The sequence below is a fragment of the Sphingobacterium faecale genome (assembly GCF_016746095.1).
Taxonomy (GTDB): domain Bacteria; phylum Bacteroidota; class Bacteroidia; order Sphingobacteriales; family Sphingobacteriaceae; genus Sphingobacterium; species Sphingobacterium faecale.
Map to the genome: position 1 here is coordinate 115344 of NZ_JAERTY010000001.1, position 57671 is coordinate 173014.

Here is a 57671-nt window from a genome sequence, read left to right on the forward strand (position 1 = left end):
CCAAGTCACTGTACAACGTGGTAAAGTGCGGGTAGAGCAAGAAAAGAAAATTCTATCCGAGCTGATCGCTGATCAACAGTTGGGAATAGACATCGATGCCGCAACGACCACCCAGCAAGCTGTGCATGCAGATGAAGAGTTGGTATGGACAGCCTCAGATTTGGATTTTGAGGAGATGCCTTTTGGCGAATTGGCTGGACGATTGTCACGTCGTTATGGTGTAGCAATAACGTTTAAAAACGATGCTTTATCAGGATGTCCTGTGACAGGCATGTTTAAAGGGACAGAAAAGATAGATGACGTATTAAGCACCCTATGTGCAGTGCGTAATGCGCGCTTTAATAAGTTAGCTGATGGAAGTTTCGTTATTGATGGCAAAGGGTGTAATTAGGCAAGACAAGGAAGTAACTAATCATTATAAAAACTAAAAAAAAATGAATCATGAAACGAAAGCTATAGATAGGAAATAAGAAGTACAGATACAAGAAACTCCCCCGCCGTAGGAAGCAAAGAGGGAGTTAGTAGATCAAAAATTTATAACCATTTTAAATCCATAACAAATAATGCAAAAAATCTTGGTTTTTGCAAATAGGGAAATCTATGACCGCTTCCCACTGTATTTGCGACAAAATATTCATTTTTTTATGAGAGTAAATTTAGTCTGTCTACCACTTTTGGTGCTCGCTATGAGCCTTTTCGGTGCCAATACCGGTGTCGGACAAGGCGTTAATACCAAAAAAATAGTTTTATCGGCTAATGGGTTAACACTTAGAGACGCCTTAAAAAATCTACAGGAAGTATCGGGTCTAACCGTTTTTTATCCCTCTGAAGTTGTAAACCAATATCCTGTTGTAAAACTGGGTAAGCAACCACGTACCATCACAGAGACATTAGATGTCCTCCTTGCCGGTACAGTACTTCAATATCGCGTTAATAAGGGAAATATAGTCCTTTCTGTTAAAGATGTTGATGATGAACAAGGCATACGAATATCTGGAATAGTACAAGATTTAGCAGGTAATCCCTTATCAGGAGTAACCGTGTTAGTTGAAAATTGGGACAAGCAAACGGATCTTATAAATAGTAGTACGGCTTCAGATCGGCAGGGGCATTGGGGATTGGTCGTGCCTAGCGAAGATGTAAATATTAAATTTCAATATTTGGGCTACAAGAGTGTAGTTAAGTCTGTAAAAGAAATTCAAAGGAATGGTATTGTTCTTTTGGAGATGTCTCAAGATAATCTAGATGAGGTAGTGGTGATTGGATATGGTACGACCACACGCCGTAAAAATACAGGCTCTGTGGCATCGCTTACCGCTAAGGAAATCGCCTCACAACCTGTAAGCAATCCTCTAGCAGCCCTGTCTGGGAGAATGTCGGGCGTACTTATAGCGCAGAATAATGGTGTGCCCGGTAGTGCGGTGCAGATACAAGTCCGAAACCAGGCTTCACTAAGCGCGAACTCTTCCGGATCGATACCACTTTATGTTATTGATGGTGTTCCTTTCACAAATTTTAATGGCTCGCAGCCTGCTAATGACAATTTGAACGCTTTTTCATCTTCAGGATCAGCCGGTGGGCTGAGTCCTTTCAATATGATTAACCCGGCAGATATTGAACGCATTGACGTACTGAAGGATGCTGATGCGACAGCGATTTATGGTAGTAGAGGTGCGAATGGCGTGGTGTTGATTACTACAAAAAAGGGAACATCTGGCCGTACGCGAATAGGTGTTAACTTTAATACAGGTTATACCGAAGTCAATCGTTTCATCCCTATGCTTGACCTAGACCAGTACCTTACTCTTCGCAAACAAGCTTTTACGAATGATGGTACGACTCCGACAATAGCAAATGCACCGGATTTGGTGGAGTGGGACCAGAAAAAATCTACAGATTGGCAAAAATTCCTTATTGGAGATCGCGGACATGTTTCTGATTTTCAGGCAAATTTAGCAGGAGGAAACGATTACACAAGGTTCTTTTTTAATACAGGTTATCGTAGTGAAAGTACCGTCTATCCCGACGACAATAAATACAACCGTATTACTTCTCGTTTGAATCTAGATCACCGATCGTCCGATAACAAGTTCAACGCAGCACTTTCAGTTAGCTACGCCAATGACGATTCTAATATGCCAGCTTCAGACGTTACTTCTTCGTATACTCTTCCACCTAATTATCCGTTGTATAATCAAAATAATGAATTGTATTGGGTCGTCGTTAATAATAGCACGGTAAATAATCCTTTGGCACTCTTAAAACGACGCGCATTGAGCAATACAAATAATCTTATTTCTAATGCAAACTTGTCCTACAAGATTTTGCCTGGATTGACGGCAAAAGCAAATTTTGGTTATACCATCACACAGCTGCGACAGAATAACCAAACACCTATTGCTTCTCAAAATCCAAGCAATAATCCCAAGGGATCTTCATCATTTTCCAATACGAAGGCTCAGAATTGGATTATAGAACCTACCTTGGACTATGGAACTGATTTGGGCAGTGGACGTCTGACAGCACTGCTAGGGGGAAGTTTTCAACAAAACTCCTCACACACACAGACTACAAATGGTACAAACTATGAGATTGATGCACTTTTGGGGTCGCTCAGTGCTGCAGGAAATTTTACTGCGAGCAACAATATCGTCTATTATAAATATGCGGCAGCATTCGGGAAAATAAATTACGACTGGAAAGATAAATATTTGATAAACGCCACCTTCCGTCGCGATGGTTCTTCTCGATTTGGACCTAATAACCGTTTCGGAACTTTTGGAGCGGTCGGTTTGGGCTGGATCTTTACCAACGAGGATTTTTTCAAAGATAAGGGAGTGCTTAGTTTTGGTAAAATCCGGGGAAGTTTCGGTACGACAGGAAATGACCAGATACCAAACTACATCCACCTATCCCTTTATACGCCTACGACAGCATATTTGCAAAGCCCCGCAATGAATGTGGTGACTCTCCCTAATGCTAATATCCAATGGGAAACGACAAAGAAATTAGAATTTGCTATGGATCTGGGGTTTTTGAAGGACCGAATTCTTTTTACGGCAAATTACTTTAGAAATCGCTCTAGCAATCAGTTAACGGATGCCTCTCTAGCTACACAATCGGGGGTTAATAGTTTTAAAACGAATCTGCCAGCTCTAATACAAAATACGGGATTAGAACTGGAGCTAAATACCAGCAATATCCAACAGGAAAACTTCCAATGGAGAACCTCCGCTAATTTTACCTTTTACAAAAATAAACTTGTGGATTTTCCGGGTTTAGAACAGTCGTATTACGCGAGCAGTTATGTCGTTGGCGAACCAATCAACCTGATACGTTTATATCATTATCTTGGTGTCAATCCTGATAATGGACAGGCAATTTATGAAGATCGGGATGGAAATGGAACCATTAACTCTGATGACCGTTATATCGCAGACCTTGGTACGCCATTTTATGGAGGTTTCAACAATACCTTTAGCTACAAAGGGTTAGAGTTAGGGGTTTTCTTCCAGTTTAACCATCGCTTTGGTGTCACCAAAATCTTAAATTCACGTCCAGGTGCATTTACAAATCAAAATGAATACTGGGCAGATTATTGGACTGTAGACAATAAACAGACGTCCATACCTGCCCCAAACAGCGCGTCTTACAACCAGTTTACCCAATCTGATGCTGTATATGGCGATGCATCTTACTTGAAATTACGTTCCGTAAATCTTTCTTATACCTTACCGACTAGCTGGGCATCTAGAGCTAAAATGTCTAATTGTTCGGTGTTTGTACAAGCTCAGAACTTATTTACATGGGCAAAGAACCCCTATGTGCTAGATACCGAAACAACGATAGGTGGAGGCCCTCCAGGATTAGGGACAGGTACGCTGCAACAGGTGTTGCCGCCATTACGGACAGTTGTTTTCGGGATTAATTGCCAATTTTAACGTTTACTAAAATGAAAGAGATTTTAAAAAATATAATGTCACTATCTGTTTGGGCAGGAGCGATGATGTTAGCTTCTTGCGAAAGCTTTGTTGACTTAGGTGCACCGCCCACCCAGGTCGAATATAGAGATGCTTTTACTACGGACGCCTCTGCTTCGACCGTGGTCCGCGGATTATATGTTGCTTTTGCGGGGAATTTTAATAACCAGAATCTATCGCAGATGACTTCCATGTTTACTGGGATAGCAGCAGATGAATTGCAATATAATGGCACTGACGTGACTACGACGGAATTTGCAACCAATAATTTGCTTAATTTAAATTCAAGCGTTGCTAATTTATGGTCTATGTCCTATCAGTTGATTAAAAATGCAAATAATGCAATTACGGGATTAGAGTCTTCGACATCCCTAACAGCTTCTCTTAAGAATCAGCTAATTGGAGAAGCTAAATTCATGAGGGCGTATGTCTATTTCTATTTAGTGAATTTGTATGGGGGTGTTCCGTTAAACCTTCTGCCAGATAATGGAGCTTTTGAAAGTGCTAAATTGCCCAGAGCATCGGCGGATGAGGTCTATGGACAAATTGTTAATGATTTACGAGATGCTGAGGACAAGCTGGAAATAGACTACAAGGCAACCCCACGCGGTCGAGTCAATAAACATGCAGCCAGCGCGTTGCTCTCTAGGGTATATCTTTATAGTAAAGATTATCCCAATGCAGAACTGTACGCAGGCAAGATTATCAGTGCTACACAGCTTTACAGCCTTACGGCACCTACCGCTAATTTCATTAACAGCAGTGCCGAGACCATATTACAGATCGCAAATTTAACTGCAGTAACTACCTTTGGTTTTAATTATGTAACAGCGGGGGCGACCTCAATTCCTAATTACACTTTACTGGAAGCTGTTTACAATAGCTTTGAGACTACACCTGCAATAGACTTAAGACGTAGTAACTGGATAGTACCAAAAGTAGTTTCCAATACGACTTATTATACGATCTCCAAGTATAAAGCATTTACAGGAACTGGCAATGAATATCATATTTTACTAAGACTGTCCGAGCAATATCTTATCCGTGCAGAGGCCCGAGCGTACAGGGATAATCTCTCAGGAGCAAAAGCGGATATTGATGCGGTTCGTACGCGTGCCGGATTAGGAGGAGTGAGCAGTATATTGACAAAAGAGCAAATGCTTGAAGCGATAGAAACTGAACGGTTACATGAACTATTTGGCGAGTATGGACATAGGTGGCTTGATCTTAAACGTACAGGTCGTGCTACTACAGTCCTGTCTGCGATTAAAACAGATTGGAAAGAGACAGACGCATTATTTCCAATTCCAGAAAGCCAGCGATTACAAAATAAAGAACTTGGACAGAACCCAGGCTATGAAAATTAGGCTGATTCATAACATTTTATAATAAAGAGACATACACATCATGAAATTTATATTTGTATTTATAACAACTATGCTGTTTTTAGGAAGCAGTATCGCCCAAAGCAATTTTCAGGATAGATCCAATACGTATTATGAGATCGCGCAATCAGGTACCAAGGAGCAGAAAGAAGACCTTGCAAAAGAGCTGTTTTCAATAGCAAAAACCTCTAAGAATGAAAAGGAAATCGAGCTAGCCAGCAACTACCTCTTTCGTTTAGGCTATGAGACGAGTTCAGACTCACTACGTACGGTTATTGCTAAAAAATTTCCAAAGGGAGAAGTAGCTCGAGGAGCCTATATCAAAGAGGTGTATTACAAACAAGAAAATGCAAAATCCAAAGAGAAGAGCTATAATTATTTAACGAAGACCTGGCCAATAAAACCAGATGTGGATAAGATGGCTTATGATTACGTAATAGCAGATTTAGCACGTTCATTTGCAGATGAAGGGGATAAGCAGAAGGCCCTGTTTTATATTGGAAAAATGAATGAACGTTTTTGGAGAGCACAAGGCTATGTGCCAGTTGCAACCAAACTGCTTCAAAAAGGAGATACTGCTGCCGCTTTACCACTTCTCCAAACGGCGATAGATGATGCAGAGTATTACATTAGCCTTCCGGAAAATCAGAAGGACAATAAGGCGGGTTTTGCAGCTATCGGCTATCCAGGGTATATCTCGCAATTGGTCAATATTTACAATGATCAGGGGCGACAGTTAGAGGCGTTACAGATTATTGAGAGAGCTATTTCTTTGGTTCCAGATCAAGCAGATCGATTCAGTACTAGCTATTTTCAAGGATTAGAAGCCGCCGGACGTAAACTGGAAGCATTACAGCAACTAGAAATATTATATACGCAAGGTACGTTTACGTACAAAGGCAAAATGACTGAATTATATATTGCTTTAAATGGTTCCGACAACGGGTTGACGAACTATTTTACACGATTAGATCAGCAGGTTGTTAAAGCGATTCGTGCGCATATCGCCAAAAGTACAGTTTTGAAAGCTGCTCCTGAATTCGAATTGCTGAATCTGAAAGGCGAGAAAGTTTCGCTAGCTAGTTTAAAAGGTAAAGTGGTTGTTTTGGACTTTTGGGCTACTTGGTGTCAACCCTGTATTCGTTCCTTTCCTGGTATGCAAGCTGCTCAGCAATCCTATGCGGATGATCCAGAAGTTGAGTTCATTTTTATAAATACTTGGGAAAGAGATGCTGATTACAAAGAAAAGGTGAAAGCTTTCATCCAAAAGAATAAATATCCGTTTGAAGTATTATACGATGATCAGAAAGATGCGGAGACTGGAAAGAATCTCGCTGCAAGATTCGGTGTAAACGGTATCCCTGCCAAATTTATCATTGATAAAGAAGGAATTATTCGCTATTTCTTGACAGGTTCGTCTCCAAATGTGGACTATATTAAATTAGAAATGCACGAATTAATCGAGTCGGCAAAAAAGGCAAGTAAAGGATAACTATTTTTATTGATAAGCGATCTTTTATTGGATCTGATCAATATGTTAAATCTATTATAATGGATAGCATATAAAGCAAATTGTTATTTGCTTGGACAGATTGCAGCAGTCGCTGAACTTTCGGCGATGACCGAATATGCTAATAAAAACTAGAATCAATAAGTAGCACTATTAAATGCAGAAAGGGCGCAATTAAATCAATTGCGCCCTCTTTATTTTCTGATTTCCTGAATGCGTGGGAGTGTAACTCAAACTTTGTCATTGGATAATTAAATGAAAAAAAATTGTTAAGTTATTCCGTTGACAGATTTCACGTTAGAGTCTCATAAAAACAAAATCGAATCCTTTGATAATCGCGATATCTTTATGGATACATTTGAGATTTCTATTGGAAATTCTTGTCAGAATACTTTTGTTTTTGGATATACCAAAATTTAGAAACTAATGGAACGTTTTGTCAATAAAGGAATTTTATCAGTAATCATGTTGTCGCCTTCGCTGTGCATGATACAAATTTGTGATCAATCAATTAATGAGGTATATGAACAATTCGACAAGATTGAAGCCGAGATAATTGCCTTAGGAAAGGTTGAAGTAGATCTTAGGCAAACTTTTTCAGCCAATTTACAGTGCATAGACAATATACAGTTACGCTCTCAAATTACCGAATATATTGATCAAGTTTTTGTAGACGAGGTCGCTTTTGTATAAGCTAGCTAAGCTCTTTTTCTTATAGGAAATGGGTATGCAACGCAGTATGTTGATGTCGTTAACTAATAAACTAAAGAATATTTTGCTGTTGTAATGTTAATTCATTTATCTACTACGGCTTTTTGTTTTGTGTTCCGATTTCTAAAGGAAGAGTACATCACCTATTAAAAGCGAATACTAGTAAAGCACCACAAGCCATATAAACCATGTTAAAAATATTTTAGTCTCATAAAACGAAAAATGCTGTTCGGAAAATACTACTACAGAAGGGACTGAGCCCTTCTGTAGTTTGAAATACGGATTTATTTACCTATTTCTTTAGTAACTATATCGCCAGAAATTGTTTTATCGACGACAATTACCAGTGCAGGAACAGACACATGCGATTGCTTTTCTCCGATAACTTTTTTATAGGAAAAAACAACATCTCCTGACTCTGACTTCTGTAAGCTTACAGGATTTAGGGTGGTTTCCATGTCCGTTTCGGGCAGAACTACAGCAATCACGTATTGTTTATCAAAGTCGATTACAGTTGGGAGTCCATCTTCTCCCATAACGGCAGCGGCTTCGAAAACTTTGTCAAACTCGTCTTGAGTTTGAATTTTAGTGTTTGCAATTGGCGATTTTACATTGTTTTTTACAAAATAACGTTTTGCTACTACATAAGAAATATCCGTAACGATTGGATCCTTTGTACGCATCTCACTCGTTTCTGTAACCTTTGTATCCGAGGTATCTTTTTTCTCTTGATTGTTACATGATGTAACCGTAACTAAGCCTGCTATAGCCATGCTCATAATCATTCCTTTTTTTTTCATCTGATTTTGTTTTTTATTTAACTTATTAATTTCCTAGAGGATATTCCGTTTCAAGTTCGGTGGGTACATTGCTCGAACTGGTGTAACCTGAATATTGGTTTTTAGATCCCGAGGCAGTTTGCCCAGAAAGTATGTTTTTGAGGTTCGAGTAACATTTGAAACTGGCAAAAGAGATGTTATCTTTCCTTCGCTTTCGCTAGAAAACAGCTTTTGTTGCAAATCCTCCCATAAACCCTCAGGCGGTGTTTCTCGATAATCCTTCAACTTGTTGCGCAGATTTTCTATTTAGTTATTTTTCATATTTGCGCTTTTTTTATTAATTTAAAGCTTTTTCTAACATTTCTTCCAATGCCTTATGACTTAACCGTCTTCCGATAATGGTCCCATCCGGAGCGATCAGAAAACTATCCGGGATCGGTTGTACACCATATAATTCTGCTACGGGCGCTTTACCCGTAGATAGATCCGAAGCCTGTGGCCAGTTTAGACCATCTTTAACAATAGCCTCTTTCCATTTTTTTTCGTCTTTTTTGACATCGATCGAGTATTGCAGTATGGTAAAACCTTTATCCTTGAATTTTTCATACGTCGCTTTCATATGCGGATGCTGTGCTCTGCAGGGTACACACCAGTGTGCCCAAAACTCTAACAGCACATATTTTCCTTTAAAGTCACTTAGTTTAATAGGTGCTCCAGTGGTGTCAGAAGACGTAAAGTCTGGAGCCTTTTGACCTACAGCGACAGTTTTATTTGCGGCTAATTTATTTGCTATATATTTTCCTTGGCTAGATTGTTTCAGCTTGTCCGAAAGATTTGTATATAAGCTGTCGGTGAGACCTATTGGAAGATTATCCTGAAGAACATAAAGATAACCCAGCGTGATGTCTGAATTAGGATTGTTTTTCATAAAGTCAATTTTAAAATTGTTGACCGAGTCGCTTTTAGCCTTTATTAGTGCGCCAATATTGTTGTATTCAGCCGTTCCTTCCTCAAGATTTCTTATCTGTTGTATCAGGGCAGATCTGCGTTTATAGAGCGGGACTAAAAACTCTTGACTTTTTGTGTACGCTTCATTTGTTTCTGTACCCGATATTTTGATTTCGTCAAGAAGATCTACATGTCCTGTGATTTTTATTTTCCCCGGTTCTAAATAAAAATATGAATTTTTACGAGGGTTTATTTCACCTAGATGTAAATGTACAAAGTAAGACTTATCTATAAAGCCTTTCAACTGAAATTTATCTCCTATACTGGTTGTGGTTATGGTATCGATTTCTGCGCTACCCTCTTTATAGACGATAATGAAGATCTTGTTATTATTCAGACCTTTTATTTCCCCATTGATTTGATAATTGAATTCCTTAGGTTTTTGCGCTTGCGACTTACTACTTGTACATGCTAGAAGCAAGCATAGTCCAATATTTAAAAGTGTTTTCATTTTACTCATTTGAATTTTAGATATTATTTAATATGTGTTCTGTACGATAGCACCATTACTCGATATAATCTCTGTTACAGGTATAGGGCTCGCATATCGCCTTGAATCTTTTGGTAACGCGTATGTTTTAACGGGTTCATTGAATAAAACGTTTGTGCCATTGTAAGGGTAAAAATCCCGTGTTAAAATCACATCATCATTAGGGTCATCGTTATTATTATACCTCCGGATGTCGAACCAGCGTTGTACAAAAGGCATCTCTCTTCTTCTTTCTTCCAAGATCTTTTTTATGGCATCATCTTTAGAGGTCGCCGTCAGATCGACCCATGGCCCAGGTTTCATCCGTTTTGCTCTCAAGATGTTCAATGTATTCATTGCGCTTGAATAGTCATTATTACGCGCCTGTGCTTCGGCTTTCATGAGTAATACTTCAGCAACAGTGGGACCCGATGGTATAAAGCTCTTGAAGAAAAACACATAGCCCGGATAGCTGTAGGCGGGTTTGACCATGCCCCGATCATACGAATAGTTTTCGACCATGTGGTATTGATAGCGCAAGTCGTTGGTCTTATCATAAAGATTGAGCAATGCTTGACTCGGGATGTACCACCAGGTACTGACATCTAACATACGGAAATATAAAAATTCTTTCCATCCGATCATATCTGTTTGGTCCATATCATTATCATGGGTATACGGATATTTAATTGTCACAGTTTCCGCTTGTGGTGTCCCACTGTTGATTCCAACGGAACCATCTATGCCGTAGCGCATTTCCGAATTATAGTCTACCAGGGTGCTGTAGTCCTGCAATACAGAATTGGCATGCGCGATGGTTTTGCTATAGTCATTTTTATGGAGGTAAAATCTTGCAGCAAAAGCGTTTACAGACTCTTTGCTGGCGCGCCAGTGCCTAGCTCGGCCCGAAGCCGTTAAGGAAACTGGACTCTTTAATGCTTCTGCCAGATCTGATTCGATGAGCTGGTATACTTTTTCTAGAGACTGCCTTTCTATAGGCTCTTCAAAGCTGGTACTCGTCTTTAATGGTAGCCCCAATTCATTTTTATTGGCATCGGTATAGGGTAGACAATAGGTGTTGGCTAGTATCCAATAACTGTATGCACGGATAAAGTGCGCATCAGCCTTAATAATGGCCTTTTCTTGTTCGCTTCCACTGACATTGTCCAGGTTACTCAATACCATATTTGCAGTGAATATTTTTTTATATTCACTGGTCCAAAGATTATCTTGTTGATTTTCAAGTAAATATTGGGTATCCCAGGTTGCGAATTGTATAGCGGCAATATTGGATAAGACCGATCGTCCACCATCATAGAGATTAACGGTCAATCCCCAATCGTCTGTACCGTATGTCTGTGCACGGTTTTCTTCTCGGTAGAAAGTAGATTGATTGTCCAACAGCGCATTCAGCTGAGCGGTAGTCTTAACGACCAGTGCGGATGTTTTGGAAGGTGGCTCTTCCAAGAATTTTTTGCAGGATAGCAGCATACATGATGCGACTGTCAAAATCAATATGTTATAAGGATATAGATGTTTATTTGTCATGATATTATCTTTTTTAGAGTGCACACTTGATACCAAATGAAATGCGAGGTTGTGGCTTCAACGTTCCTAAAGGGTATTCAGGATCTTCTCCTGCATGATTAGCAACTATTGTGAATAGGTCGTTACCTTGTACAAATACTTGCGCACGTTTCATATTGATTTTTGAAGAGAATCTGAACGGTAGGTTATAACTTAAGTTGATCTCCTGCATGCGGATATGCGAAGCGTCTTCCACCAAGTAGTTCATGTAATCTGTAAATCTACCCCAAAAATAGTAGCGAGGCTCGATCTGGTTCAATGGAAGAGGTATGATTTCCATTGGATCCCCATTCACGACTTCACCCACTTTTTTATTCGGTAGTACACGCGAACTCAGCGTCGCAGGATAGTTAAAGCCTTTTCTTCGAAACTTGTGTCCAAATTTACCTGTGACGATAAAAGATAAGTTGAAGTCATAAACCTTAAGGGAGTTGGTAAACCCAAAGGTATACGGAGCTACTGTTGTTCCCATATTCAACAGGTAAGTTGTTCCATCTCCCGGTGTAGAGGTTGAGAAATCAAAATTTGTTCCATTTGGTCCCGCTACGGTAGGTTGGTTGTTGATTATTCCGCTATATTCATAGGCCCATAGCGTATTCGCATCCTGACCTTCTACATAGGCACTAGATCCTCCGCCCACAAGCCAAGAGGCATTGTAGTTGGCAATAAATAATTGGGTGATTTTGTTCTTATTGTAGGAAAAATTAGCATTACCTCTCCAGACGATATCGTTCCCTTTGATCCGTTGTACCGTTCCCAATTCCAGCTCGATCCCCCTGTTTGTCATGGCTGCATTGTTTAAGTTCTGACGGGTAGTCCCATTTACCGCAGGAATAGATAAAGCTGCAATAAGATCTTTGCCAGATTTGTTATATAGATCTATTTTACCGTACAGGGCACCTTGAAATAAGCTATAATCGATACCAACATTCCAGGTTCCTGTTTTTTCCCAACGTAGTGTGGGGTTTCCAAAGCTTGATATCGTAGCTCGGTAGTCCCCAGTATACAGGTTTGGCGAAGATTCTAATGCGATCAATGGGCGAAAAGAGGTAGATCTATCCACGTTACCGTTGTAACCATAAGTAGCACGTAGCGCAAGATGATCGACCCAATTGACGTCTTGCATGAAGTGCTCTTTATTAAGACGCCAGCTTCCTCCCAATGACCAAAATGGTGCGTATCGGTAAGAAGGATCATCTGTGATCAGGTTTGAAGCATCGGTACGTATACTACCGGACAAGGTATACTTTGATCTGTAGGTGTATGCTGCATTTGCGAATAGGGAGAAGTACCGATCTGTAATGTGCGTGAATTTATTGACATAACCAAAAGATTGATTTGAACCGGTCCAATTCCGTATAGGGGCAGTTGGGGTACCAGGTCCATTGGGAAATATACCTACGCTAAGCGTTTCTTCATTATAACCATATGCTGTGGGGATACTGAAAGTCTGCGATACCAAATGATTGAGCTCTGTTCCTCCGATGAAATTAACTTCATGATCCTGGCCAAATTGACGGTCAAAATTAAGTTGGTTTCTGAAGATATAGGATTCTGTCTTACTTCTGTCTTGTTCTAATATACCGCCTTTTGGTAGATTTAACGTGATGCGATTGGTAGCTCTGTCCCAACTAGCCGCTGTGTTTACCGCATTTCTAACATAAAAGGTCTGCTCATTGTTAAAGTTACGATTGGTCGTGTTGAATAGTTCATACTGTACCTTGGTATCAAATGATAGGCCTTTTATTATTCTAAATGTCAATCCTGTTTGTAGTCGCGTATTCAGTTGTTCACTGGTATACTTTCGGTTTTCGATTTCCTGGATCGGATTATACGACCAGTCGGCGTACGGAAATGATCCAGTAGGTACTAAGCGATCTAGAATAGGTGTATAGTATCTAGAAATATTGGTCAACGAACCGTCTTCATTTCGAAGTATTTCATACGGGGCTATGTTTGCGATATCAGCCAGTGGATTTGGTGATCCGTATGGGTTCACATTATAATTTACACCGCTTCGGTTTATCTTATTATAGTTGACCAAACCTCCAAAATTGAATTCTAACCATTTAAATACATCTGCAGATGTATTGTAGTTGACGGTATATTTTTTGTTGTCAGAATGTTTGAAATTTGACTGGGTGTCTTCAAAAAGCAATGACACACGATTACTCATTTTTTCTGTTGAACCTGATAAATCTAAGGAATACTGTTGTACAGCAGGGTTTTTAAGAAGCTCCTTACGAATCTGCTCCTTATTGCTTAGTGTTTTGTAGGTGGACAAACGTGCATCGCGCTCCGCCAAGGTAATGTACCCAAGGTTGTGCTCACTCATGGCTACAGTGCCCGGAGACCAAGATTTGTAGATATCGCTCGGGAACACCCCACCATTAATATCTGCGCCCCAATTGCCAAAGGACTTCATCTCATAATCGATGGTTTCTGAAGATGAAGCCAATGGATTGACATAATCAAGATCTAATTTTTTAGAGATACGGGTGAAAGCCGAGAAATTTACGGCTAAAGGTGTACCTTTCTTGCTTTTTTTTGTTACGACTACAATCACACCGTTTGCCGATTTTGCTCCCCATATAGAAGCCGCGGCTGCATCTTTCAGTACAGTTACACTCTCTACATCATTAGGATTGATGGTGCTAAAATCACCTTGGATTGGAAATCCATCGACAACAACTAAAGGTGCTGCATTTTGATTACGGACCCCGAAATCATTACGGATGTTTAATGCCGTTTGCCCCCGGATTTCAAATCTTGGATTGCCATCCGCATCCAGTGTAGCTTGCATCCCTGCCGTAGTACCGATCAGTCGTTGCGCAATGCTCGTCGAGGGTTTTTCCAGTTGTTCCTGGCTTATGGTGTTGAAAGACCCTGTGGCTCTTTCTTTGGATATCGTTTGATAGCCGGTATTAACCACAGACACTTCTTCTAGTTCGGAGGTAATAGGTTCCATTTTTATAGACAGTGTATGTGCCTTACCTACGGTTATTTCTCTCTTTTTATACCCTAGAAAAGAAAGCTGCAAGACGACGCCTTCGTCAATGCCAGGTAGTACAAATTCTCCTGTCGTACTGGTCTGTGCTGCGACATTCGAATTTTTGACACGTATGGTTACCCCTACTAGAGGAGTTCCCTTTTCATCCGTTACGATTCCCCTTATATCCACAGTGGCAATAGCTGATGCATTTTTAGGAATCTCATCTTTTTTACGTATCAGGACTGTCTTATCATTTATGGCATAGAATAAAGGTTGGTTCTTAAGGCAAGTCTCCAAGACATTCGTGATACTGGCATTCTTAAAATCGACATCAATTAGTTTAAGGTGATTGATATCTTTATCGAGGTAAATAAAATCGTAGCCACTTTGTGCACTTATTTTATCCAATACCTGTTGGAGTGATATATTCTTCCCCTTTAGGGTAATCTGGGCATTAGTGACAGCACTTACCTGCACCAGAGAAAAAAACATTATGAATGTGGTTAACTTCATAATTAATAGTGTTTTTTGGAGCAATCCCACAGGAACGTGCACTCCAGATGTTTCATTAATTTTCATTAATTTTGACTTGTTTGGTTAGTTGAGTATTAGTTCTCGTAATGAATTGTAATGATTGGCCAAACAGTTAAGCGGGGGTAGGTCGAAGTACTCCCGTTTTTTTTAGCCATTTAGATAGAATATGTTATGGCATGACGATAATCCTCCTTCCTTCAATTTTAAATTTGGCAGCTTTTGTAAACGATATTTTGTCCAGAATTTTCGAAATATCATCGTAGCGGCTGATTGAACCCGTGAAAACTTTATCTGTGAAATCACCAATATAGACGACTTCTACATCGTACCATCTAGATAGTTTTAACATAATGCTTTCTAGGCTTTCACTTTTGAAAATGAACTTGCCGTGTTTCCAGGCGATCATTCTTTCTGCATCTACATTCTGAATATGGATTTTATTACCTTGGAGCACAGCTTGTTGATCCGGCTTTAAAAGGGTATTGTTAATTTTTACAGATCCTTCCAGTAGGGTAGTGCGGCTAATTGATTCTTCGCTATAACTGTTTACGTTAAAGTGGGTCCCTAGTACCTCCACAGTTTGATTTTTACTCTCGACGAAAAAAGGTTTTTTAATATCCTTAGCCACTTCAAAGTAGGCTTCTCCGTCCAGTATAACAAGACGTGTTTTTGATGCGCCCATATGCGCAGTATAGGTTAAGCTCGTAGCGGCATTTAGCCACACCTTAGTTCCATCGGATAGGGTGATCTGATAGGTTCCCCCTTTTGGAGTAGTGATCGTCTGTGTCAGGGTAGCCGAAGATCCCCAGGGCAAACCAAGCACAGTGCCATCATTATAGGTCAGCTGTTCATCATCGATCACGATACCGTTTTGATTTTCGCTCAGCACGATTTGTTCGCCATTTGCTAATGTGATTGTCGCTTTATTTCCGCCGGCTACAATTTCCTGTTTATGAGCCAATTCACGTGCAGGCTTTAAACTTGACTCATTTTGGTTATAGAGCTGTAGCCCGCCAATAATCAAGACTATCGCCGCCGCTCCCCATTTCCATAATTTGATAGAGGAAATCTTATTTCTAGCGCGGGGGATAGACTGGCTATAGCGAGGATCTTCAACGATCCCTTGAAAAATATCCGCGCTTTTGGAATTTGATAGTGGGTAGTCGTCAAGACTTTTCCAATCTTTATCCATAAACAATTCCACATCGTCCAACGTATCATATTCGTTCAGATACGACAGAAGCTGATCATATTCCGCTTTACTGATTTTTCCGTTAGCATACTTTTCCAGTAATTGCTGGATGATATAGTTTTCCTCATTCATGTCTTATATGGCTTCAAGATGGTGCTACTAATTGATAATACACCGCAAAGCAGACATGGGAGTAGTTGGATTTGAAAAAAACTAAAATTTGTTGAATAGCATAAAAATTATGGCGAGCTGAAAGTAACTGTCGAATTGCAGTCGTAGTGACTTAAGTGCTTCAGCACTGTGTTTTTTTACAGTTTCTTTGGATATGTTAAGTTTGTCTGCAATTTCTTGTTGACTTAATCCCTCATATCTGCTCATCTTAAAAACAAGTTGCTGTTGTTTGGTCAATTTTTGGACAGCTTGATCCGTGAATTTTTGAAGTTCCACAAGATTTATAAATTCTTCTGTACTGTTACTCCGATCCAGATAATTTAACCAGAGTTCCTCCGCGGCGGCACTGAATCTTGTAGCTTCTCGAATACGGTTCAGACACAGTCTCTTACAGATGGTATAGAGTAGGCCTTCTAGAGATTGATTCGGATCTAGTTTGTGACGCGTAGTCCAAAGCTTGATTAGCGTGTCATGGACGGCTTCTTCCGATTGTTCCGCATTCTGTAGATAGCGGATACAAAAGTGATAAAGTTTTTTATGCCATTTTTCAAAAATATACTGAAAGGCACCTTGGTCATCCTGACTTAACAGAATAGCAAGCTCCTCGTCCGAATATTCGATATAAGAATTCATAAATGTAATTATCGCACTTCTAAAATAGGCTATATTGGTCAGCCCGAATTACAAAGGTAAGCCAAGATAGTTATATTTTTAAATTTATCCTTGATGTGAGGCCCTTATTATAAACGGCACATTGCTTTGTAAGCAGCAGGCGAAGTGTTAACCATATTAAAACTTTGTTTCCTATTACTTTTTAGTATTTAATTGATCAAGACTAAATACGTATTGCGATTGCGTAGCCATTTACAAGCTGGACCCACACTTGTCTATACCGAATAGTTTAATGGTACTTTGCGTCCTAATGCTATCGTCATTGTCAGTGCAAAAGTCAATAAAAGTAAAGCCGTAGCATAAGACGTAAGTCGCATTTTAATACCTAACAGTAATAGTACGTAAAAACAAGCTATTTCCACTGCTGGTTTTTCTTCCGATCACATTTCGAGTAGGTATTTGCTTACAAATAGTTGTTGGCCACTATCAGGTAAATAGTATATTGAGTACTTTTTATAGCAGATGATAATCTGTTGGTCATCAATGCATATCGTTAGGGAGAGGAGCGTTTAAGAATTGCCTTTTACAAACAATTGAAATTGAATGATATTTTTTTCCTTATCTTCCTAAACTATTTGAAATGCTAGAGTTTTTGTCTAAAATTGTGTTCTTTAATTAGAAAACCTCAGCAGTTTCCATTTAGAACCAACGCATGATAATCTCAGAAACATCACTTTTAGCCGCCTTGAAGCTACAGGATAAAGAGAGTTTAGAAATTCTTTTTAAACAACTGTATCGTCCATTGGTGATGTTCGCTGCCCAGTTTTTAGACACCGTTCAGGAAGCCGAAGATGTGGTCCAGGAAGTATTTGTCAAACTTTGGGAGAATAAGACTTTCCATCAGATCCATAGCAGACTGTATGCCTACCTGTATCGCTCGGTCAAGAATGCTTGTATAGATCGTATTCGTCAGCGCGGTGGCGTTCGTTTTGAATTGATCACTGAAGACGAAGAGATTTCAAACGAGGAGCCAATCGATGAAGAACAATGGAACTTGTATATATCCCGTATATACGCCGAGATCGATAAGCTTCCCGCACGTACACAGGAAATATTCCGAGCGGTAATACTGGAACAGAAAAAGTATAAAGAGGTAGCCTCCCAGTTGGGCGTCTCGGTCAATACGATCAAGACGACGTTGTCACGTGCTTTTTCCAAACTTAGAGAACGGTTTAAAGACGATGATGCCAGCCTTTACCTCTTGATCTTGATGATGGAGCGGTTGGTCAAATAGTCTTTTTTTAAAAAATATACATTTTCTTGTCACCCATTTTTTATTTTCTTTCGTCACAGTGAAAATGAATGCGGAGATCTTCGTCAAAACAGCCTATTATCGTAATTACATATGCAGGAACACCTATATCGCTTAATTGTTAAGGAACAGACGGAAGGTCTTTCGGAAGAGGAGGAAAAGATACTGAACAGCTGGTTGCAGGATAACACAACGCATCGGGAAGCTTACGGGCGAGCGACAGCTTTAGTGGATAACTGTAAGCTGGTAGGAGTGTACGAAGGTATTGATGTGGCTCAGGCATGGACAAAGGTAGCATCAGCAATCTCCACCGATGAAGCTAAGGTGATAAAGTCCACTACATGGCGAAGGTGGATACCTTATGTTGCTGCAGCCGCTATGTTGGTGCTCTCCATTGGTGTTTGGAAGTATAGTCGCAAAGTGAAAGATCATAGGCAAATGGAGAGTGCTATTGCAGATGTTGCGCCAGGAGGCAATAGAGCTTACCTTAAAACCGAATCCGGCGAGCAGATTTCACTTAGTACCAGCCAATCGACCTTGGTAATTGGCGATGAGATCAATTATGCCGATGGATCCCGGGTTCAGGGCATTCCTGCCGACAATTCCACTGTACAGAATTTACAACTGGTGATCCCACGTGGAGGTACCTATCAGGTAATACTGGACGATGGAACCAAGGTCTGGTTGAATTCAGATTCCAAATTGCGGTATCCGAATCGATTTGAAGGAACAGCACGTAGGGTACAATTGGAGGGTGAAGCTTATTTTGAGGTTGCCAAAGACAAAAACAAACTGTTTATTGTCGATGGTGGCAAGCAAGAAATTACAGTGACCGGTACCCAATTCAATCTCAATACCTACAAGGACGAGCCTATGACCACCACGACCCTAGTCGAGGGGCAGGTACGGATTGCGGATCTCAGCAACGGCCATACGGCAGTGCTGGCCCCCGGACAACAGGCCGTTTCGGGTAAGAGGGGATTAGAGGTGCAGACCGTCAATACCGACGTATTTATCGCCTGGAAAGACAATTATTTCGTGTTCGAAAGCATTCCATTGCCTGCCGTGCTTCGGCAGCTCAGCCGCTGGTATGATGTAGAAGTAGACTATGAAGGACTTCCCCATGAAACCATAAGTGCCCGAATCAGACGCGACAAAAATATATCAGTGGTGCTTCGTGCCATAGCACAGACCTCAGGAATCGATTTTCAGATTAAGGAAAGGAGGATTATGGTCAAGGAATAAATGTACTATTACCATTTTTTCCTGAAACAAAGAAGCCGCTTCGACTTGGACCTCGAAACGGCAACAGGTTAGGAAAAAACAAAAAGCGTGTAACTATCTATTTTATAACCTAACAGTACAAATTTATGAATAAAGAACTCCTTATTCAAGGAAAAACTATCCGCGAATATTGGGCTACGTACTTGCGCTTCGTACGGCCATTTTATTATATGCTATTGATTATGAAAATAACAGCATTATTTATCGTCCTATTTACTTTTCAGGCTTCGGCTTCCCTGTTTGGACAAAACATCAATTTATCGTATACCAAGACTTCGTTGAAAACGGTTATTAATGCGGTCAGTGCACAGGGAAAGATCGACTTCGTCTACAAAGATCGGTTTTTAGAGCAGGCTAGACCTGTGACTATCGAGTTAAAAAATGCCACGCTAGAGACGGCTTTAGAGCAGATTTTTAGTGGGCAGCCTTTTCAGTATAAGATGGAAGACGGTATTGTATACCTCGTTCCACGTCCTACAGAAAAGGAGTCCCCTGCAGGCGGTACCCAACAACAACCCATTCGTGGTCGGGTCGTCAATGAAAAAGGAGAACCTCTTGCTGGCGCTAACGTCCAAGTCAGATCAACTAAGATATCTGTTAGGACTGATGAGAAGGGGAATTTCACGCTACCTAATATCGATGACAAAGCAAGTATAGAAATTTCATACGTCGGATATAATGTCTATCAAACCAAGGCTAGCACGACCTATTTTACTATTAGTCTTATACCAATTACTACAGAGCTTGAGGAAGTAAACATAGTCAATACAGGCTATCAACGGATTGCGCTAGAGCGGAGCGCGGGTTCATTTGGAAAGCCCGATCATCAAATCATGCGCAATCGTTCAACCAGTATGAATGTAGTCCAGAGATTAGAAGGTTTAATCCCGGGTTTAACGATAAATAACGCACCAGGAGAAGGGGGAGTATTGATTCGCGGTTTGAGTTCCATTAATTCAAATGTAACTCCTTTAGTAGTTGTCGATGGAATACCTGTTAGCGATATTAATTCCCTAAATCCTCAGGATGTTGAAGATGTTACGGTCTTGAAAGATGCCGTTGCAGCTTCCATATATGGCGCTAGAGCTTCTAATGGTGTAATCGTAATCAGCACGAAGAAGGGCAGGTCATCCGAAGGATTAAAAATTAATTATGATGGATTTATTAGCTTTCAAGGGAAGCCCGATCTGGAGTACCAGCCCTCATTAACCAGTCAACAATATATACAAGCAGCACGAGAGGTTTTTGACCCGGTAGTATACCCATGGAGTACGGTGTCCGCTGCTCCAAGGGGTCTTCTTAACGTAGGTATACCACCGCACGAAATGATATTGTATAACCAGTACAAGGGAGTTATTACCCAAGCTCAAGCCAACGCGAGCCTTGATAGCCTTGCAAATATTGACAATAGAAGTCAGATAGAAAATCTGTGGTATAGAAACGCATCTTTAATGAATCATACGCTATCGCTTAATGGTGGTGGAAAAGTTCATTCATTTTATGGTTCATTGGCTTACACAGATACAAAATCAAACCGTCCGGGAGAAAAGAATCGATCGTATAAGATTAACTTACGTCAAGATTTTAACTTTACGAAGTTTCTAAAGGCTTATTTAATAACAGATTTGACCAATAATATAGGATCGTTACCGAGACATGTATCCGTGACCAATCGGTTCTATCCTTACCAATTATTCCAAGATGCTCAAGGAAGCAGCTTATCGATGTCCTATTTAGGCGCATTTTCAGATGATGCCCGTCTTGATGCATCTTCTAGAGGGCGTATTGATCTAGACTATTTTCCTCTAAAAGATGTGTACTTGGCTGATGCTAAAAATAATTCGCTGCTAAACAGAATAACAGGGGGAATTACTATCGATCTTTTAAAAGGTTTGCGATATGAAGGCGTTTATGGTTATATCAGAGGTCACCATAAAAATACACTTTATGATGACAACACGAGCTTTGTGCAACGACATGAACTCTTGCAATTTACCGTTGCTGCAGACCCTTCCGTGACACCAGTTTATCACCTTCCTTTGACTGGTGGAAAATTCTTCGCTAGTAACAGTATTCAGCGCGATTGGACAATCCGTAACCAATTTGTATATGATAGGACCTTTGCAGAGGGGCAACATCAATTGACTGCATTGCTGGGACAGGAAGCACAGGAACAGTTTACCACAACAAACGAAAATACCGTAAGAGGTTACAGTCGTCAATTACGTAATGGAATTCCTTTGGACTATGCGGCACTCAGCTTAGGTATTCATAACCCCATTTTTATTAATAATGCTGGTAGAAGTGTTTTGCCAGCAGACTTTTACTTTGAGCGTGAGGCACAGACCCGTTTCAATTCCTATTACACGAATGCAGCCTATACTTTTGCCAGAACATACTCATTGAATGCAAGCTGGCGGATTGACAAAAGCAATTTGTTTGGATTGGATAAAGGTGCACAAAATAGGCCGCTTTGGAGCGCTGGTGTTAGATGGTTTGTTAGTAATGAATCGTTTTTGAAAAATATAACAGTTATAGATAAGTTGGCACTACGTGCTACGTACGGTGTTACAGGCAATGCTCCGATTCCAGGAACAGCCTCGTCTTACGATATTCTTTCTTCCCGTTCTGGCGCATCGTTGCCTGGTGGAAGAAGCTTATTAATCGAGACACCAGGCAACCCTGCTTTGTCCTGGGAAAGTACAGAAACAATTAACTTCGGTGTTGACTTTTCTGTACTCAACGATCGGCTCTCTGGATCGATTGATTATTACCGAAAATCGACTGAGGATTTGATAGGTCAGTTGGCGGTAAGCTCCCTTTCGGGGTATTCTTCAATTGTAGGCAACTTTGGCAATATGAGAAATAATGGAATTGAATCTTCAATTATATCTACAAATATAAATAAGAGAGACTTCAAGTGGAGTACCCGGCTCAGCATAGCCTATAATAAGAATAAGATTACAGAGTTAAAGCTGCCAGCGCCGATCACGACGGGAGGGGAGATGGTGAACCAAATTTATTATCCTGGTTATTCTGCCTTTTCTGTTTTCGCCTATCAGTTTGCGGGATTGGATAACATGGGCGATCCTATGATTGACCGTGCGGACGGGACTAAGACCAAAACCCGCAACGTGTCGATGCCAGAAGATATTTTGTACCTAGGCACAAGCCAGCCACCCGTTAGTGGAGGATTGACCAATACGTTTACTTATAAGAGCTTAACCTTGGACTTCAATGCTGTCTTCAATTTTGGTCATAAAATGAGAAGAGATGTAGGGAACTATTTTAGCGGTCGTTTGGTGGGGAGTAATGCGCTTGCGTTGAGTGCTGGCAGATATACTTCTGCGGTCAATCTGAACTCTGGCAATATACATTCAATATTTAACGAACGATGGAGACAGCCTGGTGATGAAAATATTACCAATGTTCCTTCATATGTGGCAAATACGTCATTATCTAATAGCAGAAGAGACATCAACTATTATGTTTTGGGAGATCTAAATGTTTTAGACGCCTCCTATATCAAAATGAGAGATATAACTCTCTCTTACAGTCTACCACAGAATCTAGTAGAAGCAATCCATGCAGGCAGCGTGACATTCAGGATGCAGGTTTCAAATATAATGCTTTGGAAAGCAAATAAATATGGTATTGACCCAGAGTTTGGCGCACGTATTCGGAATATGCAGAGAATTATAACTGCTGGTGCACATGTATCATTTTAACGAAAGAGTAATAAAAATGAAAAAAACTATATATATGAGCCTGCTCTTGATTGCATTTGCAGGTTGCAAAAAGAGCTTTTTAGAAATTACACCCACAGGCCGGATTGTTGCGGAAACGACGTCTGACTACGATCTGATGTTAAATAGTCTAACGCTCGGAAATCAATTTATGACTTATGCTCAAGCTATGGGGGATGAGCTAGCAGCTTTTGAACCATATTATTTAGGTGCTAGTTTACAGCAACAACGTGCTTTTCAATGGGAAAATACCATTTATGAGCCCGATGAAGATGCTCCAGAAATTCAATATCCTACTTTAGCGTTATATGCGTACAATAAGATTATCAATGAAGTGCTGAATTCTAAAGGTGGTTCTGAGGCACAGAAGAATTCAGTAAGAGCTGAGGCATTAGCGGGTAGAGCCTGGGTGTACATTCAACTCATTAATACCTTTGCAAAGCCTTATAATGCAGCCACAGCGGCTACTGACCTAGGCTTTCCTATTATTACAGAGGCTAATGTCACAGTCAATACGTATCCTCGGAAATCTGTGAAAGAGATTTATGATTTTATCTTAAAAGATCTTCAGGATGCGATTCCATACCTTTCAGCTACCCCTTTGCACAGGTTTCGGATGTCAAAACCAGCCGCTGAGGCTTTACTGGGTAAAACATATCTATTTATGGGGTTGTATGAAGAATCGCTAGTCCATTTAAATAATGCTATGACAGGGATTAAAGATTCTAATTATCCGTTTCGATTATATGACTACAATGTCGACTTTGAGCCTGGAGGAGAACTTAGTCCTGTTAATGAGTATGGGCCATCATTTCCTAACCTTTTCAATAATTTAGAAAACCTCTATACGAGGCAAACTTTTGGGGACTGGATATTAACGAATACACTACTGCTGACGCCAGAAACAATGGCTTTGTATGGGGCCAATGATTTACGAAGGAGATTAATGAGCGAAACTCCATTTCCCAAAGGAGATAATTTTCCGTTAGGTATGGCACATAGGATCAGTCCATTTTCACCGATAATTGGAATGGTAGTGCCTGACGTTTATTTAATGCGCGCCGAGGTTAATGCGCGGTTGGGCAATTTAAGTGTAGCAAAGGAAGATTTAGAAAGACTGAGGAATAAGCGTATGCCTTCTGCAGACGCAATTGTACCCACAACTATCGCTGCAGACAGAATAGAGCTGATAAAATTCATTCTTGATGAGCGGATCAGGGAGTTTTCCGCTTTGGGGTACCGTTGGTTTGATATGCGACGCTTGTCTGTAGATCCGGAATTCAAGTCGACAGTTAAATACAATCATAAGCTATACGCTGAAGATGGAAGTCTAGTAGGAAATTTTATCCTTCGCCCTGAACGGTTAACCTTTAAAATACCTCAGAAAATTTTACTTGAAAATCCTGATATGCAGGATAATCCTTAAGATGAAAAATATGAAAAGAAGAAAACTATTATCATTATTAACAATAATAATTACTGCATTGACAGCCAAAGGTCAGGACACCTTCACTATTGAAGGTATAATATTTGGGAATGTAGAAGGTATGACGGTTCACCTTTTAAAAGGAGATAGAGAAGAGAGCAGGGTTGCAGTAGACAGCACGATCATAAAGGGTGGAAAATTTCATTTTAAAGGAAGTGTGGCGATACCTGAACCTTATGCGATCAAGATCTTTCTGACTGACGATCGTAGTTTTTTTACAGCCGATATGGAATACATTGAGCGACCACATATACCACTGTTCTTAAAAAATAGTGAAAAAATATTTATTGAAGCAGATATAGACAAGATGCTTCCTGCGAAGATTAAATCTTTAGCCTATGATTTTACTAGTATAAGGGTTAGCGGCTCCAAGTCAAATGCCGGATACATGGAATATATCCAAGGAATGACGCCTCTGTGGTCCGCTCTAGAAACAGTATCTGCTCCATACAAAGCCTATTTGGCCAAAAGGCCAGATGTTGATTTGAAGGAAGGGATAGCGGCTGTCAGACCCATAGAGGAAATTGACCATGAAATAGCGAGGTTTTACAAAAAATTTATCAGAAGCCATGGTGACAACATTGCCGCTGTTTACGCATTAGAACAAGCAATTTATTCCTCCAATGAAGGCATCTTTGAGGCGGAAGAAATAGATGAATTACTAGCTGTGTTTTCTGACCATATCAGAACAACATCTTATTTCAAAAGCATAGAGGCAATAGCCAATGAAACTAAAAAATATGCGGTGGGCCAAAAATTTACTGATATGAACCTTATAGACCCTACCTACAAATTGGTGAAACTCTCAGACCACGTAGGCAAAGGAAAGTATGTGTTACTTGATTTCTGGGGGCCTTGGTGTGTACCCTGCCGCAAAGAGTTTCCCTTTGTGAAGCAGGTCTATGAGCAGTATCATGCTAAGGGGTTAGAAATATTAGCCATTTCAGTGGATAGTCATAAGGGAAGATGGCTCCGGGCGATAGAGGAGGAGAACTTGCCTTGGCAAAACGTAGCTTATGCTACCCATCCTTTCACGAAAGAATCGGATATAAAGACATATGCTTACTGGTCAATACCTTTCTACTTACTTATTGGTCCTGATGGAACCATTGTCGACCGTAATCCACACGGCGTGTACTTGCACCAAAAAATGATAGAGATATTTGGTGAGTAGAACAATCGAAGATAAAAATTACGATGAAGATGATAAAGGAAAGCTATTTGTAGCAGTGACTATGCTGTTTACTGTAGCAAGTACGGCGCAGTAAAACGATATCAGACAATCAAATCCAGTTGCAGATAGTCTATTGCCTTCGGCAAAGATGGGAGGCCGCGGAACCAATTGGCCAACCAGCTTTGTATGGTGTTCATTTCCAGAGACACTCAAGCAGTACTTAACGGTGTGACGTGTCATCAATGCTCTTGACGAGCGGAGATTTGTTTAATCAATATGAACTATTCATAATCAAAGTACTGACATTAAATACGCTGATTTTATTTGAGACTTTCTGAAAGCCTTTTTAATGAAACAATTATATCAGTTTTTACAGTTGGTGTACAAGGTACACCCTCTCGATAAAGATAGTTTTAAGCTAGAGCTGAAAGCTTATGAAGAAGCAGATAGCTTACCGACGTTGCGTATTCGGGTTGTCTGTCAATATATTGCAGACAATTATGCGGAGCCTTTGTCGCTTTCTAACGTTGCAGATAGCGTTTACCTGTCTCCTGAGGCGTTTTGCCGGTATTTTAAGAAACATACCGGTTTAACATTTAAGGGGTATCTGAATCGGGTCAGAGTCGTTGAAAGCTGTAGGATGCTTAAGACGAATAATGACGAACAACCTATTGCCAATATTGCTTATGCATGCGGTTTTGGTAGTATTTCCAATTTTAATAGGACATTTAAACATGTCATGGGTATGTCGCCCAGTACTTTCCTTAAGCAGGATTCTACGACATTCTGTAGGGAAGTACTGTAAAAGGAGAGCATAGCTCTCCTTTTTATATGTTTTTAGTGAACTCGTCCCTCCACTAGATCAGCTGCCTTCTACGGACGATATTTTGATAAGATTTGTAACCAACAGCTGTTTTAGGAATGATATATAACAGAATCATTCACATCGATAAGTTTCATAATATTATATCTTTATTAAATTCCAAATATAGCTAATCCTACTCTTTTGTCAATCATTTTTGGCTTATTCTGATTGTCAATCATTTTTGTACTTTTTCCTTTTATTACTGGCGGCTTTGGTCTCTTCCTCGGCTAGGATGATGTCGACAACTACCGTTTCGAAGAGCTTGGAGTCGGTGCCGTCCGCTTTTTTCTTTGGCACCTTTTTGTAACGGATAATAATCTGCTCGTCCGCAGGAATCCCGTTAGGGAAGAGCTCGTCTAAAGAGTCGAGATTAAGTGCTTTCTTTAATAGACCTAAATGACGGATATTATACTTCTGGTCTTCTCCAAGCGATTCACAGTTAGAAACAAAGGTCTTAAATAACCCCATATTATTACTTAGTTTTTCTTGAGATAAGCCTTTTATAGTACGAATGGCTTTCACATTTTTAATTAATTCGTATTCTATCCTGTACAAAGGGTTTGATTTCAAAAGATCTTCCATATTCTATAAAAAAATAAACCACCAATATGTTGGTAGTATTGTTTTGTGTTTGTATATTTGTATAGCCAATCTAGGATTGGTGATAAAATAGTTAACTACCTCTGCGTAAGCGGAGCGTGAGTTGAACGAGCCTCTAACTTCAAAGACTAGCAAACTTTACCAACATGAGGCAACAGGTTTAACCCACGTCTAAAGATATTGTGTATATTTACGCAGTCTTTAGGCAGGGCCTGTTGAATACTGTGTTGGGGGTGCTAGTCCCTGAAGTTAGGTAGGAGACAGATAACCCTGCCTTTTGCATTTTCGCTCGTTCTTCATATAACCAAATAAATGATGAGAACGAACTTAAAAACAACAAAAGACCAGCCACCGGTGTCCCATCGGTCATCCTGGTATGCACAACGCTTACATATAAAGAACATACCCTGCTCGCCGGAGTAGGGCTTTAACAGATATTACGGATCAAAGAAGGGGGAAAGCCGTGTGGTATTTTCTACTGCTTGTAGAATACTCCTTCCCGATGCTCGGGACGCGGCGCAATGACGTTTAAAAAATACGTCAAAGCCCTTTTCCGTAATCCGACCTCCATCATATGAAAACAAGTCCACATAGATCAAGAGAATCGGTTTATCTTATTGTTTCGTAGCTTAAAGATAAGACAGTTTTTATTGCCTATCAACTAAAATGATGCATGCCGGTATTGTTGGTCAATATCTGCGGAGGTCGGTATTTTATCTATTTCTGGAATGGATGGTAAAAAACCGATTATAAACCATATGAAATACCGCATATCCATTCAGAAATCGTACTAGATTTTTGAATCCGCAATGGTTCGAGCTGTTGCATAATATAACCGAAAAATGAAGAATTTTTTAAGGAGTGGGAGAGGTATGCTCCTTCAAGCCAGGAGGGGCTCATACTTTTTGCCCGTCAAAAAGTATGCAAAAACCTCGTCGCTTAAACCTTTTGACACGATGGTAGTGCGTCACACTGCAGTTGTCAAAAGCTTTGTAGGCGACATTTTTAGAAGGTGTACAGCGTTACATCGAAGATTTGATTGGCTGCTATCAGCTATAGGCCATAAGCCATTAGCCTGTATAATATTATTCTGTGTGTTGTTTAGTGCCTTTACGGTATTTCCTGCCTTCGGGCAGGAGGCCGTAGGGCTTAGCACGGTTAAGCCGCTTAAAGTGGGCGATGCTATTCCGGCAGAGCTTTGGAACTTACCATTAAAGATCGTGAATCATCCTGAAGGGAAGGAGTTTATTAGACTGAGCGACTATCGCGACAAGAAGTTGATCATATTGGATTTCTGGGGTACTTGGTGTGGTAGCTGTATTGCTGCAATGCCCGCTGTAAAAGCGCTACAGGATGAGTTTAAAGATGATATGATGGTAATACCAATCTCGTTTGAAAAGGCAGATAAAATAAAATCATTTACCGCTAAAAACGAAATTGCTAAAAATGTCAAACTATGGTCTGTAGTAGAAGATAGTGTGCTTACGAAGTGGATTACAAAATACACCTATCCTCATTTTACGTGGATAACCAAGGGTAAAGTTCTTTCGCATACTTCAGAGTCGGCATTGGAAGGACGCTATGTAAAGGAGTACCTTACGGGGGGCAATATTCGCTGGATAGAGAAAGTCAATCTCGATAAGAATGGCATATTTACGAACAGTATGGGCGACCTCAGCACTGCAAATAGTAGTTTCTATTACGAAGGTTATCTGGACGGTGCCGGCGGTGGCCTTGGTGCATTGCCATTTCATAGGGAACGTACCAATTATTACTTTATAAACTTTTCGCAGAGAGCGATATATGAATGGTTTTTAAAACGTATTGCCCAGACAAAAGGAGAAGTTCTTGTTGAGATCGAATACTCTTCTGAATTCATGAAGAGTACCGATTGGAAGAGATATAATGAGGGATATGTTACGCTACAGATTCTGGCGGACAAGGCAAGATCCTTGCGGGATGTGTTTACCCAATACAAATCTATGTCGTCCTGGTGGCTCGAGCAGGACGTCAACGGTCGCTATGGTAAACAAGTCGATGGGAAGGAGGCCAGAATATGAGCAGGACATTACTGATCGTTGCTTGTTTACTGTTGGGTATAGCGGTACAGGCACAGCATAAGATTAAGATCAAAGTGGTTGATGCCCATGGAAAAGCTATCGATGGAGCAGGAATAAGCAATTCGAATGGGAAATCAATTGGAGGGACAGATGCTCTGGGACTCTTTACAACGATTGTCCGAGAGATGCCTTATGCTGTTACAGTATCTAATATCGGCTATCAGCCCATAAAGGTGACCATTGCTCAATCGGACTCCCTGTATAGGATCGTATTATCTAATCTGGCCAAAGAGATAGAGGTAGTTGAAGTGTCAACAGGGTATCAACGTATTCCCAAAGAACGGGCTACGGGTGCATTCGATGCGGTGGATATGAAGACCTATGATCAGGTGCCTGGATCAAATGTGCTGGCTCGTCTTGAAGGACTTGTCAGCGGGTTGAAGATGGATCGCAATACCTTGGCAGGAGAGGAACTGACGATTAGAGGCCTCAGTACGATTATAGGACCTAGCGGCGTGTTGATTGTGGTTGACAACTTTCCGTTTGAAGGTGATATCAACCAGATCAGTCCCAATGAAATAGCTTCTATCAGTATTCTCAAAGATGCTGCCGCAGCATCTATCTGGGGGACACGTGCAGGAAATGGGGTAATTGTGATCACGACAAAAAAAGGGAGGCTTAATGAGCGATTAAAAGTTGGCTTCAAGAGTACGCTAGCGCTAGGAGGGAATATTAAAATGAATGACCGTAATATGCTTTCTCCTCAGCAATATGTGGATTTTGAACGGGATAAATTTCGATTGGGCTACAAACTTTCTGATACTTCCAGTAAGAGCAGACCCTATATTTCGCCAGTTTATGAATTATTGATCGATCATAAGAATGGACGTATTTCAGAGACGGAGCTGGAGTACGCTCTTACAGCTCTTGGCGAAAACAATATTTTTAGAAGCTACGAGAATCTGGTTTACAGTAATGCTTTTAATCGGCAATATGCTTTTGATATTTCTTCGGGTACAGAAAAATCGGGTTGGCGAGCTAATATATCCCGCGATCGAAATCTGTCGATGCTAAAAGAGGGGTACGAGAGGACTACCGTCGGGTTCAATGGAGAGTTTAAGCTGTTGAAGGAATTGGATTGGGATCTGGGACTCCGCTCCAGCCAGTCCAAAAGTACTTCTGGACGTGATGGATATGACGGGCTTTTGCCTCTCTACAGTAATTTGGTGGATGGGGATGGAAATCCTGCCGCACTGCGGGGCAATTATCGTAAAAAATATATAGACACACTGGGAGGCGGACTGCTGATGGATTGGAATTATTATCCGCTTACAGATGATCAAAGCAAAAAAAAGACTGTAGCCACAGGACATGTCCTGATCCATACCGGTGTGACGTATAGACTGTTTGATTTATTGAAATTATCCGGCAGGTATCAATATGAGCGACAGCAGGTAACTGATGATATGTTGTATGGTCTGGACAATTACTTTACGCGCAATTATATCAATCAATATTCGGTAATAGATGCTAAGAGCAATACTGTAAAATATAATATTCCGAAGGGAGGAATCAAAGATTTGTCACACAGCTTACTGGAGGTGCATAATGTCCGTTTTCAGGCTGATGTCAACAAACGCTGGGGAGCGCATCAGTTGGATGCCTTATTGGGGAGCGAAATACGACAGCGAAATTCGGCTTCCAGTAGAGTAAGACGATATGGTTACGATGAGGAGTACAACACTTTTCTGACCCATGATCCGATTACGCGCTTTCCCAACATTATTACCAAGACTCAGGCCATTATCCCCGGCAATGATGGTTTTGGAGATAGTGATAACCGATACATGTCCTACTTTGCTAATGCGGGCTATAGCTTCAAAGATCGTTATATGCTGAGCGTTAGCGGTCGTCGGGATGCATCTAATCTTTTTGGCCTACATACCAATGATAAATGGAATATATTATGGTCCTCTGGTTTGAGTTGGATCATCAGCAATGAACCTTGGATAGATATTCCTTTTGTAAATCACCTCAAGCTAAGAGCGACATACGGCTATAGTGGCAATGTCGATCAGTCTCAGTCAGCGGTGACGGTTATGTTCTATGGTTTGCAGAATCAATATATCGGTAAGCCTATCGGCAATATCTCGCAGTATGCGAATCCCGAGCTCCGGTGGGAAAAGGTAGGGATGAGTAATGTAGCATTGGATTTTCGGCTTTTACAGAATAGGTTGCGTGGAAGTATAGATTATTATGTCAAGAAATCTACAGATTTATTTGGTCCAGTAGATGTGGATTATACTACAGGGGTAAGTGGGTCGGTAATAAAAAATACTGCTGCATTAAAAGGGAAAGGTCTGGATGTAAATCTTGAGAGTATAAATATAAGTAGGGAAACTTTCGTTTGGTCCAGCTCATTGTTATTGTCACACTATAAGGACAACGTGATATCGTACAACTTTCCTGCAGCACTGACCGCCGGTACGGCTGTAACTTCTACAGCGCTTTCTTCTAGTAAGCGCGAAGGATTTCCGCTTTATAGCATGTTTTCTTTTCAATGGAATGGTTTGGATCCTTCCAATGGCGACCCTATAGGTCAGCTCAATGGGGAGCAATCGAAGGACTATAATGCTATTTATCGGAACAAAGATCTGGAAGAGTTGGTGTATTCTGGATCGGCTATCCCTACGGTGTTTGGAAGCCTAGGGAATCAGTTTGCATATAAGGATTGGTACGTTTCTTTTCGTTTGCAGTATGATTTGGGTTATTACTTCCGTCGTACTACGGTTTTCTATTCTGGTATGATGGGGACACCACGCAGTGCACATGCCGACTATTTGAAGCGTTGGCAGACTCCAGGGGATGAGATGTATACGGATATTCCATCTTTCGTGTATCCGCTTGATGACAATAGAAATACCGTTTATATGAATTCTGAAGCAACAGTAGAACGTGGAGATCATATCCGTTTGCAGCAGGTTGCTCTGGGTAGAACCTTTACCAAGCGTGAAATGCGATTTTCTGTTCAATTAACAGGGGAACAATTGGGGATACTCTGGCGCGCTAATAACGCGAAGCTTGATCCAGTACACTATCGGTCAAGTATTCTGCCTGGCAGTACATGGTCGCTACAACTAAATGTTAACTTCTAAACTTTGATAGAGATGAATAAGATTATATTTTGTGGTCTTTTAATGCTAAGTTCTATTTTTATAGGGTGTAATAGTTTTTTGGATGCCAAGCCCCGAAAAGGACTCGTAATTCCCGAAAAACTGGAGCAACTGCTTTCTTTAATGCGTAAAGAAAACGAGTCTTTACAGGATCCTACTTTTGGTGAGCTGAGTACCGATGATTTTTATTGGGATACTGCTGATCTGAATTCAAAACCAGAGCCTGTAAGAAATGCTTATCTATGGAAACCTGCAAATATGTTTGGTGCGGATTTTCTGATCGAATGGTTATTTCATTACCGATTTATTTATTATGCGAATACAGTACTGGAGCAGTTACCAAATATCACTCCATCTACTTCAGAACTTCGCGAATGGAATAAAGCAAAAGGAGAGGCACTGTTCTATAGAGGTAAGTTTCTGTATGACATGGCGATTATCTGGTCTTCGGCCTACAATGTGCCCAATAACGATAAGGTATTGGGAATGCCCATTCGTTTGAACACCAATTTTAACGAACCATCCTATAGGTCTTCTGTCAAAGATACGTATGCACAGATTATAAAAGATATAGAGGAAAGTATAGTTTACCTTCCTGAACTTCCCGAGCATGTTACAAGGCCATCGAAATTGGCTGCTAAAGCAATGGCTGCACGGATTTACCTCTCTATGGGGGAATATGAAAAAGCACTGATTTATGCTGAGGAGGTTTTAAAAGTAAAATCGGAATTGATCGACTTTAATCAATTGTCTACTACTGCAGACTATCCTATTGCTATATTTAACAAAGAAGTTATCTACCATTCGTATATGCAGTTATATATGGCCAATTTTTATTTGAATCCAGGACTTTTGGCCAGTTATTCGGGCGACGATCTGAGACGGGATATCTATTTTGGCTATCAAAACAATGGTAAGATCGAATTGAAAGGAAGCTACTATGGAGACGCGGCTCCGTTTACGGGGTTGGCCGTAGATGAAATGTATCTGATTGCAGCCGAGTGTCAGGCTCGGAATACAGGGCAAGATAGAGCAAAAGAATATATGCGGAGTCTGCTCGAAAAACGATACAAAAAGAATACTGTCCCGATACTTCAAGATTTATCCAAAACGGAGTTACTGGACTTTATTTTGCAAGAACGAAGAAAGGAACTGGTATTTCGTGGATTGAGATGGGGAGATGTCAAAAGATTAAATAACGAGGGAAGAGCAGTAACCTTAGAAAGGTTTTCTCAGGGAGGAAATGTAGACTATTTACAAGCCAATGATCCCAGATTTAATCTCCCGTTTCCAGAAGGGGTGATCGATCTGAGTGGTATGGAGCAGAACCCGCGATAGACCAAAAGAAAGGACGCAATCAGATTGATGATTGCGTCCTTATAAAACGTGACGAAAAGTTTATTTTTTAAACGAAAAGCTTAAAGAATTAGCTTGAATCATAGCCTGCGTTGTATTGGCATCTAAAAAGTCTCTTAGCGTAGGATAACGGTTCTCATCATAGGTTACTTCGCATAGATAAGACCCAATGCCACAATTACCATGGGGTGTATCAGACCAATTGTCTTCATCTTGGAGTAGTGTTGGGTTATCGCTACTCTCCGTGAAATAAACTGTAACAGGAATCGGATCCAAGGTGGATTTTAATTCGACTTCTTTCTCAAAAGCTCGAACTCCTAAAAATAAGCATAATGCTAATGTTAATACGGCTGTGGCACGTAGCCACAATTTGTTTGTTTTTGTCATCTGAATGAACTTAGTGTTTATAATTTTTTATGTTGCCTACATCTGGCTGTAGGTGCGCCCGTTTCCGATTCTCTCCCGATTGTCGGCCCCGAGGTATAGCTTTGTATGTATATACCAAAGGTAGGAAGGACAAACAGGCAAAATCTGGTTAGAATTGGGAATCGTCTGGTTTTATTTGGGATGATGCTGGTTTTATCTGGAAGTTTAAAGTGGTGTACGTTTCCATAATCTGTATAGGATGTATAGTAACGTTATACATGTGCATGTAAATAGCCAAAAGTAAATCCCTGTCTTTTGTTTTGTGATGATATCCTCTTTTTTTTGTTGTATTGTTTTGATACTCGAGCTGTCGCTTTGTCGTGTTTGCACTTGTATTATCATTTGTTCTTTTCTTAAGGATTCGCTCAAATGTAGTTCGCCTCTTTGTGCAATCAATCCCGAATCTGGATGATAATACAACCAGCCGTCAGTCCATAAAGACCAGTGCCGCTGGCTGCTATCCGATATTAGGTGATGACTGCTGATATTCTGATACTCGCTTTGCGTAGTTTGGGTGGTTTCAGCATATAAGGCCTTATTTCGTTGCCTCTGTAAGTTGCAGCTGAGCAAAGTTAGGGAAGTAAAGATAATGAGTGTTTGAAAATAGGACATGGTTATAGCGTTAAGGAGTTAGAGAGTTAAAATGTAAAATCGTGAATTCGCAGATTCGTTCTAGCCGTCAATCTATCCAATTTGCTATCGAATGCACCGTTCGTAGATGTCGACGTCTGGATTCTACTCGGTTATTGCTGTTACCTTCGATACTGATGATATAGTTTCCTTCTAGTTTTTTGACCAGACCGACATGGTTGATACGCTTCGCTCTGGCTCCGTAAATCCCAAATATATCGGCAGGTTGGGCTTTGGTTTTGTCTATCTGTTTTGCTTTTGGAAATAGGGCTGGACTCCAAGCATTGCGTGGTTGAGATATTCCAGCCTCGCCATAGCACCAAGAAAGAAAACTTGCGCACCATTCGTAGCCTTTACCGAGATTCGTATAGCGGAGGTATTCTTCTACACGAGAGCCGTCATTGTTACCCGTTGATTCTTTTACACCTAGTTCTGCTGTAGCAATGGTTAATATCAAATATCTTTTATTGTCCTCATCGGCGGACCACCTAGGCACTTTCCCTTGATAGAAAGTGCCGCAAAGATCAAGACTATTTAACCTATGTTCATCACGGCTTCGTAAAGCTATCAAGGCGGTTTCCAAGGTCCCCACCCCTTTTTTCCTCCCCTTAGACTGGAACCGAGCTTGCGAGCTCACCGAAGGTAAATCCTTATGTACTGCAAAATGTGAATTTTTGTAAATTATAGCTTTACGGCCTTTGACTCCATATGCTAAAAGGTCATCCTTAATGGGGAACTGCTTCAAAGGCGAGATTAATCCCAATTGTAATGAAGTGGTATAATAAGCTAATCCTTTACATTCGCTTCCTTTATCGCCTAAAAAATTTTTGACAATTGCACTGGGATGCACCTCCTCTGTGTCAAAAGTTTTGCTTCGCAGAGCACTTCGTGGTTTAAGCGAGGAGTTTTTTGCATACTTTTTAGCGGAAAAAAAGTATGAGCCACCCGCGGCTTGAGCGGGAAGTTTAGCAGCCAAGCCTTGAGTTATGGATACGTGTTTGTTTTTTGTATCCATGAGCTCCCTTTGGCCGGTTTTTCCTTCTTTTTGGTCAAACAAAAAGGAGTCGCCCTGCGCCGGTGATTTAGGCGCATAAAAAGTATTTAAAACACTATTTCTACTGCCTTCAATACTGCAAACAGCAGTGAAAAGAACACTGAAAAGTATAGAATACATTGTTGCCATGATGTTAATTGATTAAAGTGGTAATTGAATTGTTTTCTGAAGGTTTTGAAGGGGTACCATAGGAGTTCCTGTAACCAAAAGCTGATATATACAGAGAGCCATGCGGCGATTAGTCCGAAAATAAATACAGTCAATATCCCGCTGTCGAGTAGTCCTGCGGTAGGATCTAATAGGCTGAGTATGGATGCAACGAGTAGCCAGAGACTAAATAATAATACGGTCCCGATTGCCATTTTTTCTGTTAAGCTGAGTTCTTCCTGCCAGCCCTGGGCTAGCCATGAAGGATGTGTTTTTATCATAGTTTTTGTGTTATCAAGTGAACGAGTTATCAAGTTATCAAGTTAAGGAGGTTGATAGGGTTAATAGGGGGAAGTTTCCACTACTAACCTGTCCTATCAAGAACCAAATTGACCAGAGGAAGCCTAGGAAATTTTCGTTAGAAAAGATTCCAGCTTCGGAGGTCAATTTGGTTCGCTCTCCTTATCTTACAATTATCGTTGCGCTATCGCTCCAGTCGCCCGCACCGTGCTGGTTAACGGCGCGTACCTGAAATAGATAGCGTATCCCCGGTTCCAGCGGAGCAATGACCGTAATCCGGGAGTCAGTGGTGCTGCTACGGTCGGACCAGTTTTCTGGATCGGTGCCCTTAGCATAGCGGTACTCGTAGATGCGGATTTTCTTTTGCATCTGGAATTGTAGCCGCACCTGCCCAGATTGGTTGGTGTCCAATAGTTTGACACCCTGTACCTTTACTGGCGGCTGTGTGGTTGTGGGAGCAGGATTTGTAGGGAATCCTGAGCTCAGTAGTACGGAGAGTACCCCATTGGCCGTGAGGTTGACGTAATAGGATAGCTTGGCCATCGTGTCGACCAGGATAGTGCGACTCTCATTTTTTAACGCGGTGTCTTCGGGAGCACCGCGTTTGCGGACAGCGGCTAGCTTGGTCAGGAAATCATCCAATTCGGTCTGTACAGCTGTTAGTGCGGGACTCGGTGTCACGAAGTGTGTATTGCTATCCATGGCTCGCAGGATAGTCTGTACGGTGATGACCAGTTCGTCATCTTTCATGCTTTTAAAGCCATTCAGGGCTCGGTGTGTTACTACCATGATTTTGTTACTTTATATTGTTAAACCATATCGATCTCTGAGGCGCGCTTCCCGTTGATCTAAGGCAAACATAGTCTGAGCAGGGGGAGGGCGCCGGTAGTTGAACCGAATTGATCTATAGATGACCTACATTGACCTGTTTTTAGGTCAGATGGTATAGTCAGGATGGGTGAAATGGGCTTTTAGATAAGAGGTGTTTTCTTCACCATGGAGCGATTATGTCAGTGACTGGATAAAGTTTGAAACAGACTACAAGAAGTTTTAAACTTAGTGTGGCAAGTTGTAACGGAGGCATACCAAGTAAGCACAAAGATGTATTCCAATCGAATAGGTATAGGCCAAGTTTGGATGATAGTGGTGCCTGGTTGGAATTCATGGGAGGAAGTGTGGGGAGCGATGATGGATCATTGGCTGCTGGTTTGCACAGTAGGAAAATTGCTGCTGCTTGTAGCGATCCCGATGCACCAAGACACCTGCTTGGTGCATCGGGACTGGATGTCTGATCGCATGTTAGAATGCGTTACATCCGTCCGCGCCTCTGGAGTTCGGCGATGATCGGTTTCAGATGCTCTTCTTGATAGATATCCATACTGCCTATGCGGGCAGGTTTTAGTTTGCCCTGCTTGACATAACGCTTGTAGGTGCTTTCGCTGATGCGTAGTACACTCATGACATCACTTTTGAAATACACTTTTGACTGGCTTTTTCCGGCCAGTAGGTCGGTGTTGTCGCTGATGTTTTCCAACAAGTCCACCATGCGCTTGACGGTGAGATATAGACGGATTAAGTGGTCTTCCATAATTAGGTCCATTTTTGGTTTATAAGCTATTTGTTCTGTCCCATAGATCGAATGCGCTGTGGATTTTTCGGTCACCTATGGGGATAGGGATCCGTGTATGTGCGAGTTGTAGGCTGTTGTGCTGCACGGAGAGGACATAATTGACATTGATGACGTGCGATCGATGACATCTTTTGAAATGTTCGGCAGGGAGCCGGCCTAGGACTGCTGCCATAGGTTTAATGGTCGTATAGCGGATGCCGTCAGGAAGCCAGATGATGCAATCCATGCCATCGGCTTCTAATCGTACGATCTGATCGAAGTCTATCCTGATTCGTTGTAGACTGTTGCATTGACGGACCAGAAATAGCTGAGGACTGTGTGCGACTTCGATCACTTGTAGAACGATGCCATCTTTGATGCCGTCTGCTGCTGTTTTGTGTTGTTGAGTGTCGTAATCCAAGAGGATTACCTTAAATTTCTGTTGTTTCATGTGCTGTGTAGTAAATGAGTTACTCTGTTAATAACTGATTTCCAGGTATTGATTGTAAGGGAAATCATAAGGTATTAGATTGGTTGCACTTGTGGATAGGACGGGGAGACCTGAGGTATATGTAAAACGGTTTTGGGTTGGAATAGATTGTCTTCATAAGTATTGGTAGTCTATTGGGAAATATTATTGGTCTGGAGGCCGTCTTTTGCTATATATGCCTGATATAACCAACAGCTATCTATATGGATATTTTTGTTTTACAATTGCGCAGATTGCTCCTGGACTATGCGCAGGACGATCTCTATGCCGAATGGAATGCGCTGTATTCGGCACTGACTCCGATACATTGTGCCGCAGGCCAGCGCCTTGTCTCCAATCGGGGCGATATTTGTTTTCTGGCCAAAGGAGTACTGTTAAAAACACAGCTTGAGACGATAACGCGTATTATCCAGGCTGATCAGCTGATTTTTGTCCCCTTGCAGTCCAATGCGATTTACTTTCATGCATTGGTACCGTGCCAGTTGCTTGTACTATCTAGAGAGGAGCTGTATCGTATTATTGAAGTATTCCCTAGAGTTGTACGTGTTTATGATAGTTTATTGGATGTATGGCATGTACAAAGTAATGAGCGTCTCCTGTTATTGGAGATGAAGCAAAAATCGGCACGTATAGCGCTGTTCAAACAATTGCACAAAGAGGCCTGTCCCTATATGGCTCGAAAGGATATAGCCAATTATATTGCTGTGAGTGAGGAATACCTCCGGAAGAATTTCTAAGGTCGTATTGAACATATTTCATAGCTTATTGGGTTAGTAAATCCAAACATACCTTTTTTTGGAGGTATTGGCTATGCATTACTTGATGAATGGTGTGCAGATATTGACTTGGAGGCTTATCTAATTCTAGCGCTTAGTAGATCCATAGGAGTACTCAACGACCATCGGGCAGGGTTGTTTTATTCGGGTAATAGTGTATGAAAAATGAACTTAGTTTTGTTATCCCTCGTCTGTTGCAAATCCATGGGCCTGTAATACCTCTGCGGGTACGCCTGACCAAACTCCGGGTCGGTTACCTACATATCCCAAGTCATCAATTCCAATCTTGGAGGTATAGAATCCGGAAGCGGTCAGATTGCGCAGTGTTTTGAAAAAGCTGACCCCTTGCTCTACCTCTGGTATACTTCGCGAGGGAAATGCTATTTCGTCCAATAGCTTAATCTGTTGATCCGTCGTGCAATTGATAAAAACCTGTCCCATCTTTTTTTGAGACCGGATATCCATCCATTTAAGACCGCCTCGCATAGGAGTCTGATAATGGGGCATATCCTTGACTATAAACTCTATGAAATCGGGAACTCCCGCCTCGGAGGCACTACCAGAAAACTCATCTTTGGGAATAATATAGTCGACAAGACAGGTGATGGTGGACAGTTCGTGTGCCGAAAAAAACTGTTCTGCTTGTAGCTTTAGGTTTCGTTCATGTTCAAAGTCCTGTACTCCGGGGAGTTTTTCGGTAGGAGGCTTGTCGCTATGATCGGTAGCCTTATTTTTTTCTGGTCCGCAGGATGAAGCAGCAAGCAGACCTGTCCCAGAGGCAAGTAATCCCAATGCTTTGAGTGATTCTCTTCTGTTCATAGTTTTATCCGTTTATTTTTTTGTTTTCCTGTAATATATATTCTGCTGTACGCATCGAGAGTGCTAAAATAGTCCAGGTTAGATTCTTGTCTCCCTGTTGAACAAAAGGGCCGGCATCGACCACGTATAGGTTCTTGCAATCATGGGCCTGTCCCCATTTGTTGAGTACAGATTTTTTGGGATCGTTGCCCATGCGTGTGGTGCCGCCTTCATGGATGATCTTACCTGGAGCTTCTAGGCCATAGGCTGTTTCGGGACCATGGATCTTGGAGGTGATGACAGCTCCCATTTCATGCATGATCGATTGGAAAGTCTCCTGCATGTGTTTCGCTTGTAGGATTTCCTCATTGGCCCATTTGTAATGGAATTTTAACACAGGGATTCCGAATTTGTCGACTTTATTGGAATCGATTTCGCAGTAATTATCCAATCTTGCGATGGCTGTACCACGTCCGGCCATGCCTACCCCAGCACCGTAAAACCTTCGGTATTGCTCTTTTAAAGCTTTTCCGTAACCGGCTTCTCCCATAGGTTTGCCATCCCTGCCAGGGATCTTGTCGCCAAGTTCGGCCGTTCCGCCAAAAATTCCGTAGGACGGCATCCGCATCCCGCCTCCATATTCAATATGGTAGCCTCTAGGAAAATCGAGCTTTTTGTTATCCAGCCACCAAGGGGAATAAATATGTACACTGCCTACGCCATCCTCATTATAGCGTTTACGATCGAGGAGTTGGGGTAGAAATCCGCTGAGACCCGCACCTGTGGAGTCGTGCAGGTATTTGCCTACTAGTCCCGAACTGTTGCCTACGCCATTCGGATGGGCTGATGATTTGGAGTTCAGCATCAGGCGGGCACTCTCACAGGCACTGGCACCGAGGATTACTGTTTTTGCTTTAACACTATATTCTTGAAGATCTTTGGTGTTGACATAGGAGACACCGATAGCGAGTCCCTCATCGTTGGTGAGTACTTCGCGGACCATAGCATTGTCGATTACCTTTAGATTACCGGTTTTCATTGCCGGAATTACCAGGCAGGAAGAGGAAGAAAAATCTCCATATACTTTGCAGGAACGGCCGCATTGACCGCAGTAAAAACAAGTGCCTCGATCCTTAACTCCAGGCAGCGCTTCGGTCAGTACCGACCCCCGGCCGGCAATAACAGGTACGCCCGCTTTTTGGCCGCCTTTACGGATGTAGAGTTCGTTGAGACGGGGCTTTGGCGGTTTCAGAAAAATACCGTCGGGCTCATTATGGATACCTTCTACTGTACCGTAGATACCGATCATACGGTCTACACGGTCATAAAAAGGTTTGACTTCATCGTAGGTGATAGGCCAGGAATCAGTAACCCCATCTTTGGGCTGGAAATCATCTGGACCCATTCGTAACGATATGCGGCCCCAATGATTGGTACGACCGCCCAACATGCGCGCCCTGAACCATTCAAATTCAGTGCCACTGGCTCGGGTGTAAGGTTCCCCTTCAAGCTCCCAGCCACCGTAAGCGGCATCAAAATCTCCGAAAGGGCGTGTCGTGCCCGCACCTCTCCGGGGTGATTCCCAAGACCAACGGAGTTGCAGGGCATCTATGGCAGGATCGTAAAAAGGTCCGGCTTCCAACATCAGAACCTTAAGACCTGCATGTGCCAGTATATATCCGGCCATACCGCCTCCAGCACCAGAACCGACAACTATCGCGTCGTAATGCTCTGTAGATTCAATAATCTGAAATGCAGTCATAATAGGGGTGAATTAAATAGTTAATAACGTAGTTTAAAAGTTGATCACTGTAAGTTAGCAATAAACAACTGCAAATTGAACGAAAAAATGTAAGATTTTTATTCACTCATTGGATAGAGCTCGCCAATGAAAAGTATTTATCCCGAGATGCGCTATAAAAACCGGCAAACCTGCAGCTGAATAGTATGTTAAGGTAATCGCTTTAGATGGATAATGTCAATTTTGGTGATGCCCTGAGCATGCAGTTTACATTGTTTCAGATGTTTTTTTGTTTAAACTATTTTGTTAGATGATTCTAACTTTGTAAGTTTGTTGAGCTAATTAATAAAAAGGGAATGGCTTATGGATTTTGTAATAGACCTGCTGGAGGAAAATAAAAACTATCTGGAGCGACAGATCCGCGATGAAGATCTGATGAGAACGAATCTGAGAATGGCTACAGCCAGTATGCAACAGATCAGCCAACTAAAAAGAGCAATAAAAATATTGAAACAAAAAAATAGACAATAATGAAGATTACGTTAACACTGCCGGAGCTCCCTTATGATAGCGGAGCGCTAGATCCGGTCATCACGGCCGAGACATTTGATTACCATTATGGCAAGCACCATGCTACCTATGTCAATAACCTAAACGGGTTGATCAAAGACACGGCATTGGAAGGGGCTACGGTAGAGACTATAATTTCGAAAAGTTTTTCGGAAGGAAATATAGCATTGTTTAACAATGCGGCCCAGCATTGGAACCATAGTTTCTTCTGGAACTGCCTATCTCCTGATGGAGGTGCTACCCCTGTTGAAAAAATAGGTGCGTTGATTGATAGGGATTTCGGGAGTTTTGAGGCTTTCAAAGAGCAATTTTCGCAGACGGCGGTCAAGCTGTTTGGAGCCGGCTGGGCGTGGTTGGCACAGGATGAAAATGGAGTACTCGAGATATTGGCGATGAAAGATGCCCATACGCCACTTACAGAAGGAAAGACTCCGGTGCTGACGCTGGATGTATGGGAACATGCTTACTATATCGACTACCGTAATGCACGACCAAAATTTGTAGAGGGTTTCTGGGAGCTGGTCAACTGGGATTTCGCAAATAAAAACTTGAAGTAAAATGGAAAATAGCTGTATGAAACATGTGGAAGAGCATTGGCAGACATTGACCGTATCGGCCAACGGGGCTTTTGAGCAGGGAGATTGGCAACTGGCCCTGTCGCTGTATAATGATGCACTGTACAGGGCTGAGGTACTTAATGACCATATCGGGGAATGTATGCGATTGAAAATTCCGTTCATACAGGTATTTCTTATTTCCTGTAATAACCTGGCGCATACGTATCAACAGTTGTGTAGGGAGGAGGAGGGGGAGAATATGCTGAAGCGGGGGATCCACTATCTCTTTCATCTGATCCGGAGAAAACAGATTGAATTTTTGGAGGTCCAGTCGGATCTCAAAGCGGCAATAGCCAACTATGTGAGCTTTGTACAGCAATCGGAAGAGGGGGATACTAAGCAACGTGATCTTGTCGAAATGGTGAACGAACAGCTTCTCGAAAATGATTTAATAACAACAGACCAATAATAACATGTGTAATTCAGTCAAAAAACTAATAAATGGTCAACAGGGACAGTTGATTCAAAAAGGAATATTGTCGATAGGGGATAAGCTGCCTGATTTTATTAAAAAGGCGGTAGTGACGACACCCGATGGAATCCAGATTACGGATATAAAACAGAGCTACGCATCGGATAGCAATAAGTGGACGGTATTGTTCTGGTGGCCTAAAGATTTCACATTTGTATGTCCGACTGAAATCATCGAATTTGACGGTAAGAGTACGGAATTTGAAGATCGTAATGCGGTCGTCATTGGAGCCTCTACGGATACCGAATATGTGCATCTGGCCTGGCGGCAACAGCATCCTGGCCTTGCGGATCTGCGGATCCCGATGCTGGCGGATACGTCCAAATCTCTTGCAGCGGAAATGGGTATCTTGGATGAAGAGGAGCGCGTGGCTTACCGGGCGACATTTATCATCGATCCGAAAGGTATTATTCAATGGGTGGCGGTGTATCCGATGAACGTAGGACGCAATGTGGATGAGGTAATACGGGTATTGGATGCACTGCAGAACGGAGAGCTCACTGCTTGTGGATGGACACCTGCACAGGCGACGCTGACGACTCAAATGAAAGGGGAGCATGTCTAATAATTATCTGCACCTGGATCTGGTAGGCCATGCAGGCACAGAGACGGCACCTCCCGAAATGGACAGTCTTATTGTCCTGACGGAACGGACACAGGTGCAGCGTCTAGGCATACCTGCTGTCATGCTCGAACGTATCGAAAAAGCTTTTTCGGGAGATAAGACGGTCACTTTTAATGTGTTTGGGAGTCGCCATACATTGCTCATACTAGTTCCGGACAAAGGGCTCGAAACGCTGCGGTTGGCGGGAGCCTCGGCTTATGGTTTGCTGCGTAAACACGGTGTTCAGGCGTTGCGCATCAAAGGACTCCATGTACTGGAGAAGAAGGAGCGTTACGCGATACTGGAGGGTATGATATTGAACAGCTATTCTTTTGATAAATATAAAACAGAGAAGGATACGGATACCGTAGTGGCTCACCTGCCGGCCCGATTGTTTTCTCAGGCTGATCTCCAGGAGCTAAAGATATTGACAGAGGCTATTTCGCTGACCAAGACCTTGGTCAACGAACCGCCGAACAGTATGAATGCGGTACAGTTTGCAGATGTAGTGCAAACTATAGGCAGACAGTATGGCTTTGACACAGAAATCCTGGAGAAAAGTGAGATTGAAGAACTGGGAATGGGGGGGCTACTGGCGGTAAATAGGGGGTCGGTCATACCACCGACATTAAGTGTGATGCGGTACAGGCCTGCCGATGCGCTCAATAAAAAGCCGATCGTACTCGTTGGCAAGGGCGTGATGTTCGATACGGGTGGGTATTCGGTAAAGGTGGGCGGAAATATGATCTCCATGAAAAGTGATATGGCCGGTGGAGCTGCCGTATTGGGCCTCATCGCAGCGATAGCTGGCAACGAATTGCCTTACTATGTGGTAGGGCTGGTACCGGCAACCGACAATAAGATTGCTGCCGAGGCATTGGTCGTGGACGATATCATACGTATGATGGATGGAACTACCGTCGAGGTACAGAATACGGATGCGGAGGGACGCCTGATACTGGCTGATGCACTCACGTATGCCAAACGCTTTGATCCGGAACTGGTCATCGATATGGCGACGCTCACGGGAGCATCGGCTGCTATTACGGGGCCATACGGGATAGCCGTATTGGGCAATGATCAGCAGCAGATCGATGTATTGAAAGATATCGGTGAACAGGTGTACGAGCGCTTGTTACAATTGCCGCTATGGAAGGAATTCCGGGAGTTGCTGAAGTCGGGTGTCGCTGATCGGAGCAATCTGGGAGGGCCGGTAGGAGGGGTGAGTACATCCGCTATATTTCTGGAGCATTTTACGGATTATCCATGGATCCATCTGGATATCGCGGGTGCGGCATTTGTCAAAGAGGCTAAAGGCTACCGCCAGAAAGGTGCTACAGCGGTGCCGGTACGGCTATTATATGAATTTGTGAAAAGTAGGATTAAGAGAAGATGATGGAACCCATATTACAGGAAAATAAGGATCGCTTTGTGATATTTCCGATAGCGCATGATGATATCTGGCAGTTTTATAAGATGGCAGAAGCTAGTTTCTGGACGGCCGAAGAGGTCGACCTGTCGCCGGATATCAATGACTGGATCCATAAACTGACCGAAGATGAACGGTATTTTATCTCCCGTGTATTAGCTTTTTTTGCCGCTAGTGACGGTATTGTCAACGAAAATCTGGCCATCAACTTTATTAATGAGGTACAGTATCCAGAGGCACGCTTTTTCTATGGCTTCCAGATTATGATCGAAAATATACACTCGGAGATGTATTCGCTATTGATCGACACCTATGTCAAGGACCCTGAGGAGAAAGATTACCTTTTACGGGCTATGGAGACTATACCCTGCGTACAGAAAAAAGCAGACTGGGCTTTACGCTGGATAGAGAGTGGCAGCTTCAGCGAACGTCTGGTTGCATTTGCGGCAGTGGAGGGTATCTTTTTCTCGGGAAGCTTCTGTGCTATTTTCTGGTTGAAAAAACGAGGACTGATGCCTGGGCTTACCTTTTCCAATGAGCTGATCAGCCGCGATGAGGGATTGCACTGCGATTTTGCATGTCATCTCTATAATAGCCATGTAGAAAATCGGCTCCCGACAGAAACCTTACGGAGCATTATTCAAGATGCCGTAGCTATCGAAAAGGAATTTGTAACGGAGGCGCTACCGGTCCGCCTGATCGGGATGAATGCGGAGCTGATGTGCCAGTACATCGAATTTGTGGCTGACCGTCTTCTGGTCGCTTTGGGCGAACAAAAAATATGGAATGCGATCAATCCCTTTGATTTTATGGAACTGATATCCCTACAGGGAAAAACCAATTTTTTTGAACGCCGCGTAGGGGAATATCAAAAACCGGGAGTGGCCAAGGGAAGTGGGGATGGTCGACTGTTTTCACTGGACGAAGAGTTTTAGAAAAAGAATAATAATATAAGCCAAGTGTATGTTCGTTGTAAAGAGAAATGGTAAAAAGGAAGTCGTGCATTTTGATAAGATCACCGCACGGCTACATAAATTGATCTATGGATTGTCGGTCACGGAGAAGGATGTGATCGATATCGCCAAAAAAGTGATACAGGGGATCTATGAGAATGTCAGTACTACGGAGTTGGATAATCTGGCGGCAGAGACTGTAGCGGCTTATACGACGATGCATCCGGATTTTGCGATTCTTGCCGCAAGGATTGCAGTCAGTAATCTCCATAAAAATACGCTGAAATCATTTTCCAGAACAGCAAAGCGGATGTACGGGTATCAGGATCCCGTAACGGGGACACATGCTCCTCTGATTGCTAAGGAAATATACGATATCATCTGTGCACATGCGGATGAGATCGATAGCAGTATGCTCTATGATAGGGATTATAGTTTTGACTATTTTGGCTTTAAAACGCTGGAGCGCTCTTATCTGATCCGTGCCAATGGGCATGTGATAGAGCGGCCGCAGCACCTTTTTATGCGTGTAGCCATCGGTATACATCGTGACGATATCCCTGCGGCTATAGAGACGTATAATCTGATGAGTGACAAATGGTTTATCCATGCTACGCCTACATTGTTTAATGCCGGTACTGCCAAACCTCAGCTGTCTTCCTGTTTTTTGCTGATCATGACTGAAGACAGTATAGACGGTATTTTTGATACGCTGAAACGCTGCGCATTGATTTCGCAATCGGCGGGAGGAATTGGCTTAAGTATCCATAATGTACGGGCTACGGGAAGCTATATCAAGGGGACTGGTGGGATATCCAATGGAATCATTCCGATGTTGCGGGTCTTTAATGATACGGCCCGATATGTCGATCAGGGAGGTGGTAAGCGCAAAGGGGCTATTGCGGTCTACCTCGAGCCTTGGCATGCCGATATATTTGATTTTCTCGATATCCGTAAAAATCACGGTAAGGAGGAGATGCGTGCACGGGATTTATTCCCAGCGCTGTGGATTCCTGATCTTTTCATGAAGCGTGTCGAGGCCAATGGGCAATGGTCGCTATTTGATCCGAATGAAGCAGCAGGGCTCTACGGGGTATATGGAGAGGCTTTCGAAGCTTTGTACCTGCATTATGAAAAGGAGCATAAGTACCGTAGACAGGTCAGCGCAAGGGAGCTATGGACTGCGATTCTGGAAGCGCAGATCGAAACGGGGACACCGTATATGTGCTATAAGGATGCGGCTAATGAAAAATCCAATCAAAAGAATATCGGTGTGATCCGCAGCTCGAACCTCTGTACCGAAATCATGGAGTATACGAGCAGGGAGGAGGTCGCGGTCTGTAATCTGGCATCGTTGTCGCTGCCGCGCTACGTGAGCAATGGACAATTTGACTTTGATAGATTGTATGAGGTGACAAAGATCGTGACCCGTAATCTCAACAGGATTATCGATCGTAATTATTATCCGATTCCAGAGACGGAAAGCTCTAATCTCCGGCACCGCCCCATTGGTATAGGGGTGCAGGGACTGGCAGATGTCTTCATGGTACTGCGGATGCCGTTTGAAAGTGTAGAAGCCCGAAAGCTGAATGCAGCAATTTTTGAAACAATTTATTATGCTGCTATGGAGGCATCCATGGCGTTGGCAAAAGAGCAGGGGGCCTATTCGACTTTTGATGGATCTCCATTATCGGAAGGGAAGTTTCAGTTTGACCTTTGGGGGGTAGCACCTTCTGATCGCTGGGACTGGGAGGGGCTACGGCAGCAGGTCATCGCACATGGCGTGCGGAACTCATTGTTATTGGCGCCTATGCCCACGGCATCTACCTCCCAGATATTGGGCAATAACGAATGCTTTGAACCGTATACCAGCAATGTGTACAACAGACGTGTACTATCAGGCGAATTTGCCGTGGTCAATAAGCACCTGTTGCAGGATCTTATCGAGCTGGGACTGTGGACTCCTGAGATGAAGAATAGGCTGATTGCCCATAATGGATCTGTACAGGATATTCCGCAGATTCCAGATGCATTAAAGGAGCTGTATAAGACCGCTTGGGAGATAAAACAAAAAAGCATTATCGATATGGCCGCGGATCGGGGTGCCTTTATTTGCCAGTCACAGTCCCTGAATATTTTTATGGAGCAGCCCAATATGGCTAAACTGACCTCGATGCATTTTCATGCCTGGAAGAGCGGATTAAAGACGGGAATGTACTACCTGCGGACGAAGGCGGCCGTAGATGCCATCAAATTCACGGTCCAACCGGTAGATGCCGCTGGAACGGCAAAAGCGGATGTCGCCTGTTCGCTGGACAATGCAGAGGATTGTATGGCCTGTGGAAGTTAGTTTGCACAATAAAGAAGTAATGTTATGTCAAAATTATTTTTAGTCCGACATGGACAATCACAATGGAATCTGGAGAACCGCTTTACCGGTGGCCAGGATATAGATCTGACAGAGTTGGGTAAGCAGGAAGCGCGTCACGCTGGGCAGCAGTTGCAGGAGCAAAAAATAGATATTGCCTTTAGTTCTAAGCTCGTGAGGGCTAGAAGGACGCTGGCAATGATGTTGGAAGAAATGGATCGGCTTACCATCCCGATAATGACGACGGCCTGTCTGAACGAACGTTCCTATGGTATGCTCGAAGGGCTTAATAAAGCCGAGACGGTGCTGAAATACGGCGAAGCGCAGGTACAGGAATGGCGGCGTTCATTTGATGTGATTCCTCCCGGTGGAGAAAGCCTGAAAGATACCCATGATAGGGTAATTCCTTATTTTAAAAAATACATAGCACCTGAATTGGCTAGCGGAAAAAATGTACTCATTGTGGCTCATGGTAACAGCTTGCGGGCACTGATTATGTTTTTGGAGCATATCTCTTCGTCCGAAATCATGAAGCGGGAAATAGCGACTGGGGTGCCATTGTATTATGAGGTGAAGGACGCTTATTTCAAGAGAAGAGAAGCGTTGTTGTCTAAATCTCTTTTAAAAACAGCAACGCATGGCTAGCGTGTATGTCGATGCAGAGGAAGTGGAGCTGCTGCTGGGCTTTCTGAGATTTGAGAACTTTTTTCCGGCACGGGGAACCCCGTCTTTTCTGGAGCTTAAATCGTTACTTGCGCCATACCTGGCTGATTTGGCGAAGCATAACCGTAGGACCTTGTTCTCTCTGCTGAAAAACATGGGGATACCCAGCTACGAAGTACGTGCCTTATTGTCACGGAGAGCGGATGACGTATATGTTGGCCACATAATTGCGGATAGAATATTGGAAAAACAACAGCAGCGTATGTGAGGTGGATACCGTAGGATACGCTGTAATTTTTGAGGATTATGGAAACTACAGACGTACTGACGCGATTGATGGATAAAATCGGAATTAACGAAGAGGTATCCCGTACTGCGCAGGAATTAAAATTTGAAGATCTGGTAAGGTATCTGGACTGGCTTATACAGCATGATTTCAATAGGTTGATTGCGATATTGTACCGTATAGATGTGAAGGAGGAAAAGGCGAGAGAACGGCTTGCAGAGTCGCAGGGAAAGGATACCCCAGGGTATGTTATTGCTTGTCTCCTGCTGGAAAGAGAAAAGGAGAAAATTGCTTTTAGAGCAAGGTCTGCAGCGGATAGGCAGTATGGGAACGATTAAGCCTATTTGAAAAGACAGAATGGAATAGAACAAAAGCCATTGGAAGAGAAACCCAATGGCTTTTGTGTAAATCCCCCTTTTTATAGCTAGCTTGTGAGGACTAATGAATACATCTTCTATGGATAGAAGATCGCTAGTTCTTTACCAGTCCTTCGCATAAATTTTGCTCTTATCGATTACTAACTCATCGTCGAACAGGATTCTGGCCACGTTTTGCAATGCTGGCGTCTGAAGCCCGTCGAAATTGGCTCGATTTGGATCAAATGCAAAAATCATGTGCGCACCAAAGCCCCCGGTTCGAAGATTGGTTAAAGCTGAAGTGGAAGGTAATCGACCTAGATTATATTCGGCAGAGGACATTCCCCAACGTGATTTGGGAAGCCCCGGATAACGGGTAGATAGATCAAAACTACCGCCATAATCGTGTAATGCATAGTCTACATACTGTCCGGCCGGTGCTTCGGCTATTGCACCTGTGCCCCCAAAATTATTGGTTCTGGAATATACATATACCATGGTCAACTTATCGGGCATTGCCATTTTTGTCTCATATACAAGACGGGCGGCAGCACGATTGGATGGGGAAACAAATCCCGGAGGAGGAGGAGATTGGTAAGCGGAGTACTCATCGTCAAAAAAGACACCGTCTAGATTGTATGCGTCGCAAACGGTTTTTATCTCCTGGGCGAATACCTTGGCTGCCGCATCAGAAAGATTAGCGACACCGGAGCGGTCATGGTTTCCTAATATACTTAAGATGACCTTCATTCCTTTGTCCTGGAGTGGCTTGATGTATTTGGCATGATTGGCAAGTAAGTGTGTCACATTAGGATTGTGCGTTACCTTTACCTTGCCGGTAGTCTGATCATAGTTGATATTCGATGAAAATAGAATCACCATATCGATGAGGTACTTGTCACTGTTTTTTAGTTTTAAACTGAGATTGTTTAATGGATTGGTATCATTTACTTCCATACAGCTGATAATCTTAATACCGGTACTTTTGTCTGTCGAAGGGACTTTTGAAAAGTCTTTTACAAAAAGTAATAGGTCGCTTGATTTAGAAAGAAGCGCCCCGTTCGTCAGTTTGGTACTTAATGGGATTACATAAGTTGCATTTTCATCAATTTCAGTTCCGCTTTTGGCCGAGACGGTTATGGGGGCGGAAGACATCGCGCTGGCTTGGACCTCAAACTGACTGTCGTTAGAAAAAGTTACCAATTCTTGAGGAAAGGCTTTTAACGTCGTGCTATTTTTCTGATTGTATGCGAGGAGAATACTTTCGTCGTAAATAAGGGAGCCTTTTATCGCCTGTGTAGCAGGTTTGGAGAGTTGGAGTACAACATCATAAGCCCCTTCGCTGCGAAGCTCCAACATGGCGTTGCCAATTTTACCATCGGTACCTGCAAGATAGCTTATGGATTCTCCGCTTACATGATATCCGGACTCGTCTATCGATTTGACCAAAATGGGGTCGTCTTTGCAGGCTTGCAAAGCAATTGTAGAGACTACGGTAAGTAGTCCCCAGCTTAGAAGCTTATATTTTTTTGCTAAATATTTCATATGTATATAACTATTCGTTCATCATTTTGTCGGTAATGTTACAGCTGTCCATTTAACGGCTTTTTTAGCCGTCAGGTCGTTGCCATTGGGAGTATGATCTTTGATAACACTACCGTTACCCTCATTACATTTCCAGTAAGCAACTAGGCCTTCTGCCGTAGCTGCGACTTCATAAGGATTGCTGGCGATCTGATCTGCAGTACGTTCTGTATTCCAGATACGGCATTCTGAAATATCCCCGGCTAGGAAACGGGCGTCTTCATATGATCGACCGATATAGAAACCATCTTTACCATTTTTGCCAAAGCTTACTGTGGATAGAGCGGTATTGCCTTCTGACTGTAGTTTGCCATTAACGTATACCCGGATTTTTTTGTCTTTACCATTAAATGCTACTGCGAGGTGGACCCATTGATTGGTAGGTAGTCCTTTGGTAGCTGCGTCAGCCCCAGGCATATTCCCGGCAGATGTCGCCACCTGGATCTGATTAGGAGGGAAATTGGCATCGCCCAGGCGTATAAGGAAATTGCCTTCAATGCCCATGATGGTGCTGATCATCCGGTCATAGTTGCGTACCCGGACCAGGGCCTCCAGTGTAAACTGTGATAGGTTGTTGACCGGAGTTGGATTTTTCCATTGATCGATATGTAGATAGTTATCTTCAATATCAGCAACAACATCGATAAGGGCACCGCCTTTGATGGTGTAGAAAACTGTTTTCTGACTCTCTAATAGGGCTAGATTTCCTCCGGTAAGCGAGACGGGTAGTACAAATATTTTCTCCCTATCTAAGGTATTGATCTTATCAAATGACACGGTGATAGGGGTAGACTCTACCGCACCTAGGCTTATCTGTGTTTTCGTATGGGAGAGTGTATAGAAATCAGCCGGGAGTATCTCTACTTTTTCATTGTATACTTTAGCATAGTCATTCAGTTTTGAAGGATCTATACCAAGATTGATTTCTATAGGAGCAGATTCTGGGCGGGCCATGGCTACTTTAATGTCAAATTGTGCGCTGGAAACAGACGGTTTGTTGATTATTCGCTCTAATTTCTCTGTAGAAATATATGCCTTGTTATCGAAGACTTCTTCGTTTTTACAGGAAGCAAGTAGGGTCAGTAATATTACCATGAACCCTAAGGAGTATAAATGTTTCTTTTTCATGGTCTCTTATTTTGTTTTCATTGCTGGATTTGTGATTTGAATGGCCTGCCTGCTGTATTGGTAACTTTTCAATACATTGAAGTAGTCATAGGGTAGATTTTTATAACCCACCCCTTGGATCTGTACACCATTTTGTACGGATGCTGCCCATTGTGCGGTAGCTAAAGCTGCACGGGAACCGTCAAGGAAATAGCCGAGTTTGGATTCGTCGGCTTTATAGGAGGTCATACTGGTACTGACCACAAATCTGTCCGTAGGTACATTGGTGGTCATTGCCGACAAAAGCGCATAACTTAATCCTCCTAGGTCGACAGCGCTTTCGGTTGGCAGGATAATATACTTTACCTCCTGTAAAATATCTCTGTTGATGAGGTATTGCGGGCTTCCCTTAAAGATAGCCGTTTTGCCTGCGTTTTTTACAAACCAGGGATGTACAAGTCCAAAGAAGAGATTTTCTTCGGCTTCTAGTTGGTTTTTCTCCGATGCGGTAAGGTGGGATAACTCTTTCCCCTGATAGGAGACTATCAATCCCTGATAGGGAAACCGCGCTGTTGTATTCAATATACTGGTGACTGTATCTTTAACAAAATCCTCAAAGACGAGATTTTTATCGTCTTTTTTGACAAAAGCAGTTTTGATGGCACTGAAATCGATCTCATAGATAGTCTTTGTTGCCTTTTTGTTCAATAGCTCGGTCATTTCGCTGATCTCTCTATCTACCAGTGAGAGTGGATGCTCTAAAATTATAAAGTCGAGACTGTCCGGCACTTTAGAAATATGTTGTCCTTGACCGCTAGGCTCTTTGTTAAGATTATTGAACCAGCCCATGTTGACTTTATGAGCGGTGTTTTTGTAGGCCCGGAGATCCTCTAGGTATTTGGTATAGAGGCTGGGGTTTTGCTGTTCCATATCCGGACTTGATAGGTCCAAAGGCTTGACTTCGGTCCATTCTTTGCAAGCTGTGGCATTGGCTAGTATTGCTCCGAGCAATATGGCTATGCTATATCTTTTAATTTTTAAAATTGCTAAATTCATAATTTACGTCTTACTTTTTTACCCACCAAAGATCAGTGCCCATGTTGTCAGCACCTTTCAATAAATTACTTACAGCGTCGTTGACATTCTTACTGTTTTCCGTGTACTCTTCCTGTGGATAAGGAAGCCTTCTTGCCATTCGCTTACTGTCTACCCGCCCACCACTGTTATTGACCATGACCTCCATAAGCTTGGGATATCCTGTCCGGCGATATTCTGTCCAGGCTTCTATTCCAAGTGGAAAGTTTGCGATCCATTTTTGTGTGATAATACGTTCGAGTTTTTGGGCTGCCGTTCCTGCTTCTTGCCATTTGATGGTGATGCTACTCGGTACCCCGGCATAAGAGAATGAACCTAAGGGATCTACATAGGCCATGGGTCTGTTGGTGCTGTTGTTCAAGTAATCATCCGCACCGCTGACACTCCATTGTTCAAAAGATAAACGTATGCCTTGATTGTACAACGATTCTGCGGTTGTGCCATTCATATTCCAACCCTTTAAAGCGCCTTCTGCCTGCAGGAAAGCAGCTTCTGCAGCATTAAACCACAATAGCTTATCGCTTTCGGCGACATTCATATTGGTATATTGTTTGGGTGTATTTCCAGAAGGGATCTGTATTCCCGAGCGCAGTCCATAATAGCCATTGGTGATAGATCCGGTAAATGTAGAGGACGTAAAATATTTGGCCCGACGCGGATCAGCATATCCGTTCATATAAGAAGTGATATCTGCTGAGACACGCGAATCTCCATTATTATATTCATACATAATAACGCGGAATGGATTTTTGTTGATAGGCTTTATAAAGGCATTGTCCCCATTACTACGGATTACTCCGATTTCATGATTTACTGCTTCCTCCGCCTTTTGCCTGCCTTTTGTAGGGTCTACATCCGATATATGGATGGCTAGGCGGAGTTTTAGGGAGTTAGCAAGTTTGATCCATTGTAATACATTGCCGCCGTACACCAGATCGGCTTTGCTTGAGAAATTCTGCGTCTTCCGGTCGGTAAGTATCTTGATTGCCTCATCCAATTGGGTGAGCATCAGGTCATATACTTGTTCCTGAGAATCATAAGGTGCTTCGAGGGCTCCGTTTTCTCCAACTTTAGAGTAAGGGATAGGGCCGTATATATCGGTCACTCTAGAGGTGGCCATTACCTTGATAATGTCTGCAACAGCATGTACCGTTACGTCCTGGGATACTTGTTTGATGGTTTTGGTCTGTACAAAAAGTTTGGGTAGCACATCATTAAAAGGTACGCGTGCCCATCCATTTTCCGGATTATAGGTAGCGAAGTTCTTGCCGTTGAAACCGTTGTTTGAATCGGCAAAATAACCACCCATGGAGCCGCCTAGTAAACATTCAATAAATTGATTTGCATTGACATCCAGAGGCACTACCCAAGCCTGTAAACCTATCATAGCAGATGATAGCATATACGCATCGCGTTCGACTTCACTAGGTGTCGCTCCAGCTGGGTCTGTATTATATTTCTCGAAATTTTTGGTACAGGATAGTTGTGCCGTAGACGACAATATAGCTCCCCAAAATAGAATCTTATATAGTTTCATGATAGTTTAGAATTTAAGACGGACGTTAAAACCTAGATTACGGGTACTCGGTGTCATAAAGTAATCTATGCCTTGATAATAATTGCCTGTAGTTGCTGTAGACTCGGGGTCAAAAGGTGCTTTGTTATAAATCATCCAAAGGTTACGTCCGACGAAGTTGATACTCAGTGCGGCTTTGTCGCCAAAGAATGATTTTGGAAAAGTATAACCCACTGTTGCTTCTTGCAAGCGTACATTAGTAGCGCTATAGGTATAGAATTGTGGAATACCGGAATTGAGCCCAACTACGTTGTAATAAGCTTCGGCATTGACCCGATCGGTACCATTGATGATAATGCCACCGTCGTCACGAGCCTGTGCAGAGGCTTCGGATACGCCGTAGTAATCCATGTAGGCCTGTGTCGCCGAATACACAACACCACCAAAACGGGCAGCTATCGTGAAGTCTGCCATCCAGTTTTTGTACTGGAAGCCATTTCTCCAAGCCATATTGGATTTAGGAAATATACTGCCCAGTAAAATGTCGCCAACATTATTGTTGTTGATTACTTTTCCATCGGGTGTTACATAGACCATTCCGTTGTCATCCCGCAATAGATCGGATAAAGAGTAAAGATCACCTAACGTACCTCCTTCTTTCAGGATGAATTTGGCCTGCGATAACCCACCTACATCCAAACGGTTTTTATTGATGGTGGCTCCTGTTTCGGGGTGTACATAGTTACGGACCAGTTCTTTGATTTCATTTCTATTGACGGTCAGCGTATAATTAGAGTTCCATTGGAAATCATCCCATTTCTTTTCATACCCTAAACTGATTTCTATTCCTCTATTGACAACTTTACCTGTCTGTACAAAGAGGCGGTTATATCCGGATGATACGGAAAGCTGTGGATTAAATGTTTGATTAAGGGTACTAGCATGATAAAGGGTAAGATCCAGATTAAAACCGTTGAGGAAGCGGGCATTAAATCCTACTTCGGCGGAATTGGTACGTTCGGGTTTTAAAATGCTGATGGGGTAATGAGAAAGCCCCTTGTACTGCTGTGTTGCTACGTCCCATTCGTATACTGGGTTTGCTAAAAACTCGGGGTAGGGGCGACCTACTGAGGCGTAGGAGGATCTCACCTTTAAGTATTGGAATACATTGGACATGTCTACGATCTGCGATAGGACCGCGGTGGCACCGATAGAGGGATAAAAGAATGAAGGCTGTGTTGATTTTGGTCCCGCAAGTTGGGAAGGCCAGTCATTTCGTCCGGTAGCGGTTACAAAATAGGTGTTTTTATAGCCCAACTCGAGACTCGTAAAGATAGATTGTGATTCCCGGCTTTTGTCGGTCATTGGTGTTCTCTTCCTGCTATCAATCTGTGTAATATCAAATTTGTTAGTTAAGCCGTTTTCTAGAATCGGCCCTCGGATGGGAAGGGATCCTATTTTGTCATGCAGGATTATAGCCCCAACATTTGCCTGTAAGGTGAAGTCATTAAAGGATTTATTGATGTTGGCCATGATATCCCCATAATATTGCTTTGATGTCTGCTCGTCTAGACCAAAAAATCCGTTTTCCGAGCCTTCTGCAATAGTTGTATTGGTGCTGGCGTATAGTTTTTCGGTAAAGCGTCCTGTTGTATTGTCCATGCGTCCTCTCGCCGATAAGCTCAACCAATCATTGATCTGATAGCTTAAGTTAACATTGATCATGTAACGGTCTTTATTGGTTTCGCGTAAGTTCCGATGGTTGATCCAGTACGGATTCTGTCCGGATATTTCATTCAGTCCCTGAGGCCAATATTGCTCATAGATCTTACGGGAAACATTATATCTTTCATACATGCGTATAGCATCCCAGTCATCACCACGTGGGAATAAATAGGCTGTTGTCAGGGGATTGGAGTATATCCCTTGGTTGGTCATGTTCAGATCCCGTTGTCTGATGTAATTTAAGCCGGCATCCAAAGTCAGTTTGTCATCTAAGAACCGGGATGTATTGCGAACGGTCAAGTTATAGCGATCGTATTTGTTGTTGGGGATGATGCCTGTAGCATTGACAGCACCAGCCGAAACATAGGT

46 protein-coding genes (2 of these 46 cut by a window edge) are annotated in these 57671 nt (G+C 42.3%); 26 read left to right on the forward strand and 20 right to left on the reverse strand.

The window, feature by feature from the left end:
• The 5 genes from JKG61_RS00400 to JKG61_RS00420 form a co-directional block, all read left to right on the forward strand.
• Positions 1 to 391, forward strand: partial view of a FecR family protein gene (locus JKG61_RS00400; RefSeq protein WP_202101020.1) — the final stretch only. It extends 605 nt beyond the left edge of the window; only the last 391 of its 996 coding nucleotides appear in the window; its start codon lies beyond the left edge, outside the window; it ends in the stop codon at positions 389 to 391.
• 253 nt (positions 392 to 644) lie between these two features.
• Positions 645 to 3941, forward strand: a complete 3297-nt coding sequence (locus tag JKG61_RS00405) for a SusC/RagA family TonB-linked outer membrane protein (RefSeq protein ID WP_202101021.1) — start codon at positions 645 to 647, stop codon at positions 3939 to 3941.
• A gap of 11 nt (positions 3942 to 3952) precedes the next feature.
• Entirely contained in the window at positions 3953 to 5347 is a 1395-nt protein-coding gene (locus JKG61_RS00410; RefSeq protein ID WP_202101022.1) for a RagB/SusD family nutrient uptake outer membrane protein, read from the forward strand.
• Positions 5348 to 5387: 40 nt separating this feature from the next.
• Positions 5388 to 6857 carry a TlpA disulfide reductase family protein gene (locus tag JKG61_RS00415; protein WP_202101023.1) on the forward strand — a complete coding sequence of 490 codons (1470 nt, stop codon included), beginning with the start codon at positions 5388 to 5390 and terminating at the stop codon, positions 6855 to 6857.
• A 444-nt stretch (positions 6858 to 7301) separates the two neighbouring features.
• On the forward strand, positions 7302 to 7568 hold the full coding sequence (locus tag JKG61_RS00420) for a hypothetical protein (protein WP_202101024.1): 267 nt from the start codon (positions 7302 to 7304) through the stop codon (positions 7566 to 7568).
• A gap of 302 nt (positions 7569 to 7870) precedes the next feature.
• Here JKG61_RS00420 and JKG61_RS00425 read toward each other — a convergent pair whose 3' ends face one another.
• From JKG61_RS00425 to JKG61_RS00450, 6 genes are all read right to left on the reverse strand, one after another.
• Positions 7871 to 8386, reverse strand: coding sequence for a hypothetical protein (locus JKG61_RS00425; RefSeq protein ID WP_202101025.1), 516 nt, complete (start codon positions 8384 to 8386; stop codon positions 7871 to 7873).
• Between the two features lie 316 nt (positions 8387 to 8702).
• Positions 8703 to 9824, reverse strand: a complete 1122-nt coding sequence (locus JKG61_RS00430) for an AhpC/TSA family protein (protein ID WP_202101026.1) — start codon at positions 9822 to 9824, stop codon at positions 8703 to 8705.
• Positions 9825 to 9851: 27 nt separating this feature from the next.
• Entirely contained in the window at positions 9852 to 11390 is a 1539-nt protein-coding gene (locus JKG61_RS00435; RefSeq protein ID WP_202101027.1) for a RagB/SusD family nutrient uptake outer membrane protein, read from the reverse strand.
• A gap of 13 nt (positions 11391 to 11403) precedes the next feature.
• Entirely contained in the window at positions 11404 to 14934 is a 3531-nt protein-coding gene (locus JKG61_RS00440; protein WP_202101028.1) for a SusC/RagA family TonB-linked outer membrane protein, read from the reverse strand.
• A gap of 190 nt (positions 14935 to 15124) precedes the next feature.
• The gene (locus JKG61_RS00445; RefSeq protein ID WP_202101029.1) at positions 15125 to 16279 is read right to left on the reverse strand and encodes a FecR family protein; all 1155 of its coding nucleotides are present in this window, start codon (positions 16277 to 16279) and stop codon (positions 15125 to 15127) included.
• Between the two features lie 81 nt (positions 16280 to 16360).
• A complete protein-coding gene (locus tag JKG61_RS00450) occupies positions 16361 to 16951 on the reverse strand; it encodes an RNA polymerase sigma factor (RefSeq protein ID WP_202101030.1) in 591 nt (196 codons plus the stop codon).
• Between the two features lie 691 nt (positions 16952 to 17642).
• On the opposite strand from JKG61_RS00450, the gene JKG61_RS00455 reads away from it, so the two are divergent.
• From JKG61_RS00455 to JKG61_RS00480, 6 genes are all read left to right on the forward strand, one after another.
• On the forward strand, positions 17643 to 18224 hold the full coding sequence (locus tag JKG61_RS00455; protein ID WP_202101031.1) for an RNA polymerase sigma factor: 582 nt from the start codon (positions 17643 to 17645) through the stop codon (positions 18222 to 18224).
• 111 nt (positions 18225 to 18335) lie between these two features.
• Positions 18336 to 19487: a FecR family protein gene (locus JKG61_RS00460; RefSeq protein ID WP_202101032.1), complete on the forward strand. Its 1152-nt coding sequence runs from the start codon at positions 18336 to 18338 to the stop codon at positions 19485 to 19487.
• 125 nt (positions 19488 to 19612) lie between these two features.
• Positions 19613 to 23254: a SusC/RagA family TonB-linked outer membrane protein gene (locus JKG61_RS00465; protein WP_202101033.1), complete on the forward strand. Its 3642-nt coding sequence runs from the start codon at positions 19613 to 19615 to the stop codon at positions 23252 to 23254.
• Positions 23255 to 23270: 16 nt separating this feature from the next.
• On the forward strand, positions 23271 to 24698 hold the full coding sequence (locus tag JKG61_RS00470) for a RagB/SusD family nutrient uptake outer membrane protein (RefSeq protein WP_202101034.1): 1428 nt from the start codon (positions 23271 to 23273) through the stop codon (positions 24696 to 24698).
• A 10-nt stretch (positions 24699 to 24708) separates the two neighbouring features.
• Positions 24709 to 25932, forward strand: coding sequence for a TlpA disulfide reductase family protein (locus JKG61_RS00475; protein WP_202101035.1), 1224 nt, complete (start codon positions 24709 to 24711; stop codon positions 25930 to 25932).
• Positions 25933 to 26281: 349 nt separating this feature from the next.
• Positions 26282 to 26737 (forward strand): helix-turn-helix domain-containing protein, encoded by a 456-nt coding sequence (locus JKG61_RS00480; protein ID WP_202101036.1) that lies wholly within the window; start codon positions 26282 to 26284, stop codon positions 26735 to 26737.
• Between the two features lie 231 nt (positions 26738 to 26968).
• On the opposite strand, the gene JKG61_RS00485 is transcribed toward JKG61_RS00480, so the two are convergent.
• On the reverse strand, positions 26969 to 27379 hold the full coding sequence (locus JKG61_RS00485) for a helix-turn-helix domain-containing protein (RefSeq protein ID WP_202101037.1): 411 nt from the start codon (positions 27377 to 27379) through the stop codon (positions 26969 to 26971).
• An 860-nt stretch (positions 27380 to 28239) separates the two neighbouring features.
• Between JKG61_RS00485 and JKG61_RS00490 the strand changes: the two genes are divergently transcribed.
• The 3 genes from JKG61_RS00490 to JKG61_RS00500 are packed head-to-tail and all read left to right on the forward strand — an operon-like array spanning position 28240 to position 33968.
• Positions 28240 to 29457, forward strand: a complete 1218-nt coding sequence (locus tag JKG61_RS00490) for a TlpA disulfide reductase family protein (RefSeq protein WP_202101038.1) — start codon at positions 28240 to 28242, stop codon at positions 29455 to 29457.
• Positions 29454 to 32612, forward strand: coding sequence for a SusC/RagA family TonB-linked outer membrane protein (locus JKG61_RS00495; protein ID WP_202101039.1), 3159 nt, complete (start codon positions 29454 to 29456; stop codon positions 32610 to 32612). Before JKG61_RS00490 ends, JKG61_RS00495 begins: the two co-directional genes overlap by 4 nt.
• Before the next feature lie 12 nt (positions 32613 to 32624).
• Entirely contained in the window at positions 32625 to 33968 is a 1344-nt protein-coding gene (locus JKG61_RS00500) for a RagB/SusD family nutrient uptake outer membrane protein (protein ID WP_202101040.1), read from the forward strand.
• 60 nt (positions 33969 to 34028) lie between these two features.
• On the opposite strand, the gene JKG61_RS00505 is transcribed toward JKG61_RS00500, so the two are convergent.
• From JKG61_RS00505 to JKG61_RS00520, 4 genes are all read right to left on the reverse strand, one after another.
• Positions 34029 to 34373, reverse strand: coding sequence for a hypothetical protein (locus JKG61_RS00505; RefSeq protein ID WP_202101041.1), 345 nt, complete (start codon positions 34371 to 34373; stop codon positions 34029 to 34031).
• A 718-nt stretch (positions 34374 to 35091) separates the two neighbouring features.
• Positions 35092 to 36225, reverse strand: coding sequence for a CHAP domain-containing protein (locus tag JKG61_RS00510; protein WP_237249323.1), 1134 nt, complete (start codon positions 36223 to 36225; stop codon positions 35092 to 35094).
• On the reverse strand, positions 36144 to 36524 hold the full coding sequence (locus JKG61_RS00515; protein WP_202101042.1) for a hypothetical protein: 381 nt from the start codon (positions 36522 to 36524) through the stop codon (positions 36144 to 36146). Before JKG61_RS00515 ends, JKG61_RS00510 begins: the two co-directional genes overlap by 82 nt.
• A gap of 181 nt (positions 36525 to 36705) precedes the next feature.
• Positions 36706 to 37332, reverse strand: a complete 627-nt coding sequence (locus JKG61_RS00520) for a fibronectin type III domain-containing protein (RefSeq protein ID WP_202101043.1) — start codon at positions 37330 to 37332, stop codon at positions 36706 to 36708.
• Between the two features lie 272 nt (positions 37333 to 37604).
• Between JKG61_RS00520 and JKG61_RS00525 the strand changes: the two genes are divergently transcribed.
• Positions 37605 to 37835: a hypothetical protein gene (locus JKG61_RS00525; RefSeq protein ID WP_202101044.1), complete on the forward strand. Its 231-nt coding sequence runs from the start codon at positions 37605 to 37607 to the stop codon at positions 37833 to 37835.
• Positions 37836 to 37852: 17 nt separating this feature from the next.
• Here the strand turns inward: JKG61_RS00525 and JKG61_RS00530 are convergent, their stop codons facing one another.
• Positions 37853 to 38131, reverse strand: a complete 279-nt coding sequence (locus JKG61_RS00530) for a MerR family transcriptional regulator (protein WP_202101045.1) — start codon at positions 38129 to 38131, stop codon at positions 37853 to 37855.
• Positions 38132 to 38150: 19 nt separating this feature from the next.
• Entirely contained in the window at positions 38151 to 38507 is a 357-nt protein-coding gene (locus tag JKG61_RS23040; protein WP_202101046.1) for a LytTR family transcriptional regulator DNA-binding domain-containing protein, read from the reverse strand.
• Positions 38508 to 38845: 338 nt separating this feature from the next.
• On the opposite strand from JKG61_RS23040, the gene JKG61_RS00540 reads away from it, so the two are divergent.
• Positions 38846 to 39379 (forward strand): cyclic nucleotide-binding domain-containing protein, encoded by a 534-nt coding sequence (locus JKG61_RS00540; RefSeq protein ID WP_202101047.1) that lies wholly within the window; start codon positions 38846 to 38848, stop codon positions 39377 to 39379.
• Positions 39380 to 39598: 219 nt separating this feature from the next.
• On the opposite strand, the gene JKG61_RS00545 is transcribed toward JKG61_RS00540, so the two are convergent.
• Positions 39599 to 40237, reverse strand: coding sequence for a gluconate 2-dehydrogenase subunit 3 family protein (locus JKG61_RS00545; RefSeq protein ID WP_202101048.1), 639 nt, complete (start codon positions 40235 to 40237; stop codon positions 39599 to 39601).
• A gap of 4 nt (positions 40238 to 40241) precedes the next feature.
• Positions 40242 to 41978 carry a GMC oxidoreductase gene (locus JKG61_RS00550; RefSeq protein WP_202101049.1) on the reverse strand — a complete coding sequence of 579 codons (1737 nt, stop codon included), beginning with the start codon at positions 41976 to 41978 and terminating at the stop codon, positions 40242 to 40244.
• A 342-nt stretch (positions 41979 to 42320) separates the two neighbouring features.
• Between JKG61_RS00550 and JKG61_RS00555 the strand changes: the two genes are divergently transcribed.
• The 10 genes from JKG61_RS00555 to JKG61_RS00600 are packed head-to-tail and all read left to right on the forward strand — an operon-like array spanning position 42321 to position 50257.
• The gene (locus JKG61_RS00555; protein WP_202101050.1) at positions 42321 to 42488 is read left to right on the forward strand and encodes a hypothetical protein; all 168 of its coding nucleotides are present in this window, start codon (positions 42321 to 42323) and stop codon (positions 42486 to 42488) included.
• On the forward strand, positions 42488 to 43084 hold the full coding sequence (locus JKG61_RS00560) for a superoxide dismutase (RefSeq protein WP_237249324.1): 597 nt from the start codon (positions 42488 to 42490) through the stop codon (positions 43082 to 43084). The genes JKG61_RS00555 and JKG61_RS00560 overlap by 1 nt, the downstream gene beginning before the upstream one ends.
• A gap of 1 nt (position 43085) precedes the next feature.
• Positions 43086 to 43553 (forward strand): hypothetical protein, encoded by a 468-nt coding sequence (locus JKG61_RS00565; RefSeq protein WP_202101051.1) that lies wholly within the window; start codon positions 43086 to 43088, stop codon positions 43551 to 43553.
• A 4-nt stretch (positions 43554 to 43557) separates the two neighbouring features.
• Entirely contained in the window at positions 43558 to 44181 is a 624-nt protein-coding gene (locus JKG61_RS00570; RefSeq protein WP_237249325.1) for a peroxiredoxin, read from the forward strand.
• On the forward strand, positions 44174 to 45616 hold the full coding sequence (locus tag JKG61_RS00575) for a leucyl aminopeptidase family protein (RefSeq protein WP_202101052.1): 1443 nt from the start codon (positions 44174 to 44176) through the stop codon (positions 45614 to 45616). The genes JKG61_RS00570 and JKG61_RS00575 overlap by 8 nt, the downstream gene beginning before the upstream one ends.
• Complete coding sequence (locus JKG61_RS00580) at positions 45613 to 46584, forward strand: ribonucleotide-diphosphate reductase subunit beta (RefSeq protein ID WP_202101053.1); 972 nt, start codon at positions 45613 to 45615, stop codon at positions 46582 to 46584. Before JKG61_RS00575 ends, JKG61_RS00580 begins: the two co-directional genes overlap by 4 nt.
• A 28-nt stretch (positions 46585 to 46612) precedes the next feature.
• Positions 46613 to 48952, forward strand: a complete 2340-nt coding sequence (locus JKG61_RS00585) for a ribonucleoside-diphosphate reductase subunit alpha (protein ID WP_202101054.1) — start codon at positions 46613 to 46615, stop codon at positions 48950 to 48952.
• Positions 48953 to 48976: 24 nt separating this feature from the next.
• On the forward strand, positions 48977 to 49615 hold the full coding sequence (locus JKG61_RS00590) for a 2,3-bisphosphoglycerate-dependent phosphoglycerate mutase (protein WP_202101055.1): 639 nt from the start codon (positions 48977 to 48979) through the stop codon (positions 49613 to 49615).
• Complete coding sequence (locus JKG61_RS00595; RefSeq protein ID WP_202101056.1) at positions 49608 to 49901, forward strand: hypothetical protein; 294 nt, start codon at positions 49608 to 49610, stop codon at positions 49899 to 49901. The genes JKG61_RS00590 and JKG61_RS00595 overlap by 8 nt, the downstream gene beginning before the upstream one ends.
• A gap of 38 nt (positions 49902 to 49939) precedes the next feature.
• Positions 49940 to 50257, forward strand: a complete 318-nt coding sequence (locus JKG61_RS00600; protein WP_202101057.1) for a hypothetical protein — start codon at positions 49940 to 49942, stop codon at positions 50255 to 50257.
• Positions 50258 to 50398: 141 nt separating this feature from the next.
• Here the strand turns inward: JKG61_RS00600 and JKG61_RS00605 are convergent, their stop codons facing one another.
• The 5 genes in view from JKG61_RS00605 to JKG61_RS00625 are tightly spaced (at most 21 nt apart) and all read right to left on the reverse strand, a layout consistent with a single transcriptional unit that may run on beyond the window.
• On the reverse strand, positions 50399 to 51820 hold the full coding sequence (locus tag JKG61_RS00605) for a BT_3987 domain-containing protein (RefSeq protein ID WP_202101058.1): 1422 nt from the start codon (positions 51818 to 51820) through the stop codon (positions 50399 to 50401).
• 21 nt (positions 51821 to 51841) lie between these two features.
• Entirely contained in the window at positions 51842 to 52987 is a 1146-nt protein-coding gene (locus tag JKG61_RS00610; protein WP_202101059.1) for a DUF1735 and LamG domain-containing protein, read from the reverse strand.
• Between the two features lie 6 nt (positions 52988 to 52993).
• Positions 52994 to 54022 (reverse strand): glycoside hydrolase family 18, encoded by a 1029-nt coding sequence (locus tag JKG61_RS00615; protein WP_202101060.1) that lies wholly within the window; start codon positions 54020 to 54022, stop codon positions 52994 to 52996.
• Between the two features lie 10 nt (positions 54023 to 54032).
• Entirely contained in the window at positions 54033 to 55598 is a 1566-nt protein-coding gene (locus JKG61_RS00620; protein WP_202101061.1) for a RagB/SusD family nutrient uptake outer membrane protein, read from the reverse strand.
• A gap of 6 nt (positions 55599 to 55604) precedes the next feature.
• Positions 55605 to 57671, reverse strand: partial view of a SusC/RagA family TonB-linked outer membrane protein gene (locus JKG61_RS00625; RefSeq protein WP_237249326.1) — the 3' portion only. Its footprint extends 1257 nt past the window's final position; 2067 of the gene's 3324 nt are visible here — the last part of the coding sequence; its start codon lies beyond the right edge, outside the window; the stop codon is at positions 55605 to 55607.

Coding starts and splice junctions, on each gene's coding strand:
- JKG61_RS00435 (WP_202101027.1), bottom strand. CDS start 11,390: ATGACAAATAAACATCTATATCCTTATAACATATTGATTTTGACAGTC.
- JKG61_RS00615 (WP_202101060.1), bottom strand. CDS start 54,022: ATGAATTTAGCAATTTTAAAAATTAAAAGATATAGCATAGCCATATTG.
- JKG61_RS00420 (WP_202101024.1), top strand. CDS start 7,302: ATGGAACGTTTTGTCAATAAAGGAATTTTATCAGTAATCATGTTGTCG.
- JKG61_RS00430 (WP_202101026.1), bottom strand. CDS start 9,824: ATGAAAACACTTTTAAATATTGGACTATGCTTGCTTCTAGCATGTACA.
- JKG61_RS00495 (WP_202101039.1), top strand. CDS start 29,454: ATGAGCAGGACATTACTGATCGTTGCTTGTTTACTGTTGGGTATAGCG.
- JKG61_RS00595 (WP_202101056.1), top strand. CDS start 49,608: ATGGCTAGCGTGTATGTCGATGCAGAGGAAGTGGAGCTGCTGCTGGGC.
- JKG61_RS00540 (WP_202101047.1), top strand. CDS start 38,846: ATGGATATTTTTGTTTTACAATTGCGCAGATTGCTCCTGGACTATGCG.
- JKG61_RS00560 (WP_237249324.1), top strand. CDS start 42,488: ATGAAGATTACGTTAACACTGCCGGAGCTCCCTTATGATAGCGGAGCG.
- JKG61_RS00465 (WP_202101033.1), top strand. CDS start 19,613: ATGAATAAAGAACTCCTTATTCAAGGAAAAACTATCCGCGAATATTGG.
- JKG61_RS00605 (WP_202101058.1), bottom strand. CDS start 51,820: ATGAAATATTTAGCAAAAAAATATAAGCTTCTAAGCTGGGGACTACTT.
- JKG61_RS00460 (WP_202101032.1), top strand. CDS start 18,336: ATGCAGGAACACCTATATCGCTTAATTGTTAAGGAACAGACGGAAGGT.
- JKG61_RS00505 (WP_202101041.1), bottom strand. CDS start 34,373: ATGACAAAAACAAACAAATTGTGGCTACGTGCCACAGCCGTATTAACA.
- JKG61_RS00545 (WP_202101048.1), bottom strand. CDS start 40,237: ATGAACAGAAGAGAATCACTCAAAGCATTGGGATTACTTGCCTCTGGG.
- JKG61_RS00470 (WP_202101034.1), top strand. CDS start 23,271: ATGAAAAAAACTATATATATGAGCCTGCTCTTGATTGCATTTGCAGGT.
- JKG61_RS00590 (WP_202101055.1), top strand. CDS start 48,977: ATGTCAAAATTATTTTTAGTCCGACATGGACAATCACAATGGAATCTG.
- JKG61_RS00600 (WP_202101057.1), top strand. CDS start 49,940: ATGGAAACTACAGACGTACTGACGCGATTGATGGATAAAATCGGAATT.
- JKG61_RS00515 (WP_202101042.1), bottom strand. CDS start 36,524: ATGATAAAAACACATCCTTCATGGCTAGCCCAGGGCTGGCAGGAAGAA.
- JKG61_RS00445 (WP_202101029.1), bottom strand. CDS start 16,279: ATGAATGAGGAAAACTATATCATCCAGCAATTACTGGAAAAGTATGCT.
- JKG61_RS00455 (WP_202101031.1), top strand. CDS start 17,643: ATGATAATCTCAGAAACATCACTTTTAGCCGCCTTGAAGCTACAGGAT.
- JKG61_RS00440 (WP_202101028.1), bottom strand. CDS start 14,934: ATGAAGTTAACCACATTCATAATGTTTTTTTCTCTGGTGCAGGTAAGT.
- JKG61_RS00415 (WP_202101023.1), top strand. CDS start 5,388: ATGAAATTTATATTTGTATTTATAACAACTATGCTGTTTTTAGGAAGC.
- JKG61_RS00585 (WP_202101054.1), top strand. CDS start 46,613: ATGTTCGTTGTAAAGAGAAATGGTAAAAAGGAAGTCGTGCATTTTGAT.
- JKG61_RS00480 (WP_202101036.1), top strand. CDS start 26,282: ATGAAACAATTATATCAGTTTTTACAGTTGGTGTACAAGGTACACCCT.
- JKG61_RS00565 (WP_202101051.1), top strand. CDS start 43,086: ATGGAAAATAGCTGTATGAAACATGTGGAAGAGCATTGGCAGACATTG.
- JKG61_RS00500 (WP_202101040.1), top strand. CDS start 32,625: ATGAATAAGATTATATTTTGTGGTCTTTTAATGCTAAGTTCTATTTTT.
- JKG61_RS00490 (WP_202101038.1), top strand. CDS start 28,240: ATGAAGAATTTTTTAAGGAGTGGGAGAGGTATGCTCCTTCAAGCCAGG.
- JKG61_RS00575 (WP_202101052.1), top strand. CDS start 44,174: ATGTCTAATAATTATCTGCACCTGGATCTGGTAGGCCATGCAGGCACA.
- JKG61_RS00530 (WP_202101045.1), bottom strand. CDS start 38,131: ATGGAAGACCACTTAATCCGTCTATATCTCACCGTCAAGCGCATGGTG.
- JKG61_RS00475 (WP_202101035.1), top strand. CDS start 24,709: ATGAAAAGAAGAAAACTATTATCATTATTAACAATAATAATTACTGCA.
- JKG61_RS00405 (WP_202101021.1), top strand. CDS start 645: ATGAGAGTAAATTTAGTCTGTCTACCACTTTTGGTGCTCGCTATGAGC.
- JKG61_RS00450 (WP_202101030.1), bottom strand. CDS start 16,951: ATGAATTCTTATATCGAATATTCGGACGAGGAGCTTGCTATTCTGTTA.
- JKG61_RS00555 (WP_202101050.1), top strand. CDS start 42,321: ATGGATTTTGTAATAGACCTGCTGGAGGAAAATAAAAACTATCTGGAG.
- JKG61_RS00510 (WP_237249323.1), bottom strand. CDS start 36,225: ATGGCAACAATGTATTCTATACTTTTCAGTGTTCTTTTCACTGCTGTT.
- JKG61_RS00550 (WP_202101049.1), bottom strand. CDS start 41,978: ATGACTGCATTTCAGATTATTGAATCTACAGAGCATTACGACGCGATA.
- JKG61_RS00425 (WP_202101025.1), bottom strand. CDS start 8,386: ATGAAAAAAAAAGGAATGATTATGAGCATGGCTATAGCAGGCTTAGTT.
- JKG61_RS00410 (WP_202101022.1), top strand. CDS start 3,953: ATGAAAGAGATTTTAAAAAATATAATGTCACTATCTGTTTGGGCAGGA.
- JKG61_RS00520 (WP_202101043.1), bottom strand. CDS start 37,332: ATGGTAGTAACACACCGAGCCCTGAATGGCTTTAAAAGCATGAAAGAT.
- JKG61_RS00610 (WP_202101059.1), bottom strand. CDS start 52,987: ATGAAAAAGAAACATTTATACTCCTTAGGGTTCATGGTAATATTACTG.
- JKG61_RS00620 (WP_202101061.1), bottom strand. CDS start 55,598: ATGAAACTATATAAGATTCTATTTTGGGGAGCTATATTGTCGTCTACG.
- JKG61_RS00580 (WP_202101053.1), top strand. CDS start 45,613: ATGATGGAACCCATATTACAGGAAAATAAGGATCGCTTTGTGATATTT.
- JKG61_RS00485 (WP_202101037.1), bottom strand. CDS start 27,379: ATGGAAGATCTTTTGAAATCAAACCCTTTGTACAGGATAGAATACGAA.
- JKG61_RS00570 (WP_237249325.1), top strand. CDS start 43,558: ATGTGTAATTCAGTCAAAAAACTAATAAATGGTCAACAGGGACAGTTG.